Origin of the sequence: Mycoplasma sp. 332 (genome assembly GCF_052378275.1) — a bacterium.
In the GTDB taxonomy this organism is placed as follows: domain Bacteria; phylum Bacillota_I; class Bacilli_A; order Mycoplasmatales; family Metamycoplasmataceae; genus Metamycoplasma.
The window spans coordinates 749,729-807,399 of record NZ_CP198998.1; the positions used below are offsets into that span (position 1 = coordinate 749,729).

Genomic DNA, 57,671 nt, shown 5'->3' on the forward strand with positions numbered 1-57,671 from the left:
ATATTAATGTCAGACCTTATTTTTCTGTTTTTTATATCCTGGGCAGCAATTACTAACATTATTTCAACTTCGTCTTTAAGTTTTAACAGCATTTGTAATTTTGCATCATGTTTGAATCCTGGCAAAACTCTTGTGGCATGAAAGTCATTGAATAGTTTTCCACCAAATTCAACATATAATTTATTGCCAAACTTATCAATTCTCTTCCTAATTTCATCAGATTGAAGATTAATATATTTGTTATTATCAAAACCAATTTCCATAAATTTTTCCTAAAATATAAATTTATTTTAATTCTTAAATAATTTTATAACAATTTAATATTATGATATTAAGAAATTACAAATAGTCATCTTTTAAAAGGAATAACAACGCAGCGCTTCATAAACTAAATAATGATAATTAGTTTTAAAGTTTAGATGAGTTTTTAAAAATTATGATTACAAAAAATTAATAAAGAGGAATTTTGACAATTAAATTGCTTCTTTACATTGAACTATGTCATATAAAAACGATTTTCATTTTGCAATTAACCGTGTTGAATGCTTATTTTTAATTGCATTATCAAAGGCGCCAAGACTATAAATCCTCATACATTTTTGATTTTTAGGTAGTAAATAAACTTTTAAAGAATGCTACATCATCAGTAAAACTACTAAGATCAAATGATAGACGTTACTATATATAGTGCAAAAAATTTTTTGATGCTTCTTAAAGATAGATTTATTTATTTTAATTTTTAAATAATATAAAGTAAAAAAGAACCTAATATGTTATTACTAATTTTTTAAATTTCGTTTTTTAAATATTTTTTCAAACTATAGTTGTATTTATAAAATTAAAATATATTGTTTTTTTAGTGCAATTTTTATTGTAAAAATATGTTTTTGGCAAAGAAAGATTCTTTAGATATAGAGACAAAATTGATTTTAGCATATAAGTTTTTGGTGTTTTAAAAAGTTAATAATTGAATCTTATTTGTTTGCCCCTATCTTTGTGTAGATTTTTATCTACCTTATATATTTTGCCCCTTAAAATTAGTAGAAAAATAATTTTTTATCTTGCTAATTTATTATTGCAGTCAAATCTTAACTAATGTAAAATTAAAAAATCATTAAAGGAAAGTAATTTTAGTATTTTTATCATTATTTAAAAAAACAAGTTTTAAATAAAGAGTAAAATTTTATTATATAAAAAATTTCGAAAGGCATAACATGAAATTTAATGAACTAAGAACTAAGATAGTCGCTACAGTCGGACCTTCAAGTGAAAGTTATGAAACAATGAAAGCTTTAATTGAAGCTGGTGTTACAACCATTAGAGCAAATTTTTCACATGGTACAATTGACGATCATAAAAGAAAGTTTGACATTGCTAGACAAATATCAAAAGAAATAGATAGACCAATTTCATTGATGTTGGATACAAAGGGGCCAGAAATCAGAATTGGTAAGATGCAAGATGGCGTTTGCTTAATTCCTGCTAAACATAAATTAACTATTAGAACAGATAAAAAATCGTATGAAAATTTAATTGGAGATGAGAATACTATTACCGTTTCGTATCGTATGGACCTAGATGTTAATGAAGGTAATAAGGTATTGATTGATGATGGTAAATTGGTAACTATTGTTAAAGAAGTAAAACCTAATGAAGTTATTGTTGAAACTATAAATTCTCATAAATTAAAAACAAATAAAAGAGTTAATATTCCGGGCGTTAATTTCTCTTTACCATTTTTATCAGAAAAAGATATTAATGATATTATTTGAGGAACTCAATATAAAGTTGACTATATAGCAGCATCATTTGTTAATAATGCAGCACAGGTTAATCAAATAAGAAAAATTCTTGATGAGCATAACGGACAACATATTCAAATAATTTCAAAAATTGAATCTCAAATGGCAATTAACAATATTGACGAAATAATTAGAGCATCTGATGGAATTATGATTGCTAGAGGTGATTTAGGTTTAGAAATACCTTATTATGACGTTCCATATTGAGAAAAGAAAATTATTCGTGCAGCAAGAATTCAAGGAAAGAATGTTATCGTTGCAACACAAATGCTTGACTCAATGGAAAACAATCCTTTACCAACAAGAGCAGAAGTTACTGATGTTTATTACGCTGTTGAATTAGGTGCTGATGCAACTATGCTTTCTGGTGAATCGGCATCTGGAAAATATCCAGTTGAAGCTGTTAAAACAATGGCCAAAATAGCGAAGAGAGCTGAAAAAGAATATTTTACTGAATTATTCTATGAGAAACAAATTCAAAAGGTTGCTAATGATCAAAATTCAAGAATGCTAATTGCTTATGAAGTAGCATCAATATTGCAACCTGGCGATTATAAGTTTGCTATTGTTTTATCACATAGTGGTAAATTATTAAAAGAGGTAGCTAAGTATCGTCCTAATGCTCATATTATTGGTGTTGTAAGTGACGACAAACTTGTATGGAGTTATGGAGTAACTGCGGGCGTATTTTGTGAAAAGCATTCAGAAGCTGTAAGATCTTTAATAAAATATAATCACGATGCTGGACGTCAAGTTTTAGAGGAATATGGTGCTAAAAAAGGTGATAAATTTATTGTTGTGGATAGTTTAAATATTACTTCACATGAGTTCTAAAAGTTATTTTTATTAATAAAAAACCGCAGCGTTAGGCATGCGGTTTTAATTTAAACAATTTTAATTTATTTATTTAGATAATATTTTTTTGTCGAGTTTATATGTACTTCTCAACTTTTTTAGTTGCTTAGAAATTTCTTGATTTATGATGTATGAAAAAGGGTTAAATGTAATTCTTTCATTTGTTTCAAAATATTTATCTAAAAAACCAAATGTTGTTTCACCATACATTGAGTATAGAATTTCACCTATTTTGGTGTCTAGCCAAATATATTTATTAGCAAGAATTTTTCTATCCAAAAAAAGAATCATATTTGGCAATTTGTCAAGAATTTCTAAGGTAGTTAAACTATATAATTTTTCTTCTGATTCTGACTTTGTTAGGAAGAAATCTCTTTTTATTGAGTCAATAATTTTATGTTTACTAAGATAGTAGTAATAACAGAAAAATGTGTGGCCTCATTCTTGGTTATATTCTTCTTCCCCGTCATATAGTTTGCAAAAATCATCATGTTGTTTCTTACTTATTTCCTCAATCGAGAAAATTTTAGTGAAATCTTCATAGGAATTTAACGGCTCATTAAGTTTTTTTAACAAATTTTTTGATTCCTCATATAACACATTTTCATTTTGAATATTTTCGTTTTTCTCTGGTTGCATATTTATTCTTCCCCATTTTTAGGATAATAAAGAATTTATAATTTGATTTCTTAATAACATTTAGTTGTTTAAAATATTAAACGTTATTTATCTTATTATTTCTTTATTCATATATGGAACTAAAACTTTTGGAACAGTTATTGAACCGTCTTCATTTTGATAATTTTCTAAGATAGCAGCAACAACTCTATCAATGGCCAAACCAGAACCATTTATTGTGTATGCATATTTAGTTTTTCCCTCTTTAGTTCTATATCTAATTTTTGCTCTAATTGCTTGAAAATCCTTATAAATTGAAATTGAACTAGTTTCGCGATATCTCTGCTCAGAAGGAATTCACAGCTCAAGGTCAATTGTTTTGGCTGACCCAAATCCCGTATCACCTGTTGATAATATAAGCTCTCTAAAAGGTATTTCTAGTAATTCTAAAATGCTTTTTGCATCATTGACCGTTTTTTGTCATTCCAATAAACCGTCTTCTTGTTTAACAAATTTAACTAGTTCAACTTTGTGAAATTCGTGTTGTCTAATTAAACCTTTTGTATCTTTTCCACCACTCCCAGCTTCAGATCTAAAGCATTTAGTATATGCGACATATTTGATAGGATTTTCAAGATTTAATATTTCATCGTAATGCAAATTGGTGACTGGAACCTCGGCAGTTGGTATCAGTCATAAGTCACTATTTTCGACCTTAAAAAGATCTTCGCCAAATTTTGGGAGTTGTCCTGTGCCATAAAGCATATTTGAATTAACTAGGTGCATGGGCATAATTTCTTTATATCCATTTTTTATATGTGTATCTAACATGAAATTTTCAAGCGCCCTAATTAATCTAGCCCCATCGTTTTTATAAAGTGCAAAGCGTGATTTTGAAAGTTTAACGGCTCTTTGGAAATCCACAATATCAAGCTTAGTTGCGATTTCATAATGCGGCAAGACATTTTTAACTAATCCACGTCCAAGGTTAGCATATTCGCCAATGCAAACATTATCCTCATCGCTTAAACCTATTGGCACGTCATCATACGGGATATTAGGTATTTGTAATAATAACTCATTTACTTCTTTGACAATTTGATTTGTTTCAGATTCGATTGATTCAATTTGTTTTTTGGCTTCATTTACTTCTAGCATTAGCAAGTTATAATCTTGGTTATTTCTTTTTTTGATTCCTATTTCTTCGCTTAGTTTATTTCTTTTGGCCTGAAGACCTTCTAAATTATGAATCAATGAATTTCTTTTGTCACCAAGTTCATAAATTTTATCAAGTGCTAAATGGTCAAAATTTCTGTTAGCAAGTTTTTTAATTACTTCTTCCTTATTTTTTAAAAGATATTTTAGATCAATCATATTTTAAACTCCCTGAATTAAACTATCAATAATTTTATACTTTTTTAATAAAGTATGGTTGTTATTAACTTTAATTTGCATATCCTTAAATAGGTCATAAAAAAGTATGATTGTGCTACAATTAAAAAGATATGCTTAAACAGAATTTTATAGTAACTGGAACATTTGAAAAAGTGTTATGGAGATCAAGAGATCAGCGTACAGCAATTGTGGCTTTTAAAGTTTTAGAAAATGATAAAAAAAATCCAATAATCTTAAATTCCTATAATTCAATAACCATAACTTTTTATGATCATTTATTTGACGAATTAAAAATTGAAATTCACGAAAAAAAATATGAAATAAGCGTAATTAAAAATAACCTTTCAAAATATAATGATAGTTATTTGATCGATTCCCAAATCCCTTTTAAAAAAGTTACGTCTGAGCTTCTAATTGAGGAAAAAAATGAATATTTAAGTCAAGTTTTTAAATTAGAGCTATTTAATGAATTAAAAAATGTTAAGTTTAATACATTGATAAGAGATTTAGGAGAAGATGTTTTTCAAAAAATTTATGACGATAAAAAGCTTTATGGCCAAACATTTGGTATTACTGCGGAAGATTGAAAAAGACTTGTGGAAATAATAAAAAATAACTTTCAATATTTAATTGATATATCGCACCTTTTTAAGATTAATGTTTCAAAGGCAACAAGCAGGTTAATTTTAAAGAAATTTAGTAGCCTTAAAAGTTTTTTAGATGAGTATTTTGATAATTTATACGATTTTTATTTTGACCTTGAAGAATATGAAAATATTAAGATATCTGATATTGATAAGATTGCAATTGAATTTAATCCTACATCGCTAGTTCAAAAAAACGCAACTTATTTATATGCATTTGTGGAAGAATATTTTTTTAATTCTGGTAATACGCGAATTAAAGTAGACAAATTTTATAAAACCCTATGTAATATTTTTAATAATGAAATTTTTAATAGTATTAAGAAACATTTTGATGAGACAGTTGCCCAATTATTAGAAAAAAGATTGCTTATTTCTTTAAAATACATTGATGGTGAGTACTATACTACTCGCGATACAATCTATAAAGAAGAATATGTTGTAAAGCGTCTTTCATATATATTAAAGAAATCAAATTACGAAGAGCCTAATATTTTAAATATTCCATCGATTTTTGATGCACAACAAGTCACAGCTATTAGATCGGCTTTAACTGAGAATTTAGTATTAATTACTGGCAATCCTGGGACTGGCAAAACATTAATAACTAATGAAATTATTGACCAATTAGCTAAAAAATATGATCATAACGATATAGCAATTTTAACTCCGACTGGTCGAGCAACAATTAATATTAATATAAAGCAAGAAAATATGAAGGCCCAAACAATTCATAGTTTTTTGCGTTGAGATCAAGAAAGTAACAGATTTTTTACTAATGAAGATTCAACCTCTGATATTAGTATTTTAATTATTGATGAGTTTTCAATGGTGTCATTGGATTTATTTTATAATCTTTTAAAAGGTATATCAAAATATACATTAGCTAAAATTATCTTAGTTGGCGACAAGGATCAATTGCCGGCCATTGGCAGTGGCTACTTAATTAAAGATTTTATTGAGAATAATATTTTTAAAACTATTATTTTAACTAATATATATCGTCAATCTGGAAACTTTGATATTGTTAAAGATGCTTTAAAAATAAATGAAGGGGTATTTCCGGATTTTGAATCAAAAAATTCTGAATTTTATCCAACAAATCGCATTGAACTTAAAAATAAATTAATTAAAAAGATTGAAGAATTATTAGCTCAAGGCTATACAAAAAAAGACATAGCTATTCTTAGCCCAATATATCGTTATGAAACTGGTATTGATGAAGTTAATGAGGCTCTTATTAGTTATTTTAGAAATAAAGAAAAACCTGAAGTCGCTAAATATCGTGAAAGAACATTAGCAATTAATGATAAAATTATCAACCTAGTTAATGATTCTAAATTAAAGGTTTTTAATGGTGAAATAGGTTATATTTCGAAATTTATATATGCTAAATCAACAACAAAAAAGGAACCTATTTTATCACACATTTCCATTGAATTTGATAGTGATGACAAAGTGGTTACCTTACCAAGATCCTATTTCTTTGAAAATACCTATTCAGCCTATTGTACAAGTGTTCACAAATATCAAGGTAGTGAGTGCAAGGCCGTAATTGTAATTTTATTCTCAGAAGCCAAAAAATTATTAAGTAAAAAATTAATATATACAGCAATAACAAGAGCAAAGCAATATAGTGTTATTATAGGCGAAAAAAGTGCGCTAGAATTTGGTATTGCAAATGATGATGATTCCAAAAGAATTACTAATATTCAATATCTATGAATGAAAAATCATAAATAACAAATATTTTGTTTTAATTTTTAATTATTAAGGAGAAATTATGAAATTAATTGTTGGATTGGGAAACCCAGGTGTTGAGTACGAGAGAACGAGACATAATGTAGGTTTTATGGTTATTGACAAACTTGCCGAGAAATTAGAATGTCCCCTAAAGGAAAAAAAGTTTAATGGAATTTTTTATAAGGATAGTGAAATAATTTTAGCTAAACCCTTGACATATATGAATAATAGTGGCGAATTTATTAAAGCAATTTGCGATTATTTTGAAATAATGATCGACGATATCATTGTCGTTTATGATGATATGGATACCGAACTTGGCAAAGTTACTATTAGACAATCAGGCTCTTCGGGAGGCCATAATGGCATTAAGAGCATTATAAACCATCTAGGCACCCAAGATTTTAAACGTTTAAAAGTGGGGATCGGTAGAAAGGAAAACGCTATTAACTTTGTTTTAGGAAAATTTAGTTATAGTGATTCATTGGTAATTGAAAAAGTTATTGATGCAGCATCTGATGCCTTAATTCAATTTATTAGTAATGATATTCGTTATGTTATGAATAACTATTCAGGTAAAATTTATGGAAAATAAGTTAATTGAATTAAGACAAAAATTTTTTAATGAATTTATTAATAACCTTGTTTCATTGGATGAAACCTTTATCCTTGGCATTAGTGGTGGACCTGATTCAATGTGACTGCTCAATCTTATGAAAAATCAAAAAATTATTGTTGCTTGTGTTAATTATAATAAGCGTGAGGACTCGTGAAAAGATGAAAAAATAGTTCGAGATTTTTGCTATAAAAATAACATTGTATGCGAAATTTTTTCAATAGAAAAATCAAATGATCATGTTGGTAATTTTCAAAAAATAGCACGTGATCAAAGATATACATTTTATAAAAAAATTTATGATAAATATAAGGCTAATTATTTAGTTCTTGCGCATCACAAGGATGATTGTCTTGAAACATTCTTATTTCAGAAGCAAACTTTTAGACACCCAAAACAATATGGAATAATGCCATTAAATAAAATTAATAACATGAATATTTTTAGACCGATGATTAATTTGTGATATAAAGATGAAATTTTAGCATTCTGTAATCAATTTGCGATACCATATGCTATTGATTATACAAATAATTTGCCTATATATACTAGAAATAAAATTAGAATTGGTCTAAAAAAATGTTTTTCCTTACAAAAAGATGAATTATTTCTAAAATTAAAATTCTTGAACAAGGAATTAGAGAAAAAACAAAATCTTGTAAATAATGAATTTAAAAAGTTTAGGGAATCTAATTACAATTATAAAATTCTAAACTTTGATCATTGTTATATTAATGAAATTTTATTTGAATATTTGCACGCTAATGTTAAGGATATTAAAATATCATTAAATAAATTAAATTCATTTAAAAAGTTTATTATGTCTCAAAAAAATTTTAAAGGTTTTAAAATTAATGATGAAGTAATTATCTATAAGAAGCAAGCGTCTCTAAAAATTTGTAAAAATTAATTTTTATTTTATAATTTTGCTAATAAATTATATTAAATTACTATAGAAAGGAGTTTTATATGGGAAATAAAAATAACTCTCCACAACCGAAAGAAAAGAAAAAAATTGGATTATTTGGAATAGTTGGGATTTTTATTGCTATTGTTGCCTTTATAGTTCTTGTTTTAATTGCAGTTGATCAAATTCGTGCTGCTTCAATCAAATACGAGAATCTAGGTTTTTTAGAAAAAGTCGTAAGAGAAACAGCAAAAAGTCAAACTGATGGTCTTTATGTTTCGCAATGATTAGAAAATACTTATTCTGATACTTTAAATATTACAGTTAATGGGACCCAGAATGAATTGCAATTTTTGCTTGGTCGAAAATTTTATCCCTTTTCATCTTATTCATTTACGATTAACTTAAGTGGATTATTAGAAAGGGAATTACCATCTTCATTAATTTCATGAACAAATACTAAAACATATTATGAAGCTCTTAGTGCCATAACTTCAACAAGTGGTGGTATTTCTGGCTCATTTAGTTCAGCACCAATTCCACAGGCTGGCATCTTCGAAAAATACATAAGTCCAGCAATTAATGTAATCTTCTTTGGAATTATTATTATTGCTATTGTATTTAGCTTAAAATCAATGTCAAGAAGAGGATTGGGCGGTGATTTTGGTATAGGTAATAAATCATTAGCACAAAGAGTATATTCAAATAAAAAATTCTCAGATATAGCAGGAAATGAGGAAGTTAAGGAAGAAGTTAAAGAATTAGTTGATTATTTAAAAAATCCTAATAAATATGATGCTGCGGGTGCCAGAATCCCTAAAGGTATTTTACTTGGAGGCCCTCCAGGAACTGGTAAAACCTTAATTGCAAAAGCTACAGCAGGGGAAGCTAATGTGCCTTTCTTCTTTATTTCTGCTTCAAATTTTGTGGAAATGTTTGTTGGTCTTGGGGCCAAACGTGTTAGAGATATGTTTGAAGAAGCAAGAAAACATGCACCTGCAATTATATTTATCGATGAATTGGATGCTGTAGGTAGATCGCGGGGCGCTGGAATTGGTGGCGGAAATGATGAGAGAGAACAAACTCTTAACCAATTGCTAGTAGAAATGGACGGCATTAAGGAAAATAGTGGAATTTTAATTATGGCAGCAACTAACAGAACCGATGTTCTTGATCCTGCCTTATTAAGACCTGGTCGTTTTGATAGAACTATTACTGTCGGACTTCCTGATATTAAAGAAAGAGAACAAATCCTAATATTACATGCGAGAGGAAAAAGAGTTGATCCTAAAATTAGTTTCTCACAATTGGCTAGAAGAACTCCTGGATTTTCGGGTGCCCAACTCGAAAATGTAATTAATGAGGCTTCATTATTGAGCGTTAGAGAAAGAACTCTATTTATTACTTTAGAACAAATTGATGAAGCTATTGATAGAGTTATGTCGGGTCCTGCTAAGAAATCAAGAACAATTTCTGAAAAAGAAAATATAGCAGTTGCGTATCATGAAGCGGGACATGCCGTTGTTGGAATTAAAATGAAAGGCGGCAATAAGGTACAAAAGATTACCATTATCCCTCGTGGTCAGGCAGGTGGATATAATTTAATGATGCCTGAGGAAGAAAAATACAATCGTTCAAAATCAGAGTTAATTGCTATTATTACTTCATTTATGGGTGGCCGTGTCGCCGAGGCAATTATTTATGGAAAGGAAAATGTGTCAACTGGTGCTAGTGATGATATTGCTAAGGCAACATCTATTGCACGTAGAATGGTTACTGAATGAGGTTTATCTGATTTAGGACCTATTAAGTATGAGGAAGATACATCAAATCCATTTTTAGGGCGTGATTATATGAAAAACGCTTCCTTTTCAAACAAGGTCGGCCAAGAAATTGATGAACAAATTCGCAAAATTATTCTTACAGCAGAACGCGAAGCACATAAAATTATTTCAGAGAATCGCGATTTATTAGAGTTAATTAAAGATGCTCTTATTATTAAAGAAACAATCGTTGCTGAGGAAATTGAATATATTGCTGAAAATATGAAATTACCAGAAGGGCTAAGCAAAACAAAAGAACAATTAAAAGTAGATTATTCAGAAGTTGATTTTAATAATTTATTTAATGAAGTTTCAGGAGCTAAAAAAATAACTGAGGATAAATATAAAAACGACTTAGCAAAGGAACTTGCAAAACATGATGTTCCATTGGATGATAATTTGTCTGGTAATGATGAAAATGATGATAATAATTAAAATTGAATAACTTTTTATTTAAAATCCCAATAGACAATAACATGGTGTCTTTTGGGATTTTAATTTAATAATTTGTCATATGCGTTATATTAAGTGTCTTTTTTAGCTTTAATTTGTTTATGCAATTGTTATATATTATAATTTAGTTAATTATAAATTACTGTATAGATAATGTAAATTAAACACGCAAAGGAAGAAAAGATTATGAAGAAGAGTTTATTAAAAATATTATTGCCCTTAACAAGTATCGGAATTGTTCCTGTTTTAGCAGTTTCATGTTCTAATTCTGAAAAACAATTATTAGAAAAAGAAATTGAAAATGTTAATAAAACTATCAAAGAGGATAAAAGTTTAACTGCTGAAACAAAAGTTTTATTAGCGCAAAGTGTTACAAAGACAAGAAAATTATTAGCTCAAGCGAAGTCAGATGCAGAAATTAAACGAATAAAGGATGCATTTATTAATGAAATTAATGAGATTAAATTAAAAAACAAACAACAACCAACACCTAAACCAGATGACAAACCAGGCGATGATCCAAGTGCTCCTATTGATGAAACAAAAAAAGAAAATCAAGTAATTAAGAAATTAAAAGATATCTTTGAGGTTAGTGAAGAAAATAAAACTAAATATGGTGCTAAATTATTAAATAAAGAAGTTTGATTATGATATGGCAGAAAAGATAAAAATATAGTTGTAACACAACAAGGTAAGAATCCTAATTGGAAAAAAAGGGTTGATGTAATATTTACAATAAAAAATACTAGTTTATTAGAAGATACACAACTTGTTAATTCCGAAAAATCAACCTATGAAAATAAGAAAAGAAATTCAATAGAATTGCAATCGCAGCTTAACTATAAAATAGTCAAAAAGAGTGAGAAAGATGATTCTGATGGAAAAAATAAGACTGTTGATTTTGAAGTAATTGTTGAATATAAAAGTGCATCATACAGTAAAGATGGAAATCACATAATTTCCGATATTTCTAATACTTCTAAATTAGAATTTTCAATTAAGGTACCAAAAACTAATGAAAAAATTAGCGATGTTGATGCCTTTATTAAAACTACACAAGGTAAGTTTAAACTAAATGATAAATATTCTAAAAAAGGTTCCTTAAAAGAAGATTTAAAACAAAAAAATATTGATCTATGATATTCATATACCTCGCATGCCATTGTTTGGACCCAAAAAAATCAACACCCTAATTGAAAAGATTTGACTGAATCGGACCAGGTTTTATTATCAAGCGATATTGAATGAAATAAAGACGGAAAGAACTATCAACTTGCAAACCCTTCTAATCCAACATACATTAGTAAAAATAAAACAAAAATCAGTAGCAAACTTGATTATGAAGTTAATGAAAAAGACAATAAATTTACTTTAATAATTAAATATAAAGGTGCTGAATTTGTTAAAAATGGTGCTCCTATTATTGGCAATGAAGTTGTTTCTTCCGAAATAGAAATTGCTTAAAATAAAAAGAAAATAGAGGGAAACTCCTCTATTTTTATTAGTCTTAAATATTCTAAATATCGCCGGAATTTATTAATTGTTTTTTAATATCATTAATAAGTTTTTTAGAAAAAATACCCCTTTTTAATCTACTTTGTTCTTCTAAAAAATCAAGTTCATTATAGATGCGATAAATCAATTTTAAAGGATAATTTAACTTGGTTATCGATTCTTTAAAGTCAATTCAGTCAATAACATTAAACTCATCATCGTTGTAACATTTAATATCAAGGTCAAAGTCAATGTATTTAATGATATTATCCTCAATAAAAAAAGGACTAGCTAAATTAACATAAATATTGTTTGGTCTATCATCATTAAGAGTTATCGAAGCATTATAAAATTTATTTTTGGCAAAGAAAAACAAAATAGGTTTTGAAACTAGCCAGTTGATATTTGATTCTTGCACTTTTGTTTTCATTAATAAAACAACAACAAAATCATCAAGATTAGCTATGATTTTACACCCTTCATATTGTCGATATAATGTGCCATCGTACTTAAAAGCTTGAACAGAAACTAGCTGACCCATTTGATATAGTTTCTTAGGTTTTCTTGATTCTAATTTTGATATATTTTCTTGTTTTGCTAAATCATGAAAACTCTTAATCTCATTATTAGAGCTCATGTATCCTCATTTTTAAATAATTAATATATGTATAAGAAACTAATTTTACTTAGTTAGTTATCATAAAAATTATAAACAAAAGTTACTAAAAACCATCTTTTTTAAAAAATATGCAAGAAGGTTTTATACAATTTTATCTATGAGATTAAGACATAATAAAAACGCATTAAGCACTCTCGAAAATAGCGAATTTTATATTAACCAATTCCCTTATACACCTAAAAAGGATGCCGTTGTTGAGATTGGTATGGGAAAGGGTAAGATGCTTTCAGAATTAGCACTATGTCATCCGGAAAATGAATATATAGGTATAGAGAAATACTCGACCCCAGCATTATCGGCGCTCAAGAAGATTGAACAAAAGTCTTTAAAAAATATGAAGATAATTGTGGGCGATGCTGCTAAACTTAATGAAATTATTGCCGATAAGGTAAAAACAATTTGGCTAACTTTTTCTGATCCATGGCCTAAAAAAAGGCATTTTAAGAGGAGACTAGTTTATAAAACCTTTTTAGAACAATATAAATCTGTTCTTGATAAGGAAGGCAAAGTTTATTTTAAGACTGATAATAAAGGGTTATATGAATTTGCATTGGAACAATTAAAGGAATTTAACGCTGATATAATTTATCATACGTCGGATTTACATAATTGTAATTATCAAATTGAAAATAAATTGACTGATTATGAAGAAAAATTCAGAAATGAAGGCAAAAAAATTTATTTTATTGCTTTTAAATTTTAAACCATAAAAGTTTATGGTTTTTTTTATGCCTTTAATTTTTATGTCTTTTTTGATATAATTAATATATTACTTTGTAATATATTATAGGAGTAAATATGCTTAATGATGAAGAAAAAAAACTAGATGAACTAAAAGTGAGCCAGGAAAAAAGCAAAGAGGAAACAATAGATGATTTTTATGCAGTTAGCGATGAAATTAAAAGAGTTTTTGATGACGAGCCAAAAGAAACAATAGATGATGAAGAGGAATATATTCCCCAAAATAATGAAAGCTATGTTGTCCAAAGTCAAATTCTAGATAGTGAAGTAAACGGACTAAGACCAGCTGATCTTGCAACGGTTATGAAGAGTTCGTTTCTTGAATATGCAATGAGTGTTATTGTTGCAAGGGCTTTACCTGATGCAAGGGATGGACTAAAGCCAGTTCATCGTAGAATATTATATGGTATGAGCGAATTAGGGATGTTTCATAATGTGCAACATAAAAAATCTGCTCGTATTGTTGGGGATGTGTTGGGTAAATATCACCCTCATGGTGATAGTTCAGTTTATGAAGCAATGGTTAGAATGGCTCAAGATTTTTCTTTGAGATATCCTTTAATTGATGGCCATGGTAATTTCGGTTCTATTGATGGCGATTCTGCTGCTGCTATGCGTTATACAGAAGCAAGGATGTCAAGGATTGCAGGCGCTATGGTTGATGGTATTAAGAAGAATACTGTTGATTTTATTGATAACTATGATGGGACAGAAAAAGAACCAGTGGTATTGCCTTCTAGATTTCCTAATTTATTAGTTTCCGGTTCATATGGTATTGCTGTTGGTATGGCAACAAGTATCCCACCTCATAATTTAAATGAGGTTATCGATGGTGTTTGTGCATTGGCAAAAAACCCTGATATTACAATAAGTGAATTAATGGAATATATTCAAGGGCCAGATTTTCCAACTGGGGGGATAATTTTTGACAAAGAAGGTTTAATACGTGCCTATGAAACAGGAGTTGGCCGTGTTACTATACGTTCAAAGGCAACTATTCAGGAATTGAGTAACGGCAAATCTAAAATTATTATTACAGAAATTCCATACGGTAAAAATAAAGCAAGCTTAATTGAAAGTATAAATCATTTAATTAAGGATAAAAAAATTGAAGGAATTTCCGATTTTCGTGATGAGTCAAACCGTGATGGTATAAGAATTGTAATCGAAATTAGGAAGGCATATGTCCCAGAAGTTATTTTGAATAAATTATTTAAATTAACAGAATTTCAAACTAGATTTTCATTTAATATGGTAGCTCTAGTTAATAATGAACCGCAAAAACTTAATTTAAAAACTGCTTTAGAAGTATATTTAAAACACCAAATTAATGTTCTTACAAGAAGATTGCAGTTTGATTTAGAAAAAGATTTAGCAAGAGCTCATATTTTGGAAGGCCTTAAAATTTGCGTTGAAAATATCGACCGTGTAATTGAAATTATAAAGAAATCAAAAACTGATGTAGAAGCACAAACAGAATTAAGTAATAAGTTTAATTTAAGCGAAATTCAAACCAAGGCCATTGTTGATATGAGACTCGGCAGATTAACTGGACTAGCTATTACTAAGATGAATGAAGAGCTGGCATTAGTTCACGAAAGAATTGGCGAATATCAAAGAATATTGGGCGATAAAAATGCTTTAATTGATCTAATAATAAAAGAGTTAAACGAAATCAAAGAAGCATATGGAGATAGCCGTAAAACACAAATTAATTGAGATGAAGCCTCTGATATTAATAATGAGGATTTGATTCCTAGAAAGGACGTTGTCATTACTGTTACTACAAATGGCTATTTAAAACGTTTAGATTTAGATGAGTACAAAGAACAAAACCGCGGTGGCGTTGGTGTTTCAACTGCTAAAACCTATCAAGACGATGATATTCAAGACATTCTGGTAGCTAATACACATACTGATTTATTGATATTTACTACTGGAGCTAAGGTTTATCGTGTAAGAGGATATGAAATCCCAGTGGGGACTAAGCAATCAAAAGGTACACCAATTATTAATATCATTGGTGCTTTAAGTAGTGATGAACGTGTTATAAAAATATTAAGTGTTGATGATAGCGACTATGATAAAAATAAATTCTTAGTAACTGTAACTAAGAAGGGAATTATTAAAAAATCACATTTATCATTATATAAATTAATTAATCGAAATGGAAAACTAGCATTTGGATTGCGGGATGGAGATAGTCTTGTCGAGGCACTAGTTGCGGCTGATAATGAGGATATCTTTATAGCAGCCAATAATTCAAAATTATCACGTTTTGAGGTGGCTGATATTAATTCAAAAGGTAGATTAGCAGCTGGTGTTGTGGGAATAAAATTAGGAGAAAATGAAAAGGTAGTTTCTGCTTCGACCTCGAGCGAGGGAAATTATATTTTTAGCCTTGGTGCAAGTGGATATGGAAAATTAAGCCTTGTTGATTCATTTAGAAAAACAAAAAGAAATTCAAAGGGTGTTTTAGCTTTAAATGAAGGAAAAGCTGGCGAACTTGCTTATTCAGCAACTGTAAAAGGAACTGAGGATATAATTGTTATAACCGACGAGGGTGTTACAATTAGATTTTCACTAAAAGCCGTAAGTATTACTGGAAGAAATGCAAAAGGAGTTAAATTAATCGATCTAAAGAAGAGAAATTCTTCTATTGTTGCAGTGGCAAAAGTAATTAACGAAACAGGCGAGGAAAATGAAACACGTCAATTGACTGATACTGAATTAAAAGATATTACCAGTGATGTTGATCTTGATATTCAAAATGAAGAAAAGACCAATAATAATGAATAAAAATTGTTTAAATAAAAAATATAATATTAAATTAGTTAGTCAAAATATTATAAAATATTAGATGTATTTAAACCAAGCACAAAATAAATCTTTTGTTGTTATATATTAAATACGCATAGTTGCAAGTAAAAGTCCATTTTAGGACTTTTTTATTACTTTTTTAGTGCTTTTATAATGCCTATGTTAATTATGCTATAATTTCACTATAAAATGAATAAATCAATCAGATTAAGAATTAAAATCAATAAAATCTAAGGGATAAAAAGGCCACTTTTTTGTGGCCTTTTCTTTTAAATTTACGGAGGAACTTTATGTCTAAAAATAGGAGAATTTTATTATCAATAGGGTTAATTTCACCATTAATTACCATTCCTGTGATATCAATTTCATGCAGTCAGGATGCAAAAAAAGATTTAAAAAAAATTAAGAATTTATTAAAAACTTCTGTTGAGGAAACAAACAGAATCTTTAGTGCAAATAAGGCATCGTTAGCTTTTAGCTTCGAAGAAGAGGAAGTTTATCAAAAGGCTATAGATAAAGCTATGGACATCCTAAAAAATAGTAGTGATTTAATTATGATAGAATCTACTACTAACCATATGGAAATAGCAAAAAATGAAATGGAATCTAAAATTGCTAATTTGTCAAAAAAATCTGATCAAGAGTTGCTTAAATTAGCGGAATCGTATACAAGATTTAGTTATCCAAGTATAGAAAATACTACATTAGCGCAAGCTGATTTGAGCAAAATTATTAAGATTTTGCCTAAGACTTTTGAATTTAGTCAATACAAGGCTGTTAAAAACGAAGAAACTAATGACATTACCTTTATATATCGACTACAAAAGAAAAATACCAATATAAGACATGAAAAAAATAAATTTTTCATTCTAACTGGATGAAAAAAAGGTATGAATCAAATAAACAAAGAATTAGAAGAAAAAACAAAATTAGATGAGAACCTTACAAAGTTAAAGATAAGATTTAATAATGAAAAGGCTTATCAAAATGTACTTACGAATGTATCAATTAATAATTTTGAAAATAAGCCTAACTTTGTTGTTTCGGAATATGATAAAAATTTGTATAATTTTGAACTTTCTAATCTAGTTAAGGTATCTGATAATGAATATAAAATTGATATTCTATTATATTCAAATACAGACAAAAAAATAAGTAAAAAGATAACCAAAACAATTGATAAAGAAAGATATGCGCATCCTTCTTCTATTAATCCTCATAATTTAACACAAGAAAAGCAAAAAGAATTTTTAGTTGCACAACTTAAGAATGTTCTTGTTTATCCTTATTATTCAAAAGATAAAACATTTATCGAAAAGGGTGATTATGCAAAATTAACTAATAAATCTTATTGATTAACAACAAAGAATCATCAATTACAATATGTTTTTAAAGATATAAAAGAAGAAAACGATATTAAAAAAATAACTATCGAAGTTTCCTTTGCTGATTGAAGCAAAAGCCCTATGATATCATATGACGTGCAATTTGATTTGAATAAATTAGGCATTGAAGAATTAAATAATATAAGAAAGCAAAAAGGCCAAGAACCTCTTGAAGATATCCAAGCTCCAACTAATACCATTGAAAATAAACAATATAAACAAATAAAATTAGTTGATTTTCAGGAAACACCTTCTGATGAATATCTAACTAGTGATAATGGTTTTAAAAGAATTCATGATAAGGCTTTGAAGAATCTTAAATCAAAAGAATTAGTTTTAATAAATAATGAAATTAAAGAAAAAATTTTAAAAGATGGTGAAAAATTTATAGCAGCCCAACATTTTGAATTTAACAAAAAAACTTATCAAATTGATTCAGAATTATTCTTTTACAATTACACCCAAACCTTTATTAATACACAAAATGTTCTAATATTTTCAAAGCCAGTTATTGAAAACAAAAAAATTAAATCAATAAAAGTAAGTTTGGGTAGCTTGTCTGATGTTCTGAATAAGGATTATGCAAGAATAAGCTCAACAAGAGTTCAAATTAACGATGAAAAAACAGCAGAAGAGGATATCAAAAGACTTCAATTAACCGAAGAAATAAAAGCAAGAGGTTTTGATAAAAAACTTAAATATAATGGTAGTTTTACCAAGGAAAATTTTAACCTTGACAATTTAGTTTACGAAATAAATGTACCTGAAGGATTTGAAATAATTAAACCTACAAAATTCGAGGTTAAGACCAAAAAGTCTAAGACAAAAATTTCTGTAATTGTTCGATACAAAAAAAATAATGTTGAATCCTTTGCTTTTGTTACTGTATTTGAAGTTAATTAGCATAAATTTTATTGGAAATAAGTAATTTAAAAATTTATATAAATAAAATTCTAGGTTTTTACTACCTAGATTTTTATTTATAGTTTATAAACACGAAAGTAAAAAAAGTCTTAATTTTGAGCCGTGTTGATTTTTATTAGAGACTAGAAACTATTTTTTGCAATATGTTAAAAAACACTTATTTTTTTAGATACATAATTAATTTTGTTTCTAATTATTCTAATAATTGGATAAACTGCAAATATAGCAAATGTATAAATTGGTATTTCAACTAAACTCTTAAATATGATAGGTACCATAAAGAAGAAGTAATATTCACTATGTTTTCATGTCCCGCTTCGGAAACGGTTATGATAGTTAATGTATGCATACGGACCTCATAATCATCTAGTTATGATTAGTATTCCAAATACAGTTAATAAAATATTGAATAATAGAAACATTGCATATTTAACGTGGACATTTCTTGTTACTAAATATGTTATTAAGAATGCTTCCGATATTATTCATATAGATGCTATTCCAAATGTAGATATGCCTATAACAGCGTTGATTGATAGTTTTCTTTTTCTTTTTAGAGACCCCTCACTAATTGGTAGGGAATTATATTCTTTTAGTAGGATTAAAATAAAAATTGTTGTAATAATGGTTAGAAAAATAAAACCAATTGCTCATGTTGCAGTTTCGTTTTTTTTATTTAATCCTCTCATAAAATATCCAGCAAGAAAAGCTATTAAAATAGGGACAATCGCATACTCAGGCATCCATGTTGATATTCCAAAGATCAGTTGATTAATCGTATCACATAATAAACCAATAATTGCCCCTTTTCAAGGCCCAAGCGCAAGACCAAAAATAATAAAAACTGCATATGTTATTGAAATGTTAAAAGCACCAATAAATACAAATTTTTCTATGGCTGCGGACACCATATATAATGATAATAATAGACCAAAAAGTGCTATTTCAAAAATTGAAAACCGATAGGTTTTAGTTTTGATATTTCTATGTATATCTTGAACTCAATTTATAAAGAAAGCACATACCCCCTTAATCACGATTTTTAAGATTAATTAATTATAGCAAATCAAATATAGAAATTAAGCTAATAAATTATAAATATGTATTTGCTGACTATAATTTGAATTATAAAAAGTAAACAAAATAATTATTGAATAATTTTTATAAAGAGCTAAATTTTGCTCATAATTTTAAATTATTTTAGGAAATTCGAATATTTGTACTATTTTTTAAATATTAAAATAATTGTAAATTTCATTTTTTAATGTCTAATATATGTTTTATATTAATTTTAAAATCATAATGGAGGACGGCATTGAAGAAATCAAGTAAAATTTTGCTAACCATAGCTAGTTTATCAATATCAACGGTAGCCGCTTGTTCAGTAATATCATGTAGTAATTTGAACCCTATACAATCAGAAGTGGATATAAATAAAAAGTTAAAAGAAGATGAGACTAAAAAACCTAAAATCAATAAAATAAAGGAATTGAAAGAAAAAGAATTGGAAGAGTCCAAAAAATGAAACATCTAATGGTAAAACCTTAACACCTCAAGGAGAACGAATAAAACAAGAAGAAGATTCAACTAAAAAAGAACAGGAAATTGATAATTCCCAAAATTTGGGAGAATTTAATGATGAAGAATCTTTAAAATCTAAAAACAATGATAAAAATGATCAAGTTAACGACAGCGAAGATATGGATGATAAAGAATTCGATCCAAATAACCCCGAAGATAGCGAAGAAGAACTTAGCGATTCTGAATCTATTGAAGATGTGAATGATAAAAATGATGGTGATGATCTAGGCGATCTAATTATTGAAGATAGTAATGAAGAAGGTGATTTTGAGGATGCTAAAACAGGAATTAGTGAACAAGATTCAGCAACACCAAATGTTGTCCCAAGGGTCGCAAAAATAGTAGAAGAGATCAAAGAAAATGAAGAAATGATTACGCAAAAAAAGTAATCAACTTCAAATTATTTCTAAATCAGAATTGAATGATTTAAATGAAATAATAGAGGACGCAAAAGAACAAATTGCTAATCTATCTGAAAATAAGGCAGATGTTGATAATGCTAGCGAATATGAAGCATTAATAAAGGAATATGAAGATTTAAAAACAAAGAACGAACAAAGAAAAACAAAAGTCGAAGAATTATTAAACTACAAGCCAGATAAGTCTGAATTTCCTAGTCAAATAGCTGAATTGGAACAAGAAAAAACTGATGCTAATACTCAAGTCGAACAAATTAAAATGGATTTACAAGAAAAAATAATCGATAAGAAAAATGCGGAAGAATTAATTAAAATTTTTGAAAAAAATGAAATAGAAATAGATGAGAGAATAGATTTATATAAACGTTTATCGGTAGCTAATTTGGTAATTAAGTATATTGATAATCAAATAGAGGGCCTAATGAAGAATAAAACAATTAGTTCCACAAATGATGATAGTAATGAAACATTATCCATGGAATTGAAGCAAAAGAAGGATAATCTTTATAGATTAAGAGAGAAAATAAAAGATCTAATTGCGAAGGTATTTCAGGAAGAAATAGAGATTTCTAAATATTTATAAGCAAAAAATATAAATATAGGCAAAATGATAATATAAGGTAGTTATATATACTATCCTATTTTTTTATCTTATTTTTTAATGCTTTTAGAACAAAACTAAAAAGCATATTTTATTATGACAAAAATAAATCTATTGTTTTTTGTTGAAAAATTTTCCAAAAAAAAAAAAAAAAAAATGGTTTAATTTTTTTTATCTAAAAATTGCATTAAGGAGATATTATGAAAAAATCTAACAAAATTTTATTAACATTAACTAGCATTTCCTTGCCTTTTATAGCAGCTGCAACTGTTATTTCATGTAGTACAAACAATGATAAAAAACCTAATGATTCTAAAATAGATGATCAAAAGAAACTAGATGATCCTAAAAAGAAGGAAGAAGGCAAAGAACAAGAAAAGAAACCAGAATCAGAAATTAAGAACCAACATAAAAATGGTGAAGGTAAAAATAAATCTGAAACCGGTAAAATAAATGATGCAGATGTCCCTTCATCTTTTGAATTGTTGGGATATGATAGAGAAGATGTTAAGCTAGAAGATTTTAATCGTCAAATTTTTGGAACACCAGATGTACCAAAAGATCATCAAACACCTCCAGCATATGAGTTATTAAACTTCGGCTCGTCAGATATAAGTTATGATGATTTTGATAGACAAATTAATGGATCAATGGTAGTTAATCCTAAAGCGCAAAAAATACAAAATGAAATTAAGGTTAATGAAGAAAAAATTGATAAAAAAACCGTTGAACTTGAAACTATTTCTAAATCAGAATTGAATGATTTGGAAGCAGTTATTGAGGATGCAGACGAGCAAATTGATAATTTAACTCAAAGCAAAGCCGACGATGCTGATAATGCTAAGGAATACGAAGCATTAATAAAGGAATATGAAGATTTAAAAACAAAGAGCAAACAAAAAAAAGAAGAATTATTCAATTATAAGGAAAATAACTCTAAGTTTTCTAATCAAATAGTCGAATTAGAACAAGAAAAAACCGACGCTGATTCCCAAATTGTTGAGTTAAGAAAACTATTAAATGATGATGATTTCAATAGTAAAAATATTAATGATTTAATCAAAGTCTTTGAAAAAAATAAACAAGAAATTGATAAAAGAATTAATATATATAAACGTCTTTCAATAGCTAATGCCATAGTAGAAGATATCAAAAAGGAAATAGAAAAATTAGAAAAATCTCCTAATAAAGATCCTGAAGATGAAGAATTAAAAACACAATTAAATAATAAAATGAAAACTTTAAATAAATTAAGTGAAGAAATTGAAGATTTAATTGCAAAGGTATTTCAAAAAGAAATAGAACTTGAACTAAATTTGTAGGTAGCACAAAAAAATTTTAATAAGATGATTTTGTAGTCATCTTATTTTTTATATTAATGGCTTAAACCAGTAGACTTAATTGATAAAACTAAGAATAACTTTTATTTATAAAAACAGAATTTTTTGATATTTTGTTGATAAATTTCACAAAAAAAAAAAAAAAAACTATGGTGTAATTTAGTAAATTAATAAACATTTTAAGGGGAAATTTATGAAAAAATCTAACAAAATTTTATTAACATTAGCAAGTATCTCAATACCTTTTATAACAGCTGCAACTGTTATTTCTTGCAGTTCAAATAATGATAATAAACCTAGCAATCCTAAAATAGATGATCAAAAGAAACCACAAGATCCTAAAAAGAAAGAAGAAGGCAAAGAACAAGAAAAGAAACCAGAAATTAAACATTTAGGAAAAACCCTTCCAGAAGGTAGAACAGAAGATGAGGACACTAAAGACACTGTTGTATCACCATCTCTCCCAGAAGTTACACCAGATCCAAAAGAAGATGAATTGCTAAGCAACTTGACAGACGAAGAAATAGAAGAAATGTTTAAATTAGAATCATTACAAAAAAGTTTACAAGAGATTGAAACACAAATCAAAGAAAAGGATTTGATTGAACTTTTTAATTCTCTTAAAGAAAAGGGTTTAATCAAAACACCTGATACTAAAAAAGATGATATAACACCAAAAATTAGTCCAGAAGCACAAGAAATACAAAATGAAATTAAGGTTAACGAAGATGAAATCGATAAAAAAATCGTCGAACTTGAAATTATTTCTAAATCAGAATTGAATGATTTAAAAGCAGCTATTGAAGATGCAGAAGAACAAATTGAGAATCTAACTCAAAGTAAGGTTGACGATCCTGATAATGCTCAGGAATACGAAGAATTAAAAAAAAGAATATGAAGATTTAAAAACAGAGAGTCAACAAAGAAAGCAAAAAGTTGAAGAATTATTAAACTACAAGGCAGATAAATCTGAGTTTCCTAATCAATTAGCAGAATTAGAGCAAGAAAGAACTGATGTGATTGCTCAAATTGAACAAATTAAAATGGATTTGCAAGAAGAAATAATTGATAAAAAAAATGCGGAAGAATTAATTAAAATTTTCGAAGAAAATAAGAGCGAAATAAATAAGAGAATAGATTTGTATAAGAAACTATCGGTGTCTAATTTGATAATTGAGGATATTGATAACCAAATAGCAGAATTGATGAAAAAATCTGATCCTTTAGCTAAAGAAAAACTAGAAAAATTGAATAAAAAGAAGGACCTTTTGTATAAATTAAGAAAGGAAATTAAAGAATTAATTGATAAAATTTCTCAAGAACAATTACAACTTGAAAAATACTTATAATGATTACTAAATTTAATAAGATGATTTAATAATCATCTTATTTTATTTTTTAATATTACTAAGATCTAATAAAAATAGAGTTTTACATTTCAGAAATAAATGAATAGAAAATTAAATTTTAATATTTTTAAATAAATAACAATTTTAATAAAGTAGATACACTTTGCAAAAAAAAAAAAAAAACTATGGTATATATTATATTGAAAAGCACATTAATTAAAAAGGGGAAAATATGAAAAGATCTAGTAGAATCTTGTTGTCACTAGCTAGTTTGTCTGTTCCATTTTTCACAACAATAGTTGTAATGTCGTGTAGTAAAGGCATAACTAATAAGCTAGAAAAAATGACTGATAAAAAAGACAAGCAAATTAGCGATGCGAAAGATTTAGGAAAAAATACCGATAGCCCAAAACCTGAAACTCCTGAGGGAACAATGCCGAATATCGAGGGTAATAATTCAAATGAAAATAGCCCCGAAACAAGCCCTGAAATAAAAAAACCAGATATACATGAAGATGAATCTAAAACGGATGAAAATGATGGTGATGATCCTAGTGATAAGGATTTTGATCCTAATAATCCCGATGCCAGTGATAGCGAAGAATCAGATGATTCTGGATCTAATCAAGATAATTCACAAGGCAATGATAATGAAGGCAATAATGAATCCAATAATGCAAATAAGGATGATGCGAAAGACATGATTAAGCCTAATCCTGAAGCAGAAAAATTAGAAAAGAAAATTAATGAAAATGAAAAAATAATTGATCAAAAGAGTCAAGAACTAAAAAATGTTATTAATCAGGAATTAGATGAATTAAATAACGAAATTAGTGAAGCGAATGAACAAATTAAAAATCTTAATGAAGAAAAAGAATTCGATAAGGAAAATGAATCTGTTTTTCAAGAGTTGATAAAAGAATTTGAGGAAATAAAAAAGAATGATGAACAAAGAAAATCAGAAGTTATTAAACTTTTAACTTATGATCCAAATTTTTCTGAATCTCGTCAGGAAATAATGGAACTTGAAGATGAAAAAGAAAATATAGATACACAAATCATGCAACTTATGGAATTAAAGAAAGAGGAACAAAATAATTCCTTTGATATTGATAATTTAGTTAAGACATTTGAAGAATATAAGAAACAAATAGATAAAAGAATAGAGCTTTTTAAGGATTTATCGCTTGCTAATTCTGTCATAATGAATATTGATGACCAATTAGAACAAATAATGACAAAAAACAGTCAAAATAGCGAAGATATGGAGCTAAGTTTAGAATTAAATAATAGAAAAACTAAACTTACTACTTTAAGAGAACAAATAAAAGATTTACTTGCCAATATTTTTCAACAAGAAGAACAATTATCTTTAATTCAATAAATAGCACCAATAGTAAAAATATAGTTCATAAGAAAATCATCATTTTCAAGGAGGTTTTTCCAAATTGAAGCATAAAAAATCAACATTATTTACTTTTGAGATTATATCAGTAATTTCTATACCAGCAATTGTTTTGTCATGTCAAAAAATGGATGACATAAAACCAAAACCTCAACCTGAACCAGAACCAGTACCAAAACCTACTCCTGTCCCACCTGATCTAAAGCCAGCTCCGCCTCATAAACCACGAAAAACATTGGGTAATGATAGGACACAGCAAATCAAAGGAACAGAACTGGGCAAATTTTTACACAACGAGGAGGTTGTGGAATCTCTGTTTTTAAAGGATGTAAGTCCTAACTTTGCAAAATTTATTCACTATGTTAATCAAAAAGATGGTGTTGATAGCTGATGGTATGCTCATAATGATAATGAAGAAGGATGATTTGATATCAATAAGGAATTTACTCGTGGCGATAACTTTTTATGTGGTGCTATTGTAGTGGTTAATGCTTTACATTATTGAATTAAACAAAATAGGCAATATTTAGATAAATATTTACTAGATCCTAGAAAGGGAGTAATTTCATTTAAAAACTCATTGCAGGATATTACAATTGATTTTCGCAACTTGAATACCTTTGTTAATCATATGGGAAATGATGGAATTCGAACTACAAGAGAAAATAGCGTACTTTTTGAATGAATTAAAAAAGATTATGGTGGTAATGTTGATAAAAGAACTGGGAAGGGCTTTGTTACACCATTTAAATTATTTGATGAATTAATAAATGGTTATCCGTACTTTCGCATCGGACCGAAATCGCAACAGTTAAATAATCCAAATAATTGGAGTCTTAAAGCTAACTGAAAAGGATTTTTTAAAGATGTGTTTGAAAGTAATATTTTATCAAATAGATGGTCATTTAGAAATGCGCATAGTGCAAAGAATCTAAGCGAAAGATTAAGAAATGAAATAATATCAAATAAGGCACTTGCTATCTCTCATACCTATGGTTCAGTTGTTGTTAATCATATTGTTAATGTTTGGGGAGCTGATTTTGATAAAGACGGGATAGTTAAGGCCCTTTATGTAACTGACTCAGATGATCAGGAAGCCTTCTTTGAACAAGACGGAATCAAAAAACGTCTTGGTATTAAGAGATACAAGGTGAATTTTGATACTCAAAAAGGGAAAGTTTTTATCGGTGCTAAAAAAGAAAATATAGCTGAGGCATTAGATATTTACACTTTTAGTTTAGGAACCACATATTGAGAGCAATACTTTAAGAATTTATCTAAAAATAAGCAATAAAAATTTGGGTTATTAATAAAAACCCGAATTTTTTTCTATGCTTCAAAATGCTTTTTGAGTAAATTTTTTTCAAAAGATGCAAAAAAAAAAAAAAAAACTATGGTATAAATTATATTGAATGGAGCAACAAACATCGGCTCGTTTATTATGTTTTTTGCTTTGTTAAACTAATTTTAAATGAGGTATTCAATATTGAGCAAAAGGAAGTTGTTTTTATTAACTTTAGGCATTATTCCGACTTTATCTATGTCGTCTGTTGTTTTATCATGTCAAAATAGAAATGTTATGGAGCCATCCCCTAAACCAGATTCTGAACAACCACATAATAATACACATATGCATAATCCTAATGAAAATAATGTTGAGGAAAGAATCAATGATTCAAAACCTTTAACTCCTCCGCATAAAAAGAAAAAAGAAGAAAAAAATCCGCAAATTATCCCGGATCCAACTATTAAAAATAAAGGCAACAATACTAATGTTATTCCGCAAATTAAATTAGGTCCCTCTATAAAAAAGAATAAAGAAAATAATATAATTCCACAAATACCACTCGGACCATCGATTAATAATAAAGCAGATGAACCAAAGAAAATTCCGCAGTTAGAATTAATTCCTGCCCCAAAGTCAGAAGTCCCAAATTTACCAAAAATTCCTTCACCAAACGATAAAACACAACAACTATTGAATACTCCGTTAGGTGATTTTCTAAAAAGTGAAGGTGCAGTTGAAACTTTATTTTTAAAGGGTGTAAATCCTAATTTTAGTAAATTTTTCCATCATATTAACGCAAGCGACGATATCGACAGTTGATGATATGCTCATAATGATAATGAAGAAGGATGATTTGATATCAATAAAGATTTTGACCGTGGTGATAATTTACTTTGTGCTGCAGTAGTTGCAGCAAATGCTATTCACTATTGAAGCATACAAAACAAGGACTATATTAATAAGTATTTAAATGATCCACAAAAAGGAATAATAGGAAAAAATAATGAAATAGATTTTCGCGAAATTAATAAGTTTCTTGAGGCTAATAATGATAATATAAAAACAAAAACAGAACATAGTCAATTATTTGAAATTTTTAAGAAACTTTATGTCGGGCGCACTGTTTGGCCAGATAAAATTTTTGATACTTATATAAATGGTTATGGTTATTCTAATAGGCAACAACGCAACCAAGAAATTAATTATGAAAAAGGTAAATCTGGATTTCTTGGGTTCTTTAAGGACGTTTTTGGTAAACACTTATTAACGGACCGTTGACATTTTGGTTATGGCGCCTACGCAAAACCACTCTCAGATAGACTTAGACGAGAAATTGAAGCTAATAAGGCTATTGGTATATCTCATACATATGGTAGCGTTTCAATTAATCACATTATAAATGTTTGAGGAGCTGATTTTGATAAAGATGGGATAATAAAGGCTCTTTATGTAACTGATTCAGACGATCCGAGATTTGCATTTGAACAGGAAGGTGTTAGAAAACGTCTTGGTATTAAAAGATATAGAGTTGATTTTAACGCTGCCGATGGAAAGGTATATATTGGAGCAAGAAAAGAAAATATAACGCAAGCACTAGATATATATAGTTTTGGGTTAGGCGTTAACTATTGGGAAGATTATTTTAATAATCAATCTAAAAATAAGTCATAAAAAAATTCAGATTAAAAGGATCTGAATTTTTTTATTATTTTGGTATCGTAGATAATTTTGTGTAATTACTATTCTCAAATCACTTACTAAAAAGTAAGCCAGAGATTAATTTACACAAAATTTTTTTATAATACCCCTATTTATGTTATTTTGATACTAGTTCTGATATTGTTTTAACCATTGCAAACATTGGTTTTTCATTAATATCACATGTCCCTGCTATATCAAAGTGTATATATTCTATATCGTTGGTAAATTCTTTTAAAAACATCGCCGCTGAAGAAGAACCAGCATTTCCGGTAAAATCTGTATTTTTTAGATCCGCAACAATTGAACCTTTAATATATTCAGCATATTCATCATCAAGTGGCATTCTTCACACTAATTCATGTTGAATTTTTGCGGCATTTTTTGTATCTTCTCAACCCTTTTTAGTTGTTGATCATACCCCGGTGTATGTGTCACCTAAAGCCATAATCATTGCTCCAGTTAAGGTCGCAACGTCAATTAATCTTGTAGCTTTTAGTTTTGTTGCACCATAGTATAAACCATCGGCCATAACTAAACGACCTTCGGCATCAGTATTATTTACCTCAACAGTCTTTCCGCTCATTGAAGTTCAAACTGAATCAGGAAGTGAGGCGTCACCATTAACTCTATTATCGGTAATGCACATGATAGCTGCTACATTAGTTTTTGGTTTAGTTTGAGCAATTATTTTCATAACGGCAGCTACAACAGCAGATCCGCCCATATCATATTTCATTCCATTCATATGGCGACCGGTTTTAATATTGTAACCACCCGAGTCGAATGTAATACCTTTACCAACCAAAACGGTTTTTTCTTTTGATAATTCGTTACCATTATATTCTATAATAACAACACGTGGCTCGTAAATTGAACCTCTATTAACTGATAGTAGCAGACCCATGTTTAGATTTTCAATTTGTTTTTTGTTTAAAACTGTTATCTTTAGATTTTGATATTGGCTTAGTTCCTCTTGTGCAATTATTGCTAGTTGTTCAGAGTTTAGTTCATTAGGAGGCGTAACGCCTAAATTTCTTGCTCAATTTAGTGCTTCAGATAGAATCACCGCCTTGTTAAAGTGGGCTATTAAATCGCTTGTAGGATTTTGCAAATATAGTGAAAGATTGTTATGATTTTCTTTTTTATAGATGGTTTTTTTATTATAAAGTTTGGCTGCTGAAAAATTTATTCCTTTTGTAAATGCATCAACAGTGTCATAGATACATATTTTGTTATCAACAGGAAATGTAGCGACATCGATTTGATAATTTCTTGCAGCATTTGTAGCTAATGATTTAGCAAAATCAAAAATATTATTATAATTGATTTTTTCTCTTTCTCCCATGTAAACATAAGCAACATTTTCGCTAAGAAATTCTGTAATTGTAAAATCCTTTTCGACAAGATTTTTTGGTAATTTATCACCCTTAAAGACTGCTTTTAACAATAGAAAATCATTACGTTTTTCATCAATTTTTTTAATTAGTTCCATAGTTTTAAATTACCTTTCTATTTTTGCTTTTCAGCTAGTTCAACTAATGTTGAAACTAGGATCCCCAAGCCCATATTTTTTGCATCAGCAGTTCCGGCAACATCACAGTGAATAAAATCAACTTTGTTTGCAAATTCATTTAAAAACATCGCAGCAGAATTGGAATCAGCCTTTGATGAATTATTGTAATTATTTAAATCAGCAATTAGTGATGACTTATTGGTTTTATGAAATTCTTCATGCATTGGAAGTCTTCAAACTTTTTCATGAGCTATCTCTGCTGCTTCCTCAAATTCTTCTCATCTTTTGTCACATGAAGAATAAATACCTGAGTATGTTTTTCCTAGTGCCCTTAACATTGCACCAGTTAGAGTTGCTACATCAACAATCAAAGAAGCATTTAGCTTTGTGGCACCATAGTAAATTCCGTCAGCTAAAACTAAGCGTCCTTCAGCATCTGTATCAGTAATTTCGACAGTCTTTCCACTCATTGATTTAATAACAGATTCAGGTAGAGTTCCATGGGTATCGATAGCATTATCGGTTAGCATCATGATTGCAGCTACATTTGCTTTTATTTTTAGCTGTGCAATTGATTTTAGCGCGTAGGCTACGATGGCAGAACCTGACATATCAAATTTCATCCCATCCATATGGTAACCTTTGGTGTTATATCCACCTGTATCAAAGGTTATACCTTTACCAACATAGACAAATTTTTCTTTGCTATTTGGATTTCCGTTGTATTCGGCAATAACAACTCTTGGCTCATATGAAGAACCAGCATTAACAGCTAACATTAGACCCATTCCTAGTTCTTCAATTTCAGCCTTATTTAATACTTTAATCGATAATCCTTCAACTTCTTCGAAATCCTTTTTAACTTCATCAGCGATTCACTCACTTGTCGCTATGTTAGGTGGTGTGATTTGCAGATTACGTGTTTTTGAAACATTTTTGGAAATTATCGTTAATTTTTCAATATATTCAGCATAACTATTTTCTTCAAGAAAAAGTGTTAGTTTAATTTCGTTTTTTTCTTCTTCATTCTTATTTTCACATTTTTGTTTAGCAGAATATAATTTTGCTCCGTGAAATTCCATTCTTGTTATAAACGCTCTTAAAACTTCCTTAACAGTCAAAAAAGGAAGATTTGCAAATGATAAAACATCAATCTGATAACTTCTACGTTTTACATTGATAATATGATCAACCACTTTTATAAAACCGTAGTAATCCTTAATGTCTTTTGAAACATAAATATAAGCAATATTTTTATCAAAGTTTTCGCTAATAAACAAATGAGTTTTTGCTACGCAAGAACAAAATTCTTGTCCCTCATAAGCAACTTTTAATAACATATTTTCATTACGTTTTGTTTCGCAATTCGATATCATAAAGTCTCCTTATTAATAAAAAAATACTATTTACATAATAGTATTCTTAAATTATAATCATTTTTAGTTTAAATATATTATTTTGTACTTCAATCAATTTCATTCTTTCCTAGCGATATAAGTTTTTCATTTATTCTTTTAAATATATTACTATTAAAGAAACCCCGCCAACAAGATAGGGGCGAAGGATGTGCCGTTTTAAATATATATTCTTCCTTAATATTTAGAGTTTTAATAAAGTTTTGAGCATCGATTCCCATGGCTAGAAATAAAATCCCATCATAATATGAAAGAATTTCTCTTATAAGATTTAAGTTAAATATTTCTCAACCTTGATTTTTGTGAGCTTGTGTTTTGTTTTTGAGTGTTGTTAATATTGTATTTAATAATAAGACGCCTTGATTTTTTCAATTTGTAAGATCATTGCTATTAAATTTAATTTGAGGATAGGAATTTTTGATTTCCTTAAAAATATTTTTCAAGGACGCAGGCGTTATTTTATTTTTTGAAGAAAAACAAAGGCCGTCGGCATTATCATTTGTAGGATAAGGGTCCTGTCCTAAAATAATGAGTTTTATATTACTAAAATCAAAATTTGTAAAAGCGTTAAAAACATTATTTTTTGATGGTACTAGATCTTCATTTTTTAATATAATTTCAATCTTTTTTCAATATTCTTGTTCTTTTTGCTTAGCAAGAAAATTTTCAAAATTAAAATTCATGTTTAACTTTTTTCTTGCCTTCATATTGGTATTCAATTAGATATAAATAACCATCTGAAAACTTTATTTTTATCGGTGTTTGGATTTTGTTTTTTGTCGCGCGATAAATTTTTAACCTTTTATTATTAATAATTATGAAAGCGCCTGGCTGATCATTGAATGCCCTTATTTTATTTAGTGCTTCTTGACAGGTTAATGTTTCAAAAATTTCAGCTTCCTCATTTTGAATTTTAGGAGCAAATGTTACTAGATTTTCATCTTGAATTTTTCTTGTGAAATCATTATTGTAAATTTGTTGCAACCAATTACCAATTACTTTTGAAGTTTCTAAGCCTAGTCTATCAAATAGTTCAATAGCGCTGTCTTGTTCTGATATTTCAATTTCTAATGTTTTCAAGATATCACCTGCATCCATTTTATCAATCATTTCAATCAAAGAGATTCCGGCTTTATTATCATTGTTTAAAAGTGTATATTGTATTGGCGAAGCTCCACGGTATTTCTCTAATAAACTGCCATGAACATTTAAAGGTAGTTTATTTGGTAATTTTAAAATGCTGTTTGGAATAAATTGCCCGAATGATGCTGTGATAAAAAAGTCAAAGTCAATTGCTTTTAGTTCTTCATAGATATCTTTGATTTTTTCTGGTTGGTAGAGTTTAATATTGAATTCATTAGCAAGTTGCGCAATTGGGGTTTGTAATACATTTTTGTTTCTATCAAATTTTTTGTTTGGTTGGCTAATTAGACAAGAGACTTCAAAACGTTCATCTTTTATTAATGACTTAAATATTATTTTTGAAAATTCGGCGGTTCCAGCTAAAACTAATCTAATTTTTTTCATAAAAAAAATTATACTTGATATCTTAAATAAAAATAAAAGCTAACAAAAGTTAGCTTAATAGTTTTTAATTGTATAGTAATATTTTTTTGTTTCATTATTTTGGTTGATGCTAAAAAGTTCATATTGTAAATTGTTTATAAAATTTGATCTGTTATTTCGATATGTTGTGGTGCGGCGCTTATTATTTTTAAATCTAGCATAGAATTTTTTGCCGCTATTATTTCATACATTATCATTTAATAATGAAATAATTTCCTTATTATCCTTTTTATTCAGGTCATATGTGCCGTTGTTATCAAGGTCAACTCATAATTTAACATCAAACTTCTTATTTTTAAATTTCTTATTAAGAATATTCCTATCTATATTTTTAGCAAAATATGAAACATATTGATATTTGTCTTTAAATAACTTTGGATATACTCATGATTCATCATAGTAATCTTTTTGTTTGTTATCTTTGATATCGAAATAGTATATAGAATTTCAGACCTTTTTCGTTGTAAGGTTATAATTTTGCAATTTATAATCAATTTCCAGAGTATTATTGTTATCATTTAGGTCTACAAAAATTAGTTTAGATTTGATACGATTATTTTTCTTTTGTTCAATAATTTTTTGTGGTAATTCAAAATACCCGCCTAGATTAATATTCTTTGAATCGTTATTTTGAATATTATAATTTGCAAAACTTATAAGTTCTCCTCAGCCCATTAGGTCAACATAAGCTTTGAACAAGCCTTTATGGTGCGAGTTACCAACATTTGCAAATGGACGCTCATATTCATTTGTTCTAATATTATAAATACTTGAACGGAAGTTTTCTAGTTGGTCTTTAAAAACTCAATTGGATGCAAATGTAGCTAATTCATTTGAATTTGAAAAATTGCCTTTTCTCAAGATAGCGATATTTTTTAGGATATCATCACCAGCAGCATTAAAAATTAATTCACCAGTTCGATTGTTTTTTCGAAAATAAAAATAGTTTTCAAATTGGCTTCGATTAGAGTTATAAAACCAAGCATTTGGCCCTAGCGAAAGCTTAATTATTTCTCTTGGTACAAGCTCAGTAAATGAGAAAAGATATCTTATTGATTGCAAATTAGTTGGTTCAATAAAAGAAACATTTTGATATTTATTATTATTGAAATAAAACCTTCTAGAATCAAGGGGTTCATATTTTTTAGCCTCAAGAGGTGTTATTTTAACGTTTGCTATTCTAAAAAGTTCATTGGCACTATAAAACTTGTAAACTGGTAATTGGTCTTGGTCATGCAGAAAATCTTGACTATTTCTTAATAAAAGTTTATTATCTCTTGTGTTATCATAGTTTAAATTTTTACGAAATTCATTCAAAAATTTAGCATTATTTGTTTCTATATGATAATAGTTGTGATCACCCTCATATTCAATAAGATCACTATTTGCAAGTTCATCACCCCTTTTTATTGATTTATTATACATATTATCAATATGATGAGTGTATTCATGCATTAGAGTACCAAAAATAATTTCAATTCTTTTTTCTACTGGTTGATTCAAAAGTTTTAGATTGTTTTCAACTATTTTATTTACAAAGATGTACATTTCGCGATTTGCAGGAAAATAAGCTCCGTTAGTTCGATCTTCTTGCAATTCATCATTTGGCACATTTATATTGATTCTTTTAATTGCATTTATTTCCGGACCATAAAGTGCCCTTTGTTTAAACATTTTATTTAGTAAAAGCATTCCTTCTTTTCCTAGATAATAGACAGGTTCTCCGTTTGGTGTTCTAGCGATTGGTTTTTCGACAAAACTTAAATTTCCCACTTTAAAATTTGGATTAAGTTCTCTTGATGAATTACTTGTTTTTCTATTAAAAATAAGGGCATCATCACTTGTTCTTATCTCAAAAGGGATATTATCTTCGTTTAATGATGTTTTGCTTAAATCATTTTCTGAATTTCGCAGCGGAACAATCCCCTCATCAATAGCGCCACCATCTAATTTTTCAAAAACTGCTTTATAACCAAAATAACCAGCCGTGGCAATAAAACCTGCTGATATAGCAAAAATTGATAAACCTAGTAGAAATTTTTTTCCACTAGGTTTTTTCTTTTTTTCTTCTAACATAAGCCTCCAGTTTTTGAATATTATATTTTTTAAGGCATTTAATAAATCAATATTAAATATTTTACTCTTATTTTAAAGTTATTACATTAATTAGCGTGAAAAATGAGCCACCGATATTTTGAATTTGTTTAATTATACATTTTGCATAATTTCTAATAAAAAAATATAAAAAAATAGCTCTACTTTTAGGAATAGAATAATTTATTATAAAATTACAATTTTATTTATATCTCTTCTTATTTTTTCTAAATCTTCATTAATTGATCGCATTAAATCTATTTCTCTTTGTGAAATAAGACCAGTTTTAACAAAAGATTCTAAAATTTCTGTTTTTTTAGATAACATTTGATTGTAGTAATATCCGGCTTCTTGATGTTTCACAATTTTTTTAACCACCGATATTTCAAGAGGAAGCTTTTTACTATATGCTATTTTCTCATACATTTGAATGTCATTTTCATTTAATTCAAAAGCTTTATATCTTTTATTGTTTATGTGAAAATAGTATTGTTGATTTGCACCTATTATAAAAGTTGCATCATTTTTTGATGTGACTTTTATTTTTTGATTTTTTTCATTTTTAGGAATATATTTTTTATTTTTAAATGTTACAATTCCATTAAAAATTTGTCTTTTAATTGGCAAATCAAAATAAGCTTCAAGAGTTGCGCTGTTTGGTTTTCTAAATTCATTTTTTTCAGAATCGGTAATTGATTTTCTTGTTTTTATATCATTAAGCATTGCAATAATTTCGCATCTATATTTATTAGCGTCTTGGTTTGTTTTAATATTTCTATCTTTTAAAAATATCGGAATTCTATTATGTGCAATTCTCCAAAAACTTTCTATATGTGGTTTTTCATTAGATACTGATGTTGTTATAAATTCAGTACCTAATTTTGTGACTGCATCATACAAAATAGCGCTAGATTCAAGGTTATTATGAAAATTCATTCTATTATCGCTAATCATTACTTTTGGTATCCCATATTTATTAATCATATCTTGAATAATAATTTGATAACCTTTTACTGATTCGGCTTTTTCGTCAAAATAAAGTGATAAAACTTTTGAAGTTGAAACATCGATACATGCAACAATTGTTCATAAGGTTTGATCAACATAAAAATGAATAAATCCATCAAGTTCAACACATTCGCCCATATTTACTAATTTTCTTTTTGAGATTATGGTTGGTTTTGCAATCTTTTCTTTAGGCAAAATATTTGGCTTATAAGGTATATATTTTTTTACAAAAGTTTTTTGTCTTTTTATTGTATTTTTATGAGCAAAAGCACTTAGAAATCCGCTTTGCGTAAGTCTTCTTGTTAATTGACTATATGATATTTTTACATTAGCTATTCTCTCATAAAACAAACGGTAAGACATATATGAATTACAAGAACTATTTTTTGTTCCAGCAATTAATTTTTCACTTTCGTATTTTTTTCCATAATTGATAATTAAATCATTACTGTAAATCTTTTTTCTATCGCCTCATTGATTGCCATGTGCTAAGTTAACCTCTTTTTTGCATAATTTAGCATTTCTTAATTTTTGTTTTAATCTTTTTATGGTTGATATTGAACATTTTGCTTTTAAAGATAATTGCTTATTTGTTAAATTAGAATATGTAGTTATAACATCTAATTTTCGTTTTCTATTTAATTGAAAATAGTTTAATTCTATTTCATGCATAATAAGACCACCTATAACATTTTACTATATATGTTAGGTGGCCCATTTTTGTTGCAATTTAACGAATATTTTACTCTTATTTTAAAGTTATTATAATTATTAGTATGTTAAGAATTATAGCCGGAAAATACCGTTCAAGATTATTAAAACAACCTTCCTCTAAAACAACAAGGCCAACAACTGATAGAGCAAAAGAGGGCATTTTTTCTTCAATTCAATTTAATATTGAAGGTCGTGAGTTTCTAGATTTGTTTTCTGGATCTGGTTCATTTTGTCTTGAAGCCTTATCTCGTGGAGCAAAAAATGCCACATGTGTCGAAAAAGACTACGAAGCATATAAAATAATTATTGAGAATAAAAATAGTCTTAAAGAAAGCAATTTGTTAATTATTAATACTGACGCATTATCTTTTTTGTCCAAAAATAAGGATAAAAAATATGACTTTGTTTATTTAGACCCACCCTTTAGGGAAAAAGAATTGCTTGTTAAATGCATTGATATATTAACTTTAAATAATATGATAAATTCTAATGGAAAGATTATTATTGAAACTGATTGGAATAATTTCACATATAAAAATAATCATTATGAGGTAGTAAAACAAAAGAAGTATGGAAAAATTTTTATTTACTTTATTGAAAACATAAAGTAAATATTTTTTATATAATTAATTATTAATATAATTAATATTCTAATAGTACTTTAAATATTCTAAAATAAAAAAGATGAAGGAGAAAGCATGGAGAAAAAATTAATTATTTTTACCGGACCTTCTGGTGTTGGGAAGGGCACAATTGAAAAATATTTGTTTGATAATAAGGACTTAAAATTAAAATTATCGGTTTCAATTACTACCCGCGAGCCAAGAGAAGGTGAAGTTGATGGTATTCATTATTATTTTGTTCCAATTGATACATTTGAAACATTTATTAAGGAAGATAAGGTTTTAGAATATTCAAAGCATTTTGATAATTATTATGGAACACTAAATTCAGAAGTGGCAAATATTTGTGCCTCAGGAAAAATCCCATTTTTAGAAATCGAAACTAATGGTGCCTTGCAAATTATTAACAAGTATCGTAAAGAAGGTAGAGAAGGTGAAATATGTTCAATATTCTTAATGCCTCCATCATTAACAGAATTGGAAAGAAGAATTGAAAATAGAAATACTGAAACATATGACCTTATTTTAAAAAGATTAGATAAAGCAAGAGAAGAAATAATTCTTTCTTCGATTTTTCAACATGTTGTTATTAATAATTCAATTGAAGAAACCGCTAATAAAGTTAAGGAAATTATCAAACAAAATTTTTCTCACATTATTGATGTAAAACAAAAAGCAGAACCTGGTAGAAAGGCTTAAAAAAAGTAGAAAAATGAAATATGCTATTAAAACTGATAAAGGAAAATATCGTAACGAGAACCAGGATTGTGCATCAATCAGTTTTTTAAATAATTGAACATTAGCTATATTATGTGATGGGATGGGGGGTCATTTTGGTGGTGCCTTGTGCTCACAAAAAACAGTGGAATTACTAGTTAGCTATTTTCAAGAAAGTTTTAACGATAATATTCAATTTAATGATAGAAAAAATATAAATAAATGATTTAATACCACACTAAGCTATATTAAAAAATCACTTAAAGATATAGTTAATAGTAAAAATATTGTAAATTATCAAGATATGGGTACAACTTTAACGGCTGCCCTAGTTTTTAATTTAAACAAACAAACTTATGTATTTAATATTGGCGATTCTCGTACATATGCATATAATGGCTTATTACATCAAATAACTATTGATCAAAACGTTTTACATGAACTTGCAGAAATCAAAAAAATAGATATGGATATTGTTAAATTATTGCCTGATGCCAATAAGTTAGTTAGTTGTTTGGGACCTAATAAGAATATGAAATGTGATAGTTTTTTATTGAAGAGTAGTGAAGAAATTAAATATATTTTATTGACATCGGACGGAATACATGATTTTGTTGATAAACCAACAATTGAGCAAATCCTTTTAGATAAAAAACTTAACCTTGATAAAAAAGCTCAAAAATTAATTGATATTGCGAAGAAAAATCAATCAAGAGATAATTTAACAGCATTGATATTGGAGCTTTAATTATGTTGAAGAGATTGGATAGATACGAAAATGTAAATAAACACTTTGAGGACTTTGTCTTAATAGGAAAAGGGGGGTATGGTGAGGTTTATTCTGCTTGTTATAAGAAGACACAAAAGAGAATGGCAGTTAAAATACTCACTGTTCCAGATATAACAAAAAAACAAGTTAATCAAATCCGCTTTCAGAACGAGTGCAACGTTTTGAAAACAATTAAATCGCCGAATGTAATCAAAATGATTGGCTACTATGTAAGTGCAGACGAATCTTATTATGCAATGGAATTAATCAAAGGAACCAATCTCAAGGCATTAATTGCAAAACACAAAAAAATACCTGTTGATGAAGCAATAAGAATTGCGAGAGAGATATGCAGGGGATTGTATGATATCCATTCATCTAATGTTATCCACCGAGACTTAAAACCAAGCAATATAATTATTGAAAATGATACCAATAGAGTTAAATTAATTGATTTTGGGATATCAATTAACGAGGATAGTTTGCGAGTTACAGCTGATAATAAAACAGTTGGATCAGTTCAATATTTAGCTCCTGAGATTCCCTTGAAAAGTCAACCAGCCTCAATTCAAAGCGATATCTATGCTTTTGGTATGATTTTGTACGAAATGCTTTCAGGACATCCTGTTTATCAAGGAATTGATGCCCAATCTATTTTACTGCTTCAAATAAACGGTACAATACCACCTTTAGAAGGTGTTGGGAAAACTATTCCGCAAGCTGTTGAAAATATTATAATAAAATGCACAGCTAAAAATCCTCAAAATCGCTATTTAAATTGCTTAGACATAATTAGTGATCTAGATCATTGTTTAACACCGCAAGCAAGCATGGAAAAGCGGCTTGATCTTGAAAATCATGAGCAAAAGAAAAAAAAGAAATCACACAAGGTACTAAACATTGTTTTGATAACACTGGGTTCCTCAATAATTTTTGGATTATTAATTTATTTAATTGTATATTTAGTTGAATATTATAAAAAGTAGAAGTGAAGGTGTTAAATGGAAAAAGGGAAAATTATTAAGTCGTTAGCAGGTTTTTATGATGTTAAGTCGTTTGGAGATAAACAAATTTATAGAGTGAGAGGTTCAGGAAAACTTAGATTGCTTGATATGAAACCTATCGTCGGCGATAATGTTGAATTTGAAAAAGAAGGATTGATTCATCATATTTTAGGACGAAGAAATTTCTTTATTAGGCCCAAAATTGCTAATGTTGACCAAGCGATTGTCGTTATGTCATTAGTTGAACCGGAATTTAGTTCTCAATTAGTTGATAAGTTCCTTATTATTATTGAAAGCAAGAATGTAGAACCAATAATTGTTTTAACCAAGAAAGATCTAACATCTGCTTCAAGGATAGATTTTTACAAGGAACAAGGTTATAAGGTATTTGAAATAAATTATGAAAATGAAGCTAGTTTTGAAGGCTTGCGAGAAATTTTTAAACATAAGACTAGTTTTTTTGTGGGCCAAACCGGTGTAGGAAAAACGACACTAATAAATTATTTAGCTAGCACAAACTTTGAAACACAAGCCATTTCAAAGGCGCTAAACCGTGGCAAACATACAACAAGAGAAGTAAGTTTAATTAACTTTAATGGCGGCGAGATTATTGATACTCCTGGGTTTTCATCTATTGAGTTTGATTTAACAATTGATGAAATGCCTGTTGCTTTTAATTCTTTTAGAGAAGCATCCCCCTTTTGCAAATTTAGAAGTTGTAGACACTACCATGAAAGAATTGAGGATTGTGAAGTTAAAAGACGCGTTCAGTGTGGAACTATTAAAGAAGAAAGATATGAAAATTATAAAAGCTTTATGAAGCGTATGTTAGAACCAATATATTAAGGTGGAAAAAAATGGATAATAGACAAATAAGCCCTTCGATATTAGATGTAAAAAGTGATCAACTAATTTCCTATGTTAATTCATTGATTAAATGAGGTGTTAGTAATGTTCATTACGATGTTATGGATGCCCAATTTGTACCCAATACGGCCTTAACATATGAAGAAATTAAAAAAATATTTGATCAGTGTCCAAAGCATAATATGGATATTCACTTAATGGTTAAAGATGTTTTTTCTTATTATCATAAATTTAAGGAATTTAGAGCTATTTTAACATTTCATTATGAAGCTTTTGAAAATGAAATAGAGCTCAAAAAACTTATTAAATTAGCAAAAAAGGAAGACATAAAACTCGGCTTAGCTTTTAATCCCGATACAGATGTAAGCAAAGTTATACCATTTCTCAAGGATTTAGATTTAATATTAGCCATGAGTGTCTATCCTGGCAAGGGCGGGCAGAGTTTTATTGAATCTACTTATGCAAAGGTAAGACAACTTAGAAAATATATTGATCAAAAAAATTTGAAAATAATAATTGAAATTGATGGTGGTATTAAGGACTTTAATATTAAAAAATGTTTTGAGAGTGGCGTTGACTTAGCGGTTGTTGGTTCTTATTTGGTTAAAAATTTTTCAAAGGAAACAATCAAATTGTTATTGAGTTAATTGCTATTTTTAAATCACTTACTAAAAAAAGGCAAGCCAGAGATTAATTTACACAAAATTATCTACAGTTTCTGTTTATAATCAATCCAATTGCAAATAATTTTCGAAGAAGAGTAATAATAATTTAAAATAACCAAATAACATTCAGAAGATTAAACTCTCCGATTTAGTTATGTTATTTGGTTATTTTTGTCTAATAAATTTAGATTTGTGTGATTACTATTCTCAAATCTCTTACTCAAAAAGTAAGCAAGAAATAAATTTACACAAAATTGACTACATTATCATCAGCATCAATTGCTGATGTCTTTTAACAATGAAAGGATGATTATTGTTTATTTTCGTCTTGTTTTTGATTTTGAGCGCTTAACATTTTATCGATTTTATCGTAGTTATAGAAATCTTTATAATCTAATTTGATGTCTGGTTGAACACCACTTTCAATTTCTTTGTTATCTTTGCCAAATGTAGCATTATTTGGACCACTTATTGTAATAGTTGTTCCATCGCTTAGAGCTAGAGGCATAATGGCCGACATACCGCCACCAGTTTTTTGACCAATAATTTTAGCAATACCCATTTCTTTAACAATACTTGTCAATTGGTTAGCAGCACTAAATGTATTTATACCAACTAGGATGTTTCAATTGTATTGTGTATATGCATCCCCTTCGTATTTATCGTCACCATCAGTATCAACTAAGCCTTTACTTAAACTACCTACTCTATTTAAAATATCGAATTCACGATTTAGAATTGGTTTATCAGTCATAAAACCTAGTGTTTTAACCATTGATCCAACGCTACCACCACCATTAATAGCAATGTTTAGAACAATGTTTTTTATATTTTTATGTTCTTCTTTTGCTACCTCTTTCATTAGATATCTCATTAAATGGTATGTATCATGTTTTCAAGCTTCTGGCGATTTGTTTTGTTCTTTAGTTCCATCTTCAAAATGTAATAAGGTGACAAAAGCGGTATTACCAACATATTTCACATAGTCTTCTGGTTGGAAATTTTCGATTTTCTTTTTGAAATATGCTTCAAAGCCTTTAACCAATTCTGCTCTTTGTTTATTGAAATCAATTCTATATTGACCATAGTCTTCTAGTTTAAGTTTTAGAGGGTCTAGATAATTAGTTGTTTCATAGTATGAGAATGAGTTCATTCTTGTATGTAATTCATTTAATTGCTTATGGAAAATACTGATGTATGCTTCATTTCATTTTTTAGGATCAGTCGATAGAAGTTTTTCTTTATCTTCTTTTTTGATATAGTCTGCAAAAGATTTAATTTGTTTATATTCTCTTAAGCCATAAAAGTAGTCCATTGTAAATGATAAATGGTTAAAGTTTGCTTCTCTTTCTTCCTTGGTTGGTTTGTTGCCGTGGAGATTGTTATCTTTTCTAATTCTTTCTCTTGCTTCTTCTTCAGTTCTACCAAATGAGTCAAGTCCGGCAAAAACATTAGTGAATGTTTTTCCATTGTAGTAGATATTGTTGAATGTTCAGCTCATAAATAGAGTGTTAAATACTGAAAATGGCACTAGAACTTTATCATCTTTGTAAAGGATATCCATATGATATTTACCTAGATCGAAAGTAACGCCTTTATCACTTTCTGGAATTCTTTCATATTCATATTTAGTGAATTCTCCACCATCTGTTAATTCTTGTGGTCTTAATATTTCATAAAAGAAGTCCGTTGTAGTTACAAAAATTGTATTTTTATTTCAATCAATTACCAACTTGTTTGAAATAGTTCCATCAGGATTGCTTGTGTAATAAGTTTTTCTATTCTTTTGTTTATCAACATATGAACTAAATTGTTCTGGGCCAATTAAGCCAGTTAGAGCACTTAAAAATTGATCAATATCAACATAAGCTGTCTTTGATTTATCGTCTTTAATTTCATAAACATTAACATCTGATTCGCCAACTGTATATTCAGGATTATAGTTTTTGAAACTGTGAGAGATAGAACTAATGTTAACCTTGTCATCGTTTTGAGGCTTGATATTGTTTTCTCTTTCAATATCATTTATTATTTCGTTTTTCTCATTTAGTTGATCTTTGATTTTATTTAATTCATCGTTAGTATTATTTTTTTCTTTTTGTAATTCTTGAATTTTTTGTTCTTTTTCTTGAATTTCTTTATTTAGTTTATCGATTTGTCCAGATTGACAGCTTGCAGTTAGTATAGCAATTGGTGCTAGACCAATAGCTGATAATGGAAGTAAGCTTGCTAAAAGTTTAGCTTTTCCTGATTTTTTCATATTTTTTCCTTCTTTACAATAATTTCTTCATTTTAAGAAAACACCGGAATTTTTTGGCCGATGTTATTAATTATTATTAATTTTGTTTTGAGTTAGCGCTTGTTAAAGCCTTGTCAATTGCCTCATCATTATAGAAGTCTTTGTATTCGATTGCAATATCAGTTGGAACACCACTTTCTATTTCTTTGTTTTCTATTCCAAAAACAGCATTGTTTGGTCCACTCATAGTAATAGTTGTACCATCTGGCATTACGTTTGACATAATAGCTGACATACCACCACCAGATTTTTGACCAATAATTTTAGCAATACCCATTTCCTTAACAATACTTGCTAGTTGGTTTGCGGCGCTAAATGTAGTTACACCAACTAACAAGTTTCAATTGTATTTATCATAAGCGTCATTTTCGTATTTTCCATCACCATCGGTGTCAACTTCTGATTTGCTTAAACTATTTGTTCTATTTAGAATATCTTGTTCGCGGTTTAAAATAGGTTTATCGGTCATAAAGCCTAAAGTTCTAACCATAGCAGAAACGCTACCGCCACCATTTAAAGATAGATCTAATACAATATTTTTAATATTTTTCTTTTCCTTAACTTGTTTTATTAAATAACGCATTAGAAAGTATGTATCATATTTTCATGCATCATCATTCGATATTTCATCCTTTGTTCCATCTTTGAATTCAAGAAGGGTTACAATGGCTGTATTGCCGTGGAATCTAATTAAATCCTTAGTTTCAACTTCGCTAACCTTCTTACCAAATTTTTCCTCAAATAGCCCACTTAACTCGGTTGCTACTTTTCGCTCATTCAACAATTTTTGTCCAAAGTCATTTCTTGTTAATGAGTCAAAAATATCGGCATTTCATTCTTTTTCACGATACGAAAAAGTATTTAGGCTTGTGTGTAAATCATTTAATTGTTTATGGAAGATATTTATATATGCTTTGTTATATATTTCTGGGTCAGTTGATAATAATTTTTCTTTGTCTTCTTTTGAAATATAGTCTGCAAAAGATTTAATTTGTTTATATTCTCTTAGGCCATAAAAGTAGTCCATTGTAAATGTTAAATGGTTGAAGTTTGCTTCTCTTTCTTCCTTTGTAGCCTTATTACCATTTAGATCATCATTCTTTCTTATTCTTTCTCTTAGCTCATCATTTGCAGTTTCAAATGCATCAAGTCCATCACTTACATTTGTAAATGATTTACCATTAAAGTAAATATTGTTTGATGTTGTACTCATGAATAAGGTATTGAATATTGAAAATGGAAGTAATACTTTATCATTACTATATAAGATATCCATGTGGTATTTGCCTAAGTCAAAGTTAATAAGTTTGCCTTCATCACCTTTGATGCGCGATAATTCATATTCGGTTTTTAGGAATTGCTCACCATCGGTTAATTGTTGTGGTTTAAAAATTTCATAAAAGAAATTAGTGCTTGTTAATTGAATGGTGTTTTTGGCTCAGTCAATAATTAATTTATTTGATATTGTTCCATCTGGATTTTTTGTAAAATATGTTTTTGTATTTTTATCTTTTTCAACATATGAACTTAATTGATTTTGGTCAAATAAACCATCTAAAATCGATATAAACTGATCTAAGTCAATATAAGGTGTCTTAGACTTGTCATCTTTAATAAAAAATGCTTCAGCTTCATTTGTTTCTTTTACTGTGTATTCAGCATTATAGTTTTTAAAGTTATATTTTTTGGTTTCGAAAACTTTTTTATCATCATTTTGCGGAGTTACTTTTTCTAATTCACCCTTTAATTTTTTTATTTCTAAATCTTTTTTTGGAAGTTGTTCTTTAGCTCAATTTAGTTGATTGGTAGCTTTATCTTTTTCAACTTGTTCCTTTGAAAGTTGCTGTTCTTTTTTTATAAGTTCTTGGGTTAGTTTATCTTGTTCCCCCGATTGACAGCTTACTGATAGTATAGCAATAGGTGCTATGCCAACTATAGATAATGGTAAACTTGCTAGAAGTTTATATTTTCCTTGTTTTTTCATATTTTCCTTTCAATGTTGTATCTTTTTATCTAGTTTTATACTATCTAAAAACAATTTTATTACTTTTGGCTAAAAGCACAAAATTTATACTAAAAAACATAGAAAAGTTTTAGGTTCAAATAATTTAATTAAATAGATAGTGCTTTATAGTTGCTGTTTTAAATGTTAAAAAATGATAAAATTTAGCAATTACCTTAAAGAAAAAAACTAGATTATATTTTTGTTTTGATTTTTAATTTGAAATTAACATTTTTTTTGTGAAATTAGAAACTTTTATTAAATCTTACAAAGAGAATTGCCATCTGTTTTTGCTTATTTGATTAATAAAAACATGGAAATAATTTATTTTGTAAGATATTTTGAAAATGTTATTAATCTTAAAATGATTTTATGTTAAAATTTATTGTGCTTTTAATAGCAATAAGTAGATTCATTTCTCACCTAAGTGATTTTTTGCTGGGTCGCTACAGATAAAGATTATTTAATATTTTTGTAGTTAATGAGAAGTGGTCTAAACCCACTTTTTATTTATTTAAGGAGGAAGTTATATATCAAGATAACTCAAACTTTGCAAATAGTCAAAGTAAAAAACCAAAATCAGAACACGTTGTAAATAATGACATACCTTATAAAAAAGTTTTTGTTTTAGGCCCTGATAATGAAAAAATAGGAGTTTTAACTAAAGAAGATGCTTTAGAAAAAGCTTCTGAATATAAAATGGATTTGGTTCTTATCTCAATTGAAAATAACAAACCTATTACTAGAATTATGGACTATGGTAAGTTTAAATATGATAAGAAGAAAAAACAAAAAGCAATTAAGGAAAAACAGTCAGTAACTATTAACCGCGAAATAAGATTAACCCCTTTAATCGGACAACATGACCTTGAAACAAAGGCACGCAAAGTGCGTGAATTTATTTTGGAGGGAAATCGTGTAAAAGTGTCGGTTAAGTTCAGGGGTCGTGAGCGTAGCAGAACTGATTTGGGGCACGAAATTTTAGATAAGTTTTATGCGCTTGTCGAGGACATTGCAAAAGTATCAAAAGAGCCAACTTTAGTAAATGAACGTTTTTTAGATATGTATATCGAAAAAGATAAAAAGAAAGTTGAAGCCTTTAACAAAAAAAATAACGAACCTTCACAACCACAAGGAGAATAACATGCCAAAAATGAAAACCAAGAGCGGTTTAAAGAAGAGAATTAAAATAACTGCAACAGGTAAAGTTAAACGTGGAAATGCATATCGTTCACACTTAGCTCAAAACAAAACAACTAAGCAAAAACGTCAATCTCGTAAATCATCAACCTTATCAGCATCAGATTTTAAGAGATATAAAGAATTAATTTAATTTTTTAATAAATTATTTGGAAAGGAAAATATTATGCGTACAAGAGGCGGAGTAGTAACAAGAAGAAGACGTGTTAAATGATTAAAACTTGCTAAGGGATACTGAGGACACAAATCTATTGGTTATAAAGTTGCTAAGCAAGCTGTTGTTAAATCATGAACATATGCATTTAGAGATAGAAAACAAGTTAAACGTGAATTCAGAAAATTATGAATTGCTCGTATTAACGCAGCAGCAAGAACAAATGGTATTACATATTCAAGACTAATCGAAGGATTAAATAAAGCAAATATAAATATCAATAGAAAAATGCTTTCAGAATTAGCAATTAACTATCCTGAATCATTTACTTCGATAGTGGAAACAGCCAAAAAAGCTCTATCATTAAAATAATTTTTAACAGCTTTAGTTAGCTGTTTTATTTTTTATGTATATTAATACATAATCATTTTATTTTTTAAAAAAGTGTTATTATTTTCTATTATATTGAGGACATATGAAAAAGACGTGCAAAATTAATAACCTAAGTCCAGAACAAAAGAATATAGATTTAGCTAAACAAAAACAACTTAAATCAGAAGAATATATAGCATTATCTAATGAGGAAAAAAAGCGAAAAAGTAAAAAGAACCCTTCAAAATTACCTTATGAAATAAATCCTTATGGAGTTAATTTCTTTAATGTATGGAAAAAGTTTCCTAAGAAAATGTTCTTTGTTTTTTGTTCAGCTATCTTATACAATATAGCTATCGCAACATTTTTAGCTAAGGCGGCAACGGTTGCAACCGGGGTTTCAGCTATAGTTCAAGCAATTACATTTACAGTTTCATCAACTGCACCATATTTTGCTTTTATTTATTTCTTTATGAATTTACCCTTAATAATTGCTTTTTGAAAGAAAAATTCACGATTATTTATGATTTTAACGACATACTGATTATTATGGCAAGTTGCGTTTCAATCGATATTATTAATTGGGCCAATTGGACATTTCTTTAATAAAATTTCGATTTATTATATTAATTGAATTTCTCCAGTTGATTCCCGTTTTACAAATGAATTTAAATCATTAATTCCTTGAGAATCATATGGAACTTATCAAAATTCATATCGTCATTTGTTCCAATGAATTAATACAAATCCAACATCTCAGGATGGTCTATATTTATTAAGTATTAATAATTCTTTAGAGGCAGGCGTAATCAAAGAGTTAGGATATATACATCAAATTACCCAGTCTCAATTTAATCAATTAAATCATTTTAAAAATATTATTGAAAATGGCTACGCCAATCCAACATGGCCAATTATTGTTTATGCTGTTATTGGTGCTTGTATGGCCGGATCGGCAAGTGGTATTTCATGAAAAAATTCAGCTTCTACTGCTGGCGGAGATTTTATAATTTATTATATTTCTAGAGTTAAACAAAAATCAGTGGGTCATATTTCAACAATTGTTGCCTTGATTTTTGGAGCATTCTCAATTGTGACAATTAGCATTGTTGAGTTATTAGGAATATCATCAGATAGACCATTTAATATTGCAGCACTAATTTTAAGAATTTTAAGTTTTTTTGCATATGTTTTTATTTACATTTCATTTATTGATCTCATTTTTCCTAAATATCGTAAGATTAGAATTGAAATATATACAAAAAACCCAGACAAGATTATTGACCGTCTTAAAATTATTAATTATTGACATGGTTATAATATAGATAAGCTTACTGCCGGTTATACAAATACTGAAACTGTTAGAATTGAAACTTTTGCACTTTATTTAGAGCAAAATATTATTAAAAATGAAATCCTGTTGGCAGACCCTGCAGCATGGATGACTGTATCCAGAGTCCATAATATTATTGGAAAACTTGACACTTCAAGAGTTGAATCTTAATAATATCAAGAAGGTGATATAATCCCAAGTTTGGATAAAAAACGATAAAACACATTCCGAAAGGAGTGTGTTTTATTTGAGTTTTTCAGTTTTAAGATTAAAAAATCATAAATCCATTTTAAATTAAGATATATTTATGATTTTTCTTTAATTTTTTAACTATATTTTTTATATGTATTTTATTTTTGCGACTACATCATACAAAATAGTGCTATATTCAAGGCTATATTGGTCGCCATGTGCTAAGTTAACTTCTTATTTTGCATAATTTAGCATTTCTTAATTTTTGTTTTAATCTTTTTATGGTTGATATTGAACATTTTGTTTTTAAGGATAATTGCTTATTTGTTAAATTAGAACATGTAGTTATAACATCTAATTTTTTGTTTTTTATTTAATTGAAAATAGTTTAATTCTATTTCGCACATAATAAAACCACCTATAGCATTTTACTATATATGTTAGGTGGCTCATTTTTGTTGCAATTTGATGATTTATTTGGCCAAAATAAAGACCATATTTGTTTTGAGAATTAGCATCCCCTTTATTTAAAGTTAGGACAAACTTGTTTAAAATTATGGGGTGCCAATTTTATTTGTTTGCTTGTTGCTTTTTAATTAACATTTCTTTCTTTTTGTGTTTAGATAAAAATATTTCCGAAACTGCAATTACAATACTTGTAACTAGTATTAATGCTGCAAACACGGTAAACGTAACAAAATAGTTGATTTGATATGTTATTAGAGTTAATAATAAAATAATTAAAGACGATGAAATAACTTTAAAAATTAATGTTCATATTGTATTTTTTTTAAATTTGTCTTCTTTAAAAAGCAAATATGTATTTGTGTAAAAAATGGCAATAAATAGTGAGAAAAATAGTTGTTGCATACCTATTATTACTAAATAAATTATGTTTTTAATGTAATTACTAATTGATATAAATAAAATAGGAATAACTATTAGAATTACAATATTCATAGCTAATAAAATTCATTTTAGTTTGATATCTTTATTTCTTATCACTAAAGAAATTAGGCTTCCAATCAGGCCAAAAGATCCGAATATAATATTTAATATAAATGATCATTCTTCTGCATTAAATGAAATAGCTTTAAAAAATTGAGACATTCCCGCTGTTCGTGGAAAAAGAAATATTCCAACAATTAGACTACATGCAATAGTGTAAACTCATTTTCATATGTTGTAATTTTTGTTGTGTTCAAGTTGTAAATTGTCTACATTATTTTTAATAGTTGGTGTTGTTTGCAATGGCTCCTTATTTAACTTTAATATGAAGTATAAAATCCCTGATGCTAAATAAGTTATCATATTCATAACAATTAATGACCAAAAAGGTAATTTAGTAAATAATACAAATGAAAACACTGATGCCAATAGAAAAGCTAGCGCAGTAGCGATAGTCGCTAAAACGTTGTAAGTTTTTATATCTTTATTGTTATTTGATAAATAATATAAAACTGACTTAAGGGCTATGAATCTAAATGAGTGTATGATATTTAATATAATGTTAGTTATTAATAAAAATATTGAAAAAGCCTGGAGTGAATTATTTTTTATGAAGAAAAAAGAGCTAATTAATATGACCATTAGCACACCTACGCTAATAAAGTCAGTTGCTATAAGTATATTTTTTAGTTTTAATTTTGAAGCAATTTTTTTATTTAGTAGATATGAAATAAAGACCGGTATTTGAATTAGTAAATATAAAAGGGAAACAAGCCAAAAACTACTTGTGAACTTATAGATATAAATTGCTGTTCCAAGTTTAAAAGCCTCAGATCCAATCATTGAAATAATTAAAGAACTGGCATATTTTGTTTTATTAATCATTGTTTAGTTCCTTACATAAAACATAAATTATTTGAATCATATGAACAATGTTTATGATGTTAATTTTAACATTTATATCAGTTTCTAAATCCCCTGGAATGCTAATGATAAAATCAACGATTTCATTTTCTTGCTTGCAGGTTGCGGCTCATTCTTTACTTAAGGAAATTTTATAGGGAATGCTATACTTGCTAAGTATAGACAAAATCTTTTTAGTTTTAATGTTATTTTGGTTATTTGAATTTACTAAAATCCCTTGATTTTCTCACTTGCTATCATTAGAGATTTTTAAATTAAAAATATATTCATTATTTACCTTTTTATTATTTTTAATTTGGTAATTGTTAATAAACCAGTTTAGTATAAAAGAATTAATTTTACTATTTTGATTTTGTTCGACAAAATTAAAGTTATTTATTGAGTAAGAACTTCTATTGCTATCTTGGCAAGAGTAATCTGTCTTAAAAAATATATTTGTGCTTTTTAATTTGCTAAAATCCTTTGTTGCGTCAAATTCTTGGTATTCAGTAAAAAAATTTAAATAAAAGCTTTCTATTATTTTGCTATTGAAGTTTATATAGTCACTAATTTCTTTATCATTATTTATTTGTTTGAATATATGTTTTACCTTATTAAAAGTTTGCAACAAGCCGGGATCTTGAATTTCGAAGACTTCATATTCATTTTTCCATCATAAAAATTCCTTATATTTATAATAGATAAAAATAAGAGTTGAATTATTGATAAGGTTCATGATTAGGGTTTTATAATTGTTTAATTTGAAGTTATCTAGAAATGAGGTTAGATTATCAAGGTGATTTAAATCGCTTATTGTTGCAATGATTTTTTCCATCTTATCATTGTGTGGATAATACGATGACATAACATATGTAAGCATTAAGATTTTTCCAATAATCATAAAATCAGAATTTACAAAGTAAAGGTTGTTATCGATTTTGGTTAATCAATCAACATGAAGATATTCAAAAAGAATAAATTCAACCTTTCCAAATTCAAAATTTTCAATTGTTATAAGGTTATCATCTTCTCTTAGTAGCTTGAAGTCTCCAATTTTTGTAATATATCTAATAAATGCTCTTTTTGTTTCTAAATTTTCATTGTTAAAAAAACAAATATCAATGTCATTGGGATTGCGTTTAATAAGTTCATTTAACTTTAAAACAGCAGACCCTTTGATAATAATTTTTATATCTGTACTATGCAATTCATTGAAATCATCAACATATTTAGAAATATAATTTATTTTTTCTTTAAGTTCTATTTTTTTCATTCTTAAACCTCATTTAAATTTTGATAAATTAAATTATTGTAATACTTTTTTTAGTATGCGTTTTATTTTTTAAAAAAAATTAATATTTTTTGCTAATTTATGTTGCCTGGTCGATAAAATAAGATTAAAAATCAGGGCTATTTTTAGTCCTGATTTGTGCATTTTATACATTTAAATTATTCATCTTGGCCAAGTTCGCCTAGTTTACTAATTCTAATAAGATGTCTTCCGCCTTCAAATTCTGCATTTTCTCATGCATGAAACATGTTTAGAATTTCGTTATCTTTTAATAATCTTCCTCCCATACACAAGATATTTGAATTATTATGGGCTTTTGATAATCTCGCTTCTTCTTCATTTGTAACTCTAGCACATCTTATATCTTTAAACCGATTTAAAGCCATAGATATTCCAATTCCTGAGCCGCAAAAAGCAATAAGTTTTGTATTCTCCTTATTAAGATCTCTTTTTGTTTCCTTTGCAAATTCTATTCCAACATCAGTATACGAGACTGGCAACAATGAACTTGTTGAACCAAAAAGTTCTACTTTGTATCCTTCTTTTTTTAGCTCGCTAGCGAGCTTAATCTTTGCTTCATGTCCAGCGTGATCACTAGTTATCTTTACAATTTTGTCCATAAAATTTACTCCCTTAAAATTAAACCGTCTTCAACTCTAATTATTTGGCTAGGCTTTTGACTCATTTCTCCAAAGTTATAAACATTTGTTATTTCAGGAAAAAGAATTTTTGCATTTTCAATATTTTTGCATACTGGCCCATTTGATATATTGCAACTCGACATATATACTGGCCCATTTTTTTCAAGATATTCAAGTAACAAGGGATGGTTTGGCATTCTAAAACCTTGGTCATTAACGATTAACGTTGTTGCGCCTGGTCAATATTTTTTAGCATATTGCTCAGCTTGCGGATTTCATTGTTTAAACATTCGTGCCTGGTGAATAGAGGATACTAAAATAATTAGTTTTTTGTTTCTATCTCTGCCTTTTATTTCATAAATTAAATCTTTAGTTTCATCGTTAACAGCGCCGCCGATCCCTAAAACGGTATCAGTTGTTGAAATAAATAATTTTTTATATTTGTTTGTCATACTTTTATTATATTACATTATGTTATCTAAAAGTATATAATAGTAATATGCCTGAATTACCAGAAGTAAAAGTGGTTGTTAAAAACCTAAATGAGGTCATTTTGTATAAAAAAATTAAGGACCTAGAAATTATTAAACCGCATCTTTTTAAGGAGTGTTCGCCTTCAACATATAAGAATAATTTACGGGGGCATGAGATAACTCAAGTCAAAAATAAGGGTAAGCATATTATTTTTCAATTCGAAACCAACTTAATTTTGTTATCTCATTTAAGAATGGAAGGAAAATATCGTTATTATCAAAAACCACATGAGAACCATAAACATTTAGTTGCTAAATTTGTATTTGAAGATAATAGCGAGCTCCATTATCTTGATAGCCGAATGTTTGGCACATTTTACTTGCGCGATAGTGAAACTTATGAAAAAAAATTACCTTTATCAAAAGTGGCACTCGAACCTAAAGATACTAACATCGAGGAACTTTTTGAGAAATTGAAGGGTAGTGAAAGCTCTATTAAAACTAAGTTGCTGGATCAATCATATGTTGCAGGTTTTGGGAACATTTATATTGATGAGGCTTTGTTTGCGTGCGCTATACACCCGTTGAGTAAATCAAAAAATATCCCATTAGCTAAACTTAAAGAGATATTAGAAAAAGGCCAGGTTATTATGGATAAGAGCTACAAACTAGGGGGAACAACTATTCATACCTATGAAAGTTTTAATAACGAGATAGGTTCTTATCAAGATTATTTAATGATTCACAGCGATAGAATAAAGTCATGTCTAAAATGCCAAAATAAAACTATAAAAATTAAGGTCAATGGGCGCGGAACTTACCTTTGTCCAAATTGTCAAAAGGAGTATTAAAATATGAATCTATATTCATTAGAGATTGATTTACACGGTTTGACTAGTGATGAAGCATCTATTAATGTTTTGAACGCTTTATTTACTTTAGACCAAAATGAATTTATGGAATATGTAGATATTATTGTTGGTAATGGCACCAAAACCCTTCAATTTGCTATTTCAAATCTATTAGAAGATGAAAAATATGATTATGAATTTTTGAATTCTAATCATTCAGTTATTAGGGCATATAAAAAGAATTAATTTTATAAAATAGTATGAATAAATGTTGACTAAAAAGATATTAGATTCAAATTGTAATATTAGAATTTAGATTTTTTTACGCTTTAAATTTATTTATTTTTTTATCAACATGGCAACCTAGTTAAATTAAGCTAAACTTTGATAATTGTTTAGTTATCATAAAATGGTTGATTATTTTTATTATGTTTTATAATTTAATAATAAATAAAATAATCAATTAAATTTTTAAATAATTAATTTTTAATTACTAGGAGAAAAAATGGCAAAGAATACTTGAGAAATTGCTAAACAAGCAATCGAATCTCATGATAATATTTTTATATTTCATCATATAAGACCCGATGGTGATTGTTTGGGTTCACAGTTTGGTTTGAGAGAATTGATAAAAACTAATTACCCAGAAAAAAAAGTGTTCGTTTTTGGTGATAATATTGGTGCATTTCCATTCTTTGAATGAGATTTTGATAAATTTGAGGATGTACCAAAAGAAAATTTCAAAAACTCATTAGGCATTGTTGTTGATGCTAACTCATCAAATAGGATTCAATTTGCGCAATACATTCTTGATAAAAACTTTACTCATTTATTAAGAATTGACCATCATCCTGTTAATCCAGATATTGAATATGACTATACGTGGGAAGATCCAACATTTGCAGCAGCAGCTGAGCAAGTTGCTTATATTGCGATGATGTCCAACTGAAAAGTTACTGATAAGGCAGCAAAATATACTTATTTAGGTATTAATACAGATTCTGGAAGATTTCAATATGAATATGTCCAAAAAAGAACATTTGATGTTATGTCTTATTTACATGAGGGCAATAATTTTAGAGTATGGGATGTTAATTTTGATCTTGCTAAAAGAGATGAAAGAAAAGTTAGATTTTCTGCATATGTTTTATTAAATTATAAGAGTGATGGAAAGGTTTTATATTTTCATGTAACTAAGAAGATTCAGGAAAAATTTAATTTAAATGATAATGAAGCTAATGATGTTGGCATTTTAGCAAACATCGGAGATTGCAAAATTTGAGTCTTATTTATCGATCTTCCCGACGGCAATATTAGAGCTAGAGTTAGATCAAACGGTATATGAATTAATCACATTTGTGAAAAATATCAACCTGGCGGTGGCCATGAAGTTGCTGCTGGAGCAACATGTCATTCTAGACGCGAAATGAAATCTCTAATTGAGGACTTAAAGGCTGAGGTTTTAAAAAATGATCAAAATTAGTTCTGAAAGATTAGAAATATTTAAAAAAATTGAAGATAAAATTAAAAAATACCAAAATATTGTAATCTTTCATCATATAAGACCTGACGGTGACTGTTTAGGTTCACAATTTGGTATGAAGCATTTAATTCAAGAAAATTTTCCTAATAAAAATGTTTATACTATCGGCGATTCCAAAGGAATTTATTCATACCTTGATTTTTCAATGGATAAATTGGAATTTAAGAAACTTGAAAATTCGTTAGCTATTATTGTTGATGCTAATTTTAAAGAAAGATTAGAGTGCCGTGAATATTTAGATAATAATCTGTTTGATGATGTTATTAGAATCGATCATCACCCTAATGATGACGACTTAAATGCTTCGTTGGTTTGGGTTGATAAGTACTCTCCTGCAGCGGCACAACAGGTGGCTGAAATTGCATATGGATTAAATTGAAAAGTTAATGCACAAGCAGCAACATATTTATATTTAGGAATTTATACAGATTCAGTTAGACTTACAACTAACCTAACTGATGATAAGACAATGTTTTTAGTTGCTTGATTATGATCTCATAACGCTAATAAAGATTTACTACATGAAAATATGGCCAAAAAAACATTGGAGGATATTAAAATAAACGCTTTTGTTCAACAAAATATGAATATAAAAAATGGCGTTGTATCATTTTACTTTACCTTAAAGGATCAGAAGAAACTTGGGATTTATGACCCATTAAAAGCAAATCGACCTTTTTTGCTTTCTTCAATTGATGATAACAAGGCATGAGTATTTTTTACGCAAGAAAAGGAAAATCAAATTAGATGTGAATTTAGATCGAATGGTGCCTGCGTAAGAAACGTAGCTGTTAAGTGGGGTGGTGGTGGCCATCATCGCGCGTCGGGTGCTCAAATTAGCGACGCATCATTAATCCCCCAAATAGTAGCCGATTTGGAACATGAAATAACCATTTCTGAAAATTATGATAAAAATAAATAACCAATAATTTACTTTATTTTACAAAAAAAGCCAAGGCTCAAATCGTTATATATGATTCGGGTCTTTTTTTGTTTTAACATAGCATCAATTATAAAAAAACTGACCAAATATAATGGTCAGGTAATGTTGTTTATAAATTTTTAATTTTATTTAATAAAATATTTGTTATAAATGTAATCATCGGCAATGTGATATATTTTTCTTATATATTCAAAGTAGATTTTATACTTTTTATGGTCGCCTTTTCAAATAAATTTTTTATTAATTGTCTTTGAAAACTCAATTACAAGATATAGGTCAAAAAAACCATATTTTTTTATACCATCAATAATCATTTGTTCAATAAGCATTCTTACTTTTGGATGATTTATATCAATGTCTTTTTTATAATGTTTTTGTTCAATTAAAACAAAGGCACCAAAGTAGATGTTTAGACTTGATATTTCTTTATGATATTCTTCTAAAAATAAGTTGTGGGTGTTTTTTTCTTCTTCATCTAGCTCTACGCCCTCAAATATTTTATTGACATCAATTGCGTTTTTTGCGTATTTGTTTTCTGAAGCAATAATTAGAAATATTTTTATTATTATTAGGATAAATAAAATAAGCGAAATTGAGCCAAAAATATATGATGCTATAGTTCCTCCCCTGCCTATAGAACCAAAAACATGAGACGCAACTAAAAACAAAATAATTCCTATTGCTAAAAAAAGAAAAATAACTAAGTAGCCAATAAAATTAAAGATATTATCTTTTATTTTTTTCTTGTGATTTTCTTCCATTAAATAATTTCCCCTCTATAAGTTTTAAGTTTGTTATTTTTTAGATATCCTCTTCCCTCTTTTGCGATATATTTATCATTTAATTTAGTTGCGTCGGCACTAAAATTTATTCATACTTTCAATAATGATGCTCCAACGCCGTATGTATCTACCGGTGTATTTTCATCCTCAAATTCTTTAATTCTTTTAGCATTAAATCCTGATGAAACAGTTATTTTAACATGTTT

Annotated in this window: 51 protein-coding genes (2 of these 51 running past the window's edge); 33 read left to right on the forward strand and 18 right to left on the reverse strand. The window is 28.0% G+C overall.

What is annotated here, in order from left to right; genetic code table 4:
* Positions 1-263 carry the start of a DUF1846 domain-containing protein gene (locus ACT1UH_RS03010; RefSeq protein ID WP_444704937.1) on the reverse strand. It extends 1,201 nt beyond the left edge of the window, so the window shows 263 of its 1,464 coding nt (coding positions 1-263); the start codon lies at positions 261-263; its stop codon lies beyond the left edge, outside the window.
* Positions 264-1,214: 951 nt separating this feature from the next.
* Between ACT1UH_RS03010 and pyk the strand changes: the two genes are divergently transcribed.
* Positions 1,215-2,636 carry a pyruvate kinase gene (gene pyk, locus ACT1UH_RS03015; protein WP_438340534.1) on the forward strand — a complete coding sequence of 474 codons (1,422 nt, stop codon included), beginning with the start codon at positions 1,215-1,217 and terminating at the stop codon, positions 2,634-2,636.
* A 69-nt stretch (positions 2,637-2,705) separates the two neighbouring features.
* On the opposite strand, the gene ACT1UH_RS03020 is transcribed toward pyk, so the two are convergent.
* Positions 2,706-3,296 (reverse strand): hypothetical protein, encoded by a 591-nt coding sequence (locus ACT1UH_RS03020; protein WP_444704938.1) that lies wholly within the window; start codon positions 3,294-3,296, stop codon positions 2,706-2,708.
* An 87-nt stretch (positions 3,297-3,383) separates the two neighbouring features.
* Positions 3,384-4,649 carry a serine--tRNA ligase gene (serS, locus tag ACT1UH_RS03025; protein WP_444704939.1) on the reverse strand — a complete coding sequence of 422 codons (1,266 nt, stop codon included), beginning with the start codon at positions 4,647-4,649 and terminating at the stop codon, positions 3,384-3,386.
* A gap of 131 nt (positions 4,650-4,780) precedes the next feature.
* Between serS and ACT1UH_RS03030 the strand changes: the two genes are divergently transcribed.
* From ACT1UH_RS03030 to ACT1UH_RS03050, 5 genes are all read left to right on the forward strand, one after another.
* On the forward strand, positions 4,781-7,057 hold the full coding sequence (locus tag ACT1UH_RS03030; protein ID WP_444704940.1) for an ATP-dependent DNA helicase: 2,277 nt from the start codon (positions 4,781-4,783) through the stop codon (positions 7,055-7,057).
* A 40-nt stretch (positions 7,058-7,097) separates the two neighbouring features.
* On the forward strand, positions 7,098-7,652 hold the full coding sequence (gene pth, locus ACT1UH_RS03035; protein ID WP_444704941.1) for an aminoacyl-tRNA hydrolase: 555 nt from the start codon (positions 7,098-7,100) through the stop codon (positions 7,650-7,652).
* Positions 7,642-8,583: a tRNA lysidine(34) synthetase TilS gene (gene tilS / locus ACT1UH_RS03040; protein WP_444704942.1), complete on the forward strand. Its 942-nt coding sequence runs from the start codon at positions 7,642-7,644 to the stop codon at positions 8,581-8,583. Before pth ends, tilS begins: the two co-directional genes overlap by 11 nt.
* A 59-nt stretch (positions 8,584-8,642) precedes the next feature.
* Positions 8,643-10,838 carry an ATP-dependent zinc metalloprotease FtsH gene (ftsH, locus tag ACT1UH_RS03045; protein WP_444704943.1) on the forward strand — a complete coding sequence of 732 codons (2,196 nt, stop codon included), beginning with the start codon at positions 8,643-8,645 and terminating at the stop codon, positions 10,836-10,838.
* A gap of 204 nt (positions 10,839-11,042) precedes the next feature.
* On the forward strand, positions 11,043-12,320 hold the full coding sequence (locus ACT1UH_RS03050) for a hypothetical protein (RefSeq protein WP_444704944.1): 1,278 nt from the start codon (positions 11,043-11,045) through the stop codon (positions 12,318-12,320).
* A 52-nt stretch (positions 12,321-12,372) separates the two neighbouring features.
* On the opposite strand, the gene ACT1UH_RS03055 is transcribed toward ACT1UH_RS03050, so the two are convergent.
* Positions 12,373-12,987, reverse strand: coding sequence for a DUF402 domain-containing protein (locus tag ACT1UH_RS03055; protein WP_438340542.1), 615 nt, complete (start codon positions 12,985-12,987; stop codon positions 12,373-12,375).
* A 139-nt stretch (positions 12,988-13,126) separates the two neighbouring features.
* Here ACT1UH_RS03055 and trmB point away from each other — a divergent pair, with 139 nt between their 5' ends.
* The 13 genes from trmB (at position 13,127) to ACT1UH_RS03120 (ending at position 28,553) form a co-directional block, all read left to right on the forward strand.
* Positions 13,127-13,732, forward strand: coding sequence for a tRNA (guanosine(46)-N7)-methyltransferase TrmB (gene trmB / locus ACT1UH_RS03060; RefSeq protein ID WP_444704945.1), 606 nt, complete (start codon positions 13,127-13,129; stop codon positions 13,730-13,732).
* Between the two features lie 95 nt (positions 13,733-13,827).
* The gene (gene gyrA / locus ACT1UH_RS03065; protein ID WP_444704946.1) at positions 13,828-16,569 is read left to right on the forward strand and encodes a DNA gyrase subunit A; all 2,742 of its coding nucleotides are present in this window, start codon (positions 13,828-13,830) and stop codon (positions 16,567-16,569) included.
* Positions 16,570-16,880: 311 nt separating this feature from the next.
* Entirely contained in the window at positions 16,881-18,878 is a 1,998-nt protein-coding gene (locus ACT1UH_RS03070; protein ID WP_444704947.1) for a variable surface lipoprotein, read from the forward strand.
* Positions 18,879-19,238: 360 nt separating this feature from the next.
* Positions 19,239-19,865: a hypothetical protein gene (locus ACT1UH_RS03075; RefSeq protein ID WP_438340546.1), complete on the forward strand. Its 627-nt coding sequence runs from the start codon at positions 19,239-19,241 to the stop codon at positions 19,863-19,865.
* 349 nt (positions 19,866-20,214) lie between these two features.
* Positions 20,215-20,433: a hypothetical protein gene (locus ACT1UH_RS03080; RefSeq protein WP_444704948.1), complete on the forward strand. Its 219-nt coding sequence runs from the start codon at positions 20,215-20,217 to the stop codon at positions 20,431-20,433.
* Between the two features lie 88 nt (positions 20,434-20,521).
* Positions 20,522-20,869, forward strand: coding sequence for a hypothetical protein (locus tag ACT1UH_RS03085; RefSeq protein ID WP_438340548.1), 348 nt, complete (start codon positions 20,522-20,524; stop codon positions 20,867-20,869).
* Positions 20,841-21,482: a hypothetical protein gene (locus tag ACT1UH_RS03090; protein WP_438340549.1), complete on the forward strand. Its 642-nt coding sequence runs from the start codon at positions 20,841-20,843 to the stop codon at positions 21,480-21,482. The genes ACT1UH_RS03085 and ACT1UH_RS03090 overlap by 29 nt, the downstream gene beginning before the upstream one ends.
* Before the next feature lie 218 nt (positions 21,483-21,700).
* The gene (locus ACT1UH_RS03095) at positions 21,701-22,822 is read left to right on the forward strand and encodes a hypothetical protein (protein WP_444704949.1); all 1,122 of its coding nucleotides are present in this window, start codon (positions 21,701-21,703) and stop codon (positions 22,820-22,822) included.
* Positions 22,823-23,033: 211 nt separating this feature from the next.
* Positions 23,034-23,807 (forward strand): hypothetical protein, encoded by a 774-nt coding sequence (locus tag ACT1UH_RS03100; protein ID WP_444704950.1) that lies wholly within the window; start codon positions 23,034-23,036, stop codon positions 23,805-23,807.
* 49 nt (positions 23,808-23,856) lie between these two features.
* Positions 23,857-24,189, forward strand: coding sequence for a hypothetical protein (locus ACT1UH_RS03105; RefSeq protein ID WP_444704951.1), 333 nt, complete (start codon positions 23,857-23,859; stop codon positions 24,187-24,189).
* 232 nt (positions 24,190-24,421) lie between these two features.
* Positions 24,422-25,573 carry a hypothetical protein gene (locus ACT1UH_RS03110; protein ID WP_444704953.1) on the forward strand — a complete coding sequence of 384 codons (1,152 nt, stop codon included), beginning with the start codon at positions 24,422-24,424 and terminating at the stop codon, positions 25,571-25,573.
* 64 nt (positions 25,574-25,637) lie between these two features.
* A complete protein-coding gene (locus ACT1UH_RS03115) occupies positions 25,638-26,888 on the forward strand; it encodes an IdeS/Mac family cysteine endopeptidase (protein ID WP_444704954.1) in 1,251 nt (416 codons plus the stop codon).
* Positions 26,889-27,080: 192 nt separating this feature from the next.
* On the forward strand, positions 27,081-28,553 hold the full coding sequence (locus tag ACT1UH_RS03120; RefSeq protein WP_444704955.1) for an IdeS/Mac family cysteine endopeptidase: 1,473 nt from the start codon (positions 27,081-27,083) through the stop codon (positions 28,551-28,553).
* 145 nt (positions 28,554-28,698) lie between these two features.
* Here the strand turns inward: ACT1UH_RS03120 and ACT1UH_RS03125 are convergent, their stop codons facing one another.
* From ACT1UH_RS03125 to ACT1UH_RS03150, 6 genes are all read right to left on the reverse strand, one after another.
* Complete coding sequence (locus ACT1UH_RS03125; RefSeq protein ID WP_444704956.1) at positions 28,699-30,075, reverse strand: M17 family metallopeptidase; 1,377 nt, start codon at positions 30,073-30,075, stop codon at positions 28,699-28,701.
* Positions 30,076-30,092: 17 nt separating this feature from the next.
* Positions 30,093-31,472: a M17 family metallopeptidase gene (locus tag ACT1UH_RS03130; RefSeq protein ID WP_444704957.1), complete on the reverse strand. Its 1,380-nt coding sequence runs from the start codon at positions 31,470-31,472 to the stop codon at positions 30,093-30,095.
* Positions 31,473-31,549: 77 nt separating this feature from the next.
* Positions 31,550-32,218 carry a uracil-DNA glycosylase gene (locus tag ACT1UH_RS03135; RefSeq protein WP_444704958.1) on the reverse strand — a complete coding sequence of 223 codons (669 nt, stop codon included), beginning with the start codon at positions 32,216-32,218 and terminating at the stop codon, positions 31,550-31,552.
* Complete coding sequence (locus ACT1UH_RS03140; protein ID WP_444704959.1) at positions 32,184-33,038, reverse strand: methionyl-tRNA formyltransferase; 855 nt, start codon at positions 33,036-33,038, stop codon at positions 32,184-32,186. The genes ACT1UH_RS03135 and ACT1UH_RS03140 overlap by 35 nt, the downstream gene beginning before the upstream one ends.
* 54 nt (positions 33,039-33,092) lie before the next feature.
* Positions 33,093-35,153, reverse strand: a complete 2,061-nt coding sequence (locus ACT1UH_RS03145; RefSeq protein ID WP_444704960.1) for an MYPU_1760 family metalloprotease — start codon at positions 35,151-35,153, stop codon at positions 33,093-33,095.
* Positions 35,154-35,357: 204 nt separating this feature from the next.
* Positions 35,358-36,851 carry a hypothetical protein gene (locus ACT1UH_RS03150; protein WP_444704961.1) on the reverse strand — a complete coding sequence of 498 codons (1,494 nt, stop codon included), beginning with the start codon at positions 36,849-36,851 and terminating at the stop codon, positions 35,358-35,360.
* A 104-nt stretch (positions 36,852-36,955) separates the two neighbouring features.
* Between ACT1UH_RS03150 and rsmD the strand changes: the two genes are divergently transcribed.
* The 6 genes from rsmD to ACT1UH_RS03180 all read left to right on the forward strand — a co-directional run bounded on the left by rsmD (position 36,956) and on the right by ACT1UH_RS03180 (position 41,520).
* A complete protein-coding gene (gene rsmD, locus ACT1UH_RS03155; protein ID WP_438340562.1) occupies positions 36,956-37,504 on the forward strand; it encodes a 16S rRNA (guanine(966)-N(2))-methyltransferase RsmD in 549 nt (182 codons plus the stop codon).
* 87 nt (positions 37,505-37,591) lie between these two features.
* On the forward strand, positions 37,592-38,215 hold the full coding sequence (gene gmk / locus ACT1UH_RS03160) for a guanylate kinase (RefSeq protein WP_438340563.1): 624 nt from the start codon (positions 37,592-37,594) through the stop codon (positions 38,213-38,215).
* A gap of 13 nt (positions 38,216-38,228) precedes the next feature.
* Positions 38,229-38,981 (forward strand): PP2C family protein-serine/threonine phosphatase, encoded by a 753-nt coding sequence (locus ACT1UH_RS03165; RefSeq protein ID WP_444704962.1) that lies wholly within the window; start codon positions 38,229-38,231, stop codon positions 38,979-38,981.
* A 2-nt stretch (positions 38,982-38,983) separates the two neighbouring features.
* Positions 38,984-39,988, forward strand: a complete 1,005-nt coding sequence (locus ACT1UH_RS03170; RefSeq protein ID WP_438340565.1) for a serine/threonine-protein kinase — start codon at positions 38,984-38,986, stop codon at positions 39,986-39,988.
* A gap of 15 nt (positions 39,989-40,003) precedes the next feature.
* A complete protein-coding gene (gene rsgA / locus ACT1UH_RS03175) occupies positions 40,004-40,852 on the forward strand; it encodes a ribosome small subunit-dependent GTPase A (protein WP_438340566.1) in 849 nt (282 codons plus the stop codon).
* 11 nt (positions 40,853-40,863) lie between these two features.
* On the forward strand, positions 40,864-41,520 hold the full coding sequence (locus tag ACT1UH_RS03180; protein ID WP_444704963.1) for a ribulose-phosphate 3-epimerase: 657 nt from the start codon (positions 40,864-40,866) through the stop codon (positions 41,518-41,520).
* A gap of 328 nt (positions 41,521-41,848) precedes the next feature.
* On the opposite strand, the gene ACT1UH_RS03185 is transcribed toward ACT1UH_RS03180, so the two are convergent.
* Both ACT1UH_RS03185 and ACT1UH_RS03190 read right to left on the reverse strand, forming a co-directional pair.
* Entirely contained in the window at positions 41,849-43,798 is a 1,950-nt protein-coding gene (locus tag ACT1UH_RS03185; protein WP_444704964.1) for a S41 family peptidase, read from the reverse strand.
* 76 nt (positions 43,799-43,874) lie between these two features.
* Positions 43,875-45,821: a S41 family peptidase gene (locus ACT1UH_RS03190; protein ID WP_444704965.1), complete on the reverse strand. Its 1,947-nt coding sequence runs from the start codon at positions 45,819-45,821 to the stop codon at positions 43,875-43,877.
* Between the two features lie 546 nt (positions 45,822-46,367).
* Between ACT1UH_RS03190 and infC the strand changes: the two genes are divergently transcribed.
* The 4 genes from infC (at position 46,368) to ACT1UH_RS03210 (ending at position 49,069) form a co-directional block, all read left to right on the forward strand.
* A complete protein-coding gene (gene infC, locus ACT1UH_RS03195) occupies positions 46,368-46,982 on the forward strand; it encodes a translation initiation factor IF-3 (RefSeq protein ID WP_438340916.1) in 615 nt (204 codons plus the stop codon).
* 1 nt (position 46,983) lies between these two features.
* Positions 46,984-47,172: a 50S ribosomal protein L35 gene (rpmI, locus tag ACT1UH_RS03200; RefSeq protein WP_004416337.1), complete on the forward strand. Its 189-nt coding sequence runs from the start codon at positions 46,984-46,986 to the stop codon at positions 47,170-47,172.
* A 33-nt stretch (positions 47,173-47,205) separates the two neighbouring features.
* Entirely contained in the window at positions 47,206-47,565 is a 360-nt protein-coding gene (gene rplT / locus ACT1UH_RS03205) for a 50S ribosomal protein L20 (RefSeq protein WP_444704966.1), read from the forward strand.
* 103 nt (positions 47,566-47,668) lie between these two features.
* Positions 47,669-49,069: a hypothetical protein gene (locus ACT1UH_RS03210; protein WP_444704967.1), complete on the forward strand. Its 1,401-nt coding sequence runs from the start codon at positions 47,669-47,671 to the stop codon at positions 49,067-49,069.
* A gap of 591 nt (positions 49,070-49,660) precedes the next feature.
* Here the strand turns inward: ACT1UH_RS03210 and ACT1UH_RS03215 are convergent.
* From ACT1UH_RS03215 to ACT1UH_RS03230, 4 genes are all read right to left on the reverse strand, one after another.
* On the reverse strand, positions 49,661-50,923 hold the full coding sequence (locus ACT1UH_RS03215) for a hypothetical protein (RefSeq protein ID WP_444704968.1): 1,263 nt from the start codon (positions 50,921-50,923) through the stop codon (positions 49,661-49,663).
* Positions 50,916-52,214 (reverse strand): hypothetical protein, encoded by a 1,299-nt coding sequence (locus ACT1UH_RS03220; RefSeq protein ID WP_444704969.1) that lies wholly within the window; start codon positions 52,212-52,214, stop codon positions 50,916-50,918. The genes ACT1UH_RS03215 and ACT1UH_RS03220 overlap by 8 nt, the downstream gene beginning before the upstream one ends.
* A gap of 176 nt (positions 52,215-52,390) precedes the next feature.
* Positions 52,391-52,852 (reverse strand): RpiB/LacA/LacB family sugar-phosphate isomerase, encoded by a 462-nt coding sequence (locus ACT1UH_RS03225; RefSeq protein ID WP_438340575.1) that lies wholly within the window; start codon positions 52,850-52,852, stop codon positions 52,391-52,393.
* Positions 52,853-52,857: 5 nt separating this feature from the next.
* Entirely contained in the window at positions 52,858-53,325 is a 468-nt protein-coding gene (locus ACT1UH_RS03230; protein WP_438340576.1) for an L-threonylcarbamoyladenylate synthase, read from the reverse strand.
* Between the two features lie 47 nt (positions 53,326-53,372).
* Here ACT1UH_RS03230 and mutM point away from each other — a divergent pair, with 47 nt between their 5' ends.
* The 4 genes from mutM to ACT1UH_RS03250 all read left to right on the forward strand — a co-directional run bounded on the left by mutM (position 53,373) and on the right by ACT1UH_RS03250 (position 56,662).
* Positions 53,373-54,197, forward strand: a complete 825-nt coding sequence (gene mutM, locus ACT1UH_RS03235; protein WP_444704970.1) for a DNA-formamidopyrimidine glycosylase — start codon at positions 53,373-53,375, stop codon at positions 54,195-54,197.
* 3 nt (positions 54,198-54,200) lie between these two features.
* The gene (locus ACT1UH_RS03240) at positions 54,201-54,443 is read left to right on the forward strand and encodes a Smr/MutS family protein (protein ID WP_438340578.1); all 243 of its coding nucleotides are present in this window, start codon (positions 54,201-54,203) and stop codon (positions 54,441-54,443) included.
* 259 nt (positions 54,444-54,702) lie between these two features.
* Positions 54,703-55,680, forward strand: coding sequence for a DHH family phosphoesterase (locus ACT1UH_RS03245; RefSeq protein WP_438340579.1), 978 nt, complete (start codon positions 54,703-54,705; stop codon positions 55,678-55,680).
* On the forward strand, positions 55,667-56,662 hold the full coding sequence (locus ACT1UH_RS03250; protein WP_444704972.1) for a DHH family phosphoesterase: 996 nt from the start codon (positions 55,667-55,669) through the stop codon (positions 56,660-56,662). Before ACT1UH_RS03245 ends, ACT1UH_RS03250 begins: the two co-directional genes overlap by 14 nt.
* 146 nt (positions 56,663-56,808) lie before the next feature.
* Here ACT1UH_RS03250 and ACT1UH_RS03255 read toward each other — a convergent pair whose 3' ends face one another.
* Both ACT1UH_RS03255 and ACT1UH_RS03260 read right to left on the reverse strand, forming a co-directional pair.
* A complete protein-coding gene (locus ACT1UH_RS03255) occupies positions 56,809-57,444 on the reverse strand; it encodes a hypothetical protein (protein WP_438340581.1) in 636 nt (211 codons plus the stop codon).
* Positions 57,444-57,671, reverse strand: partial view of a nicotinate phosphoribosyltransferase gene (locus tag ACT1UH_RS03260; RefSeq protein WP_438340582.1) — the final stretch only. The gene runs 777 nt beyond the window's last position; only the last 228 of its 1,005 coding nucleotides appear in the window; its start codon lies beyond the right edge, outside the window; it ends in the stop codon at positions 57,444-57,446. The genes ACT1UH_RS03255 and ACT1UH_RS03260 overlap by 1 nt, the downstream gene beginning before the upstream one ends.